General features: G+C 58.4%; 48 protein-coding genes and 1 riboswitch (1 of these 49 running past the window's edge). Of the genes, 25 read left to right on the forward strand and 23 right to left on the reverse strand.

The features are described from left to right. The first annotated feature begins 1,017 nt into the window (after positions 1 to 1,017). The 3 genes from Q0650_RS00330 to Q0650_RS00340 all read left to right on the forward strand — a co-directional run bounded on the left by Q0650_RS00330 (position 1,018) and on the right by Q0650_RS00340 (position 4,351). Entirely contained in the window at positions 1,018 to 1,518 is a 501-nt protein-coding gene (locus Q0650_RS00330) for a hypothetical protein (RefSeq protein ID WP_298814520.1), read from the forward strand. Between the two features lie 476 nt (positions 1,519 to 1,994). Then, positions 1,995 to 3,536, forward strand: coding sequence for a (Fe-S)-binding protein (locus Q0650_RS00335; protein ID WP_298814521.1), 1,542 nt, complete (start codon positions 1,995 to 1,997; stop codon positions 3,534 to 3,536). Beyond that, on the forward strand, positions 3,533 to 4,351 hold the full coding sequence (locus Q0650_RS00340) for a hypothetical protein (protein ID WP_298814524.1): 819 nt from the start codon (positions 3,533 to 3,535) through the stop codon (positions 4,349 to 4,351). Before Q0650_RS00335 ends, Q0650_RS00340 begins: the two co-directional genes overlap by 4 nt. Positions 4,352 to 4,788: 437 nt before the next feature. Here the strand turns inward: Q0650_RS00340 and Q0650_RS00345 are convergent, their stop codons facing one another. From Q0650_RS00345 to Q0650_RS00370, 6 genes are all read right to left on the reverse strand, one after another. After that, positions 4,789 to 5,676 carry a kelch repeat-containing protein gene (locus Q0650_RS00345; protein ID WP_333691638.1) on the reverse strand — a complete coding sequence of 296 codons (888 nt, stop codon included), beginning with the start codon at positions 5,674 to 5,676 and terminating at the stop codon, positions 4,789 to 4,791. 264 nt (positions 5,677 to 5,940) lie between these two features. Further along, complete coding sequence (locus Q0650_RS00350) at positions 5,941 to 10,305, reverse strand: right-handed parallel beta-helix repeat-containing protein (protein WP_298814526.1); 4,365 nt, start codon at positions 10,303 to 10,305, stop codon at positions 5,941 to 5,943. 1,053 nt (positions 10,306 to 11,358) lie between these two features. Beyond that, positions 11,359 to 12,372, reverse strand: a complete 1,014-nt coding sequence (locus tag Q0650_RS00355) for a lamin tail domain-containing protein (RefSeq protein WP_298814529.1) — start codon at positions 12,370 to 12,372, stop codon at positions 11,359 to 11,361. A 497-nt stretch (positions 12,373 to 12,869) separates the two neighbouring features. After that, entirely contained in the window at positions 12,870 to 13,811 is a 942-nt protein-coding gene (locus Q0650_RS00360) for a transglutaminase family protein (RefSeq protein WP_298814532.1), read from the reverse strand. 28 nt (positions 13,812 to 13,839) lie between these two features. After that, positions 13,840 to 14,793 (reverse strand): alpha-E domain-containing protein, encoded by a 954-nt coding sequence (locus Q0650_RS00365; RefSeq protein ID WP_298814535.1) that lies wholly within the window; start codon positions 14,791 to 14,793, stop codon positions 13,840 to 13,842. 25 nt (positions 14,794 to 14,818) lie between these two features. Next, positions 14,819 to 16,285, reverse strand: coding sequence for a circularly permuted type 2 ATP-grasp protein (locus Q0650_RS00370; protein WP_298814538.1), 1,467 nt, complete (start codon positions 16,283 to 16,285; stop codon positions 14,819 to 14,821). 496 nt (positions 16,286 to 16,781) lie between these two features. Between Q0650_RS00370 and Q0650_RS00375 the strand changes: the two genes are divergently transcribed. The 18 genes from Q0650_RS00375 to Q0650_RS00460 all read left to right on the forward strand — a co-directional run bounded on the left by Q0650_RS00375 (position 16,782) and on the right by Q0650_RS00460 (position 35,232). Beyond that, entirely contained in the window at positions 16,782 to 17,303 is a 522-nt protein-coding gene (locus Q0650_RS00375) for an aminoacyl-tRNA deacylase (protein WP_298814541.1), read from the forward strand. Between the two features lie 57 nt (positions 17,304 to 17,360). Beyond that, on the forward strand, positions 17,361 to 17,846 hold the full coding sequence (locus Q0650_RS00380; RefSeq protein WP_298814544.1) for an adenosine-specific kinase: 486 nt from the start codon (positions 17,361 to 17,363) through the stop codon (positions 17,844 to 17,846). 111 nt (positions 17,847 to 17,957) lie between these two features. Beyond that, positions 17,958 to 18,836, forward strand: a complete 879-nt coding sequence (locus Q0650_RS00385) for a DUF2515 family protein (protein WP_298814547.1) — start codon at positions 17,958 to 17,960, stop codon at positions 18,834 to 18,836. Positions 18,837 to 18,887: 51 nt separating this feature from the next. After that, positions 18,888 to 19,760: a GNAT family N-acetyltransferase gene (locus tag Q0650_RS00390; protein ID WP_298814551.1), complete on the forward strand. Its 873-nt coding sequence runs from the start codon at positions 18,888 to 18,890 to the stop codon at positions 19,758 to 19,760. 249 nt (positions 19,761 to 20,009) lie between these two features. Then, positions 20,010 to 20,981, forward strand: a complete 972-nt coding sequence (locus tag Q0650_RS00395; RefSeq protein ID WP_298814553.1) for a metal ABC transporter solute-binding protein, Zn/Mn family — start codon at positions 20,010 to 20,012, stop codon at positions 20,979 to 20,981. 24 nt (positions 20,982 to 21,005) lie between these two features. Then, a complete protein-coding gene (locus tag Q0650_RS00400; RefSeq protein ID WP_298814556.1) occupies positions 21,006 to 21,779 on the forward strand; it encodes a metal ABC transporter ATP-binding protein in 774 nt (257 codons plus the stop codon). Positions 21,780 to 21,807: 28 nt separating this feature from the next. Then, positions 21,808 to 22,692 (forward strand): metal ABC transporter permease, encoded by an 885-nt coding sequence (locus Q0650_RS00405; RefSeq protein WP_298814559.1) that lies wholly within the window; start codon positions 21,808 to 21,810, stop codon positions 22,690 to 22,692. Between the two features lie 37 nt (positions 22,693 to 22,729). After that, positions 22,730 to 23,824 carry a metal ABC transporter permease gene (locus Q0650_RS00410; protein WP_298814562.1) on the forward strand — a complete coding sequence of 365 codons (1,095 nt, stop codon included), beginning with the start codon at positions 22,730 to 22,732 and terminating at the stop codon, positions 23,822 to 23,824. Positions 23,825 to 23,929: 105 nt separating this feature from the next. Further along, positions 23,930 to 24,601 (forward strand): TrkA family potassium uptake protein, encoded by a 672-nt coding sequence (locus Q0650_RS00415; protein ID WP_298814565.1) that lies wholly within the window; start codon positions 23,930 to 23,932, stop codon positions 24,599 to 24,601. Continuing rightward, the gene (locus Q0650_RS00420) at positions 24,598 to 25,974 is read left to right on the forward strand and encodes a TrkH family potassium uptake protein (protein WP_298814567.1); all 1,377 of its coding nucleotides are present in this window, start codon (positions 24,598 to 24,600) and stop codon (positions 25,972 to 25,974) included. The genes Q0650_RS00415 and Q0650_RS00420 overlap by 4 nt, the downstream gene beginning before the upstream one ends. A 52-nt stretch (positions 25,975 to 26,026) precedes the next feature. After that, positions 26,027 to 27,208 (forward strand): radical SAM family heme chaperone HemW, encoded by a 1,182-nt coding sequence (gene hemW / locus Q0650_RS00425; RefSeq protein ID WP_298814569.1) that lies wholly within the window; start codon positions 26,027 to 26,029, stop codon positions 27,206 to 27,208. A gap of 127 nt (positions 27,209 to 27,335) precedes the next feature. Beyond that, positions 27,336 to 27,442: riboswitch (SAM riboswitch) on the forward strand. Positions 27,443 to 27,502: 60 nt separating this feature from the next. Beyond that, the gene (mtnA, locus tag Q0650_RS00430; protein ID WP_298814571.1) at positions 27,503 to 28,546 is read left to right on the forward strand and encodes an S-methyl-5-thioribose-1-phosphate isomerase; all 1,044 of its coding nucleotides are present in this window, start codon (positions 27,503 to 27,505) and stop codon (positions 28,544 to 28,546) included. Continuing rightward, positions 28,543 to 29,601 carry a hypothetical protein gene (locus Q0650_RS00435; protein ID WP_298814573.1) on the forward strand — a complete coding sequence of 353 codons (1,059 nt, stop codon included), beginning with the start codon at positions 28,543 to 28,545 and terminating at the stop codon, positions 29,599 to 29,601. The genes mtnA and Q0650_RS00435 overlap by 4 nt, the downstream gene beginning before the upstream one ends. Positions 29,602 to 29,649: 48 nt before the next feature. Further along, positions 29,650 to 30,624, forward strand: a complete 975-nt coding sequence (locus Q0650_RS00440) for a carbohydrate kinase family protein (RefSeq protein ID WP_298814575.1) — start codon at positions 29,650 to 29,652, stop codon at positions 30,622 to 30,624. Continuing rightward, positions 30,621 to 31,649 (forward strand): Gfo/Idh/MocA family protein, encoded by a 1,029-nt coding sequence (locus tag Q0650_RS00445; protein WP_298814577.1) that lies wholly within the window; start codon positions 30,621 to 30,623, stop codon positions 31,647 to 31,649. Before Q0650_RS00440 ends, Q0650_RS00445 begins: the two co-directional genes overlap by 4 nt. 32 nt (positions 31,650 to 31,681) lie before the next feature. Then, positions 31,682 to 32,944, forward strand: coding sequence for an adenosylhomocysteinase (ahcY, locus tag Q0650_RS00450; protein ID WP_298814579.1), 1,263 nt, complete (start codon positions 31,682 to 31,684; stop codon positions 32,942 to 32,944). A gap of 81 nt (positions 32,945 to 33,025) precedes the next feature. Next, positions 33,026 to 34,237 (forward strand): methionine adenosyltransferase, encoded by a 1,212-nt coding sequence (gene metK / locus Q0650_RS00455; RefSeq protein WP_298814581.1) that lies wholly within the window; start codon positions 33,026 to 33,028, stop codon positions 34,235 to 34,237. Positions 34,238 to 34,365: 128 nt separating this feature from the next. Further along, a complete protein-coding gene (locus Q0650_RS00460; RefSeq protein ID WP_298814584.1) occupies positions 34,366 to 35,232 on the forward strand; it encodes a YitT family protein in 867 nt (288 codons plus the stop codon). Here Q0650_RS00460 and Q0650_RS00465 read toward each other — a convergent pair. The 14 genes from Q0650_RS00465 to nusA form a co-directional block, all read right to left on the reverse strand. Next, entirely contained in the window at positions 35,216 to 35,464 is a 249-nt protein-coding gene (locus Q0650_RS00465; RefSeq protein WP_298814586.1) for a FeoC-like transcriptional regulator, read from the reverse strand. The two genes, Q0650_RS00460 and Q0650_RS00465, sit on opposite strands and share 17 nt — an antisense overlap. A gap of 44 nt (positions 35,465 to 35,508) precedes the next feature. Continuing rightward, positions 35,509 to 37,239, reverse strand: a complete 1,731-nt coding sequence (gene feoB / locus Q0650_RS00470; RefSeq protein ID WP_298814590.1) for a ferrous iron transport protein B — start codon at positions 37,237 to 37,239, stop codon at positions 35,509 to 35,511. Continuing rightward, a complete protein-coding gene (locus Q0650_RS00475; RefSeq protein WP_298814593.1) occupies positions 37,236 to 37,769 on the reverse strand; it encodes a FeoB small GTPase domain-containing protein in 534 nt (177 codons plus the stop codon). Before Q0650_RS00475 ends, feoB begins: the two co-directional genes overlap by 4 nt. 10 nt (positions 37,770 to 37,779) lie before the next feature. Further along, on the reverse strand, positions 37,780 to 38,022 hold the full coding sequence (locus Q0650_RS00480; RefSeq protein WP_298814596.1) for a FeoA family protein: 243 nt from the start codon (positions 38,020 to 38,022) through the stop codon (positions 37,780 to 37,782). Further along, entirely contained in the window at positions 38,019 to 38,264 is a 246-nt protein-coding gene (locus Q0650_RS00485; RefSeq protein WP_298814598.1) for a FeoA family protein, read from the reverse strand. The genes Q0650_RS00480 and Q0650_RS00485 overlap by 4 nt, the downstream gene beginning before the upstream one ends. Positions 38,265 to 38,460: 196 nt before the next feature. After that, positions 38,461 to 39,189 (reverse strand): metal-dependent transcriptional regulator, encoded by a 729-nt coding sequence (locus tag Q0650_RS00490; RefSeq protein ID WP_298814601.1) that lies wholly within the window; start codon positions 39,187 to 39,189, stop codon positions 38,461 to 38,463. Positions 39,190 to 39,359: 170 nt separating this feature from the next. Then, entirely contained in the window at positions 39,360 to 40,580 is a 1,221-nt protein-coding gene (locus Q0650_RS00495; protein WP_298814604.1) for an alanyl-tRNA editing protein, read from the reverse strand. Positions 40,581 to 40,609: 29 nt separating this feature from the next. After that, complete coding sequence (gene truB, locus Q0650_RS00500; protein ID WP_298814605.1) at positions 40,610 to 41,488, reverse strand: tRNA pseudouridine(55) synthase TruB; 879 nt, start codon at positions 41,486 to 41,488, stop codon at positions 40,610 to 40,612. Next, positions 41,481 to 42,485 carry a bifunctional oligoribonuclease/PAP phosphatase NrnA gene (locus Q0650_RS00505; protein WP_298814607.1) on the reverse strand — a complete coding sequence of 335 codons (1,005 nt, stop codon included), beginning with the start codon at positions 42,483 to 42,485 and terminating at the stop codon, positions 41,481 to 41,483. The genes truB and Q0650_RS00505 overlap by 8 nt, the downstream gene beginning before the upstream one ends. After that, complete coding sequence (locus Q0650_RS00510; protein WP_298814608.1) at positions 42,482 to 43,105, reverse strand: class I SAM-dependent methyltransferase; 624 nt, start codon at positions 43,103 to 43,105, stop codon at positions 42,482 to 42,484. The genes Q0650_RS00505 and Q0650_RS00510 overlap by 4 nt, the downstream gene beginning before the upstream one ends. Further along, positions 43,095 to 43,478 carry a 30S ribosome-binding factor RbfA gene (gene rbfA, locus Q0650_RS00515; RefSeq protein WP_298814610.1) on the reverse strand — a complete coding sequence of 128 codons (384 nt, stop codon included), beginning with the start codon at positions 43,476 to 43,478 and terminating at the stop codon, positions 43,095 to 43,097. The genes Q0650_RS00510 and rbfA overlap by 11 nt, the downstream gene beginning before the upstream one ends. Before the next feature lie 316 nt (positions 43,479 to 43,794). Continuing rightward, positions 43,795 to 46,056 (reverse strand): translation initiation factor IF-2, encoded by a 2,262-nt coding sequence (infB, locus tag Q0650_RS00520; RefSeq protein WP_298814614.1) that lies wholly within the window; start codon positions 46,054 to 46,056, stop codon positions 43,795 to 43,797. Between the two features lie 128 nt (positions 46,057 to 46,184). Then, a complete protein-coding gene (locus tag Q0650_RS00525; protein ID WP_298814616.1) occupies positions 46,185 to 46,511 on the reverse strand; it encodes an RNase P modulator RnpM in 327 nt (108 codons plus the stop codon). Between the two features lie 4 nt (positions 46,512 to 46,515). Then, positions 46,516 to 47,844: a transcription termination factor NusA gene (nusA, locus tag Q0650_RS00530; protein WP_298814618.1), complete on the reverse strand. Its 1,329-nt coding sequence runs from the start codon at positions 47,842 to 47,844 to the stop codon at positions 46,516 to 46,518. A gap of 387 nt (positions 47,845 to 48,231) precedes the next feature. Here nusA and Q0650_RS00535 point away from each other — a divergent pair, with 387 nt between their 5' ends. Next, positions 48,232 to 49,071, forward strand: a complete 840-nt coding sequence (locus tag Q0650_RS00535; protein WP_298814621.1) for a hypothetical protein — start codon at positions 48,232 to 48,234, stop codon at positions 49,069 to 49,071. 92 nt (positions 49,072 to 49,163) lie between these two features. Then, positions 49,164 to 51,074, forward strand: coding sequence for a DNA topoisomerase (ATP-hydrolyzing) subunit B (gene gyrB, locus Q0650_RS00540; RefSeq protein WP_298814623.1), 1,911 nt, complete (start codon positions 49,164 to 49,166; stop codon positions 51,072 to 51,074). Between the two features lie 96 nt (positions 51,075 to 51,170). Here gyrB and Q0650_RS00545 read toward each other — a convergent pair whose 3' ends face one another. Next, positions 51,171 to 52,079 (reverse strand): DUF4349 domain-containing protein, encoded by a 909-nt coding sequence (locus Q0650_RS00545; RefSeq protein ID WP_298814626.1) that lies wholly within the window; start codon positions 52,077 to 52,079, stop codon positions 51,171 to 51,173. Positions 52,080 to 52,306: 227 nt separating this feature from the next. Between Q0650_RS00545 and Q0650_RS00550 the strand changes: the two genes are divergently transcribed. Both Q0650_RS00550 and Q0650_RS00555 read left to right on the forward strand, forming a co-directional pair. Continuing rightward, positions 52,307 to 54,061 (forward strand): DUF3352 domain-containing protein, encoded by a 1,755-nt coding sequence (locus Q0650_RS00550; protein WP_298814629.1) that lies wholly within the window; start codon positions 52,307 to 52,309, stop codon positions 54,059 to 54,061. A gap of 67 nt (positions 54,062 to 54,128) precedes the next feature. Then, entirely contained in the window at positions 54,129 to 56,399 is a 2,271-nt protein-coding gene (locus Q0650_RS00555) for a xanthine dehydrogenase family protein molybdopterin-binding subunit (RefSeq protein WP_298814632.1), read from the forward strand. A gap of 70 nt (positions 56,400 to 56,469) precedes the next feature. On the opposite strand, the gene Q0650_RS00560 is transcribed toward Q0650_RS00555, so the two are convergent. Both Q0650_RS00560 and Q0650_RS00565 read right to left on the reverse strand, forming a co-directional pair. Then, entirely contained in the window at positions 56,470 to 57,042 is a 573-nt protein-coding gene (locus tag Q0650_RS00560; RefSeq protein WP_298814635.1) for a DinB family protein, read from the reverse strand. 45 nt (positions 57,043 to 57,087) lie between these two features. Next, positions 57,088 to 57,671: the 3' end of a dipeptidase gene (locus tag Q0650_RS00565; protein WP_298814638.1), read on the reverse strand. Its footprint extends 784 nt past the window's final position; 584 of the gene's 1,368 nt are visible here — the last part of the coding sequence; its start codon lies beyond the right edge, outside the window; its stop codon occupies positions 57,088 to 57,090.

The raw sequence follows: 57,671 nt of genomic DNA on the forward strand, positions 1-57,671 counted from the left end.
CTTCGAGGCGATTGGTGGCTGGCGATAGGCGATAGGCGATAGCCGATAGCCGATAGGCGATAAGCAATAGGCAATAGCCGATAGGCGATAGGCGATAAGCGATAGCCGATAGCCGGGGGTAGGGGCGCAGCGGTGCTGCGCCCCTTCATAATGTCCACACATTAGCCATTGGGTAACGGGAATGACGATCGCCCAGGCGGTTCACTATACTATCTGCATTACAGAAGACACAGTACGCCTTACACTCATGCTTTGTTCTCACCCGTCTGCACTGACAGAAGGGAAGTGGGAACGACGCCTGGAAGCGCAGGTTTGTAACGCGCTGCGCTTCTAATCAATGGAGCGCATTGAAAAGGCATGCAGTTCGGACAATGCCTGTAGGGGTGAACCGTATATCTCGCCGTCGATGGCCGCCATCACGTGGTTGTCCCCACGCCTGTGGGGGTGAACCGGACAGACGACAGCAACCGGGCAGACCACCCAGGTTGTCCCCGCGCCTGTGGGGGTGAACCGCAGGGACGAACGCAACATCCGCTCCCGTTCAACACCTGTTCACCAATTCACCATCTGCTCCGCGCGCGAGCAGCACTGAACAGGCGATAGGCGATATCCGAAGCGCGCAACCATTCAGTTCACACGATTGTAGATGATTCAAATCACCATCATCCTGATAGCATACTGGCAAGCCGGTCACGCCGATCGATCAGAAACAACCATCCCCTGCTCTCTTCCGAGGTCATCGTAGCTCTGATCTAACCGCAGAGCGTCCATCGGCTATCCCCTATCGCCCATTCATCGACCGCAGAGATCGCCGAGAGATTATCGGCTATCAGCTATCGCCTATCGCCTATCACCTATCCGTCTTTACCATTCCCAGATCAAGACAATTCGGTTATCGGATTAATAACAAACATTTAGTAATTTCACGTCAACAACCCGGTCAGATCTGCTTTCATGAACCCGTCATCACGCAATCACGTTTTGGAAATGACACACAATCCTTGCGAGGTAGCTGCGATGGAACTGACCGATCAGCTCAAAGCGGAGCTTATCGCAATTGCCAGCTCACTGCGTGGAAGCGAGCGACGGATCTTCATGGCACGCATGGTCAAAGCATTGGGTCCGGGTGGTCAACGTCTGGCCGAGCGTGAATTGGGCTGGAACCGCACTACTATTCGAAAAGGAATGCGGGAACTGGAACAGGGTCTCACGTGTTTCGATGGGCATCACTTGCGCGGTCGCAAACCGGTAGAAGCGCGCCTCCCTAACCTGCTGCTCGACATCCGTGAAATTGTTGAAGACTGGCGCAAAGCGCACGCTGAATGCTGGACCGATCTGCGCGCACCCTGTCTGAGCATTACCGAGATTCGCGAGGCGCTGGTTACTCAGAAGGGGTACGATCCTGACTCACTTCCCTCGAATCAGACTATTGCTGCTCGTTTGCGCGCTCTGGGGTACTATCCACGACGCTCGATCCGTTATGTGCGCCGACGACAATCGATGCAGCCGATACGTTGATGAAGCGAGTCTCTTGCGGGACGGGCACGCCAGAAGCGGGCAACATGACCGATCATCAGATGATCGGTCATGTTTATGCTCACTGCATACGAATTTGGTGGAACATTCAAAAACTTTAGACTCCATCTGATCACAACATTTCATTACCATTTCTTTACCCACTCTCCAGATCGTTCCTGCTAGACTCGTTACTACAACGTTCTCCCTGATCTACCAGTGACGATACGCGCCGATGCCAGCGCAACGCCTGAGGTGACATTGCGCTCTGTGATGCGCGTGGTGATCATCTGGCGCCGTGCCAGGTCGCGGGGGAATTGTATGGTTTGAAAGAAGGGTGTCGCGACAGGATAAGAGAGCGGTTATTTGCCGGCCAGTCCAGACGGTAGGATGGGGTGAACAAACAAGACTTCACGGGAAGGAAGGTGGCAGGAATGGAATCGCAAATGCAAGCTTTTGTCGACTCGTTGCGGAGAAACATGACCGCAGAAGATGTGGTCAATCTCGAAGCCTGCATGGACTGTAAGGCCTGCGGCGAAGCATGCGCATGGTATCTGGTAACCGGAGACGAAAAGCTGCATCCGACCCACAAAACCGGATTTATTCGCCAGATTTACCGTCGCTACATGACCATTGAGGGCCAGATCGGCGGCGCTTTGGGCCTTGTGCCGACTCCAACTGTGGCCGACTTGCAAGAGCAGATGCCTTACTTCTGGGCCTGCACAGCTTGCGGTCGTTGCACCCTCTCATGCCCGGCTGGAATCAGCACCCGACGCATCGTGCGCCTGGCGCGAGCTGCATACGCCGATTCGGGATTGAGTTACGCTAACCCCACCATCCGATCGATTATTGAAAATACTGAGCGCCACCGCCACAGCTTCGGCCTCACGCCGGCCCAGGTCATTGGCCGGGTCGGTCTGTTTTTACGCAGCGAAGGGATCGAAGTGCCGATTAACGTGTACGGCGCCGAGATACTCTTCGTCTGTCCGGCGGCAGGCAACGCAAGAATTCCCGATTATGGCATTAAGCTGATCAAAATCCTCAATGCGGCTGGCGTGAGCTATACCATTTCACCGTATGTCATTGATACAGGCACCGAAATCGATCATATTGCTGTTCATCATCAACTGTCGCGGCAGATGCTGGAAGATTGGGAACAGGAGGCTGAGCGACTCGGTGTTGACAAGATTTTACTGGTTGAATGCGGCTGCGATACGCGCACCCTTTACGCCGAGGCCACCGAAACGCTGGGCCGTCCCTTCCGGTTCCCGATCATCAGTGTGGATGCGCTCATGCTTGACCTGATTAAACAAGGTCGTTTGCCGGTAGAAAAGACCAATCTGAGCGTGACGCTCCACGATCCGTGTTACGCTACCCGGCTCTCGGGATTGGGCGATCTATCGCGCGAACTGCTCTCGCTGGTGACCAACAATTTCGTTGAGATGACGCCAAACCGCGAATATAACTATTGCTGCAACGGCGGCGCCGGCGGAATGCGTCTCCCCGAAAACACCCCGATCCGCCGACAAATTTCGGTGTTGAAAGCGAACCAGATTCGGGCTACCGGGGCCGAATTTGTGACCTCGCCGTGCGTGGTCTGTACCCTGTCGCTCGAAGATACCTGTCAGACCTACGGCCTGAGCAAGTCGGGTGATCGCATGGCGCTGGTGTTGTTTGAGGTGGTGTACGAAGCGATGGCGGCAGCGCTGGCCAAGCGTGGCGCGCTCGACCAGATGCTGGTGCCGGCAGAACTGCGGAATCGCGATCACGACTTCTTTATGGCGCACAGTCTGGAAGGATGGCTGGCAGCCCTGATGGAGAGTGCCGAATTTCCGGCGTTGCTCGACTGGCTTGAAAAGGACGACATCGTCAAACGCTTTAGCAAAGACCATCCCGAAGTGTACGACCATCTGCGCTCGTGGCGCGATATGGCGCGACCGATCACGCCACCGGATCAGGCAATACCGGCTCCATCGGTGAAGCAAACCGTCAATTCTCGCGCGGGAGGGAGATCACAATGATCACGCTCTTAAATCTGATTGCGCCAATTGCGCTGGCTATCTTCATCGTTGGCGCCAGCGTTCGACTTGGTCGGTATGTTCGCGTGCTGATCACTCACCGGCATCCGCATGGCATTTCGCCGACGTTTATGTATGCGCCGCGCCGGTTAGGGATGCTTGAGTCGTTGAACGCCGTACTCTTTGGCCCCTTCAAGCACTTCTATCGGGGCGCCAATCCGACCTGGGGCCGCGGCTATCTGTACTACCACGTTGCCATTATTACGGAGGTGATCGGTTACACCATCTCGGCATTAATTGTGCTGGCCAATATCGTGATGGGACGACCGGTGCCAGACGTTGAGCTTCATCTCAAAGAGAGCTTCAACTACTCTCCGGCGAATCTGCTCGCGTTGATCTTCGGCAACGGCGAAGCGCTCCAGTCGCAGTTCCTGTTCGGTGACTTCGCGCCGTATTTTGTCGGTATCACCTGGATTGCCGTCGGTTTCGCAGTGGTTGGGAATCTGCACTTGATGGTAGTGCTCTTCCGACGCTGGAGCGGCGCGGTCGTTGGCGATATTGACCACGCGGCGAAAGGAATGCGCACGAAGGGATATATGCCGTGGGATCGGCTGGTAGTGCGGACAACTGTGTTCCTGATTATCTGGACGGAGCTGTTTGCCCGGTTGCATCTGGTCGAGGGGATTGTCTACGTCCATGCCTTGCTCGGTCTGATCCTGTTTACGCTCTTCCCATTCACGTATCTGTTCCACATGGCTTACAATTTCCTGGCCGTCTTCTACGCAGTCCGCCGACGAATGGCGCGAACGATCGCCTGAGCGATTTCTTTAGCGCCTTGAGCATCATTACGCAGCATGGAATGGGCGACCCAATGGGTCGCCTGCCTGCTTTGCGCGCAATCACTACCATCGCAACACTCTGACCACAGGTCGAAGAGACAGCAGCAGATACCAAGGAGTGCAGCGCTGCCCCACTGCGCTCGCGGTGGCATTGCAAGATGGCGTTAGCGCCTGCCGCGCTCTCGCTGCTCGCGCGAGAGCGGGTAGCGAGAGCGCCAGCACTCTATTGGGAGATGACTGCGCTCCCACTCTGCTGCACACAATGACGATGGAGCGCATAAGAACGATCCGTGATAATGGCGCAGCGCTGCTGCACACCTGCTGTGATCTGGGTTGACTGGTAGCGCTGGAACGACGCCTCTGTCACGCAGCGATTCCTCTATTCGCGCCCCACGCGCCTGCGCCGTTGTTCACGGTTATCCCTCTTGAGAGCGGGTTACCAGCACCAGCGGAAGATAAACCTGAAATGGTAGTGGAACCTGCGCAACTTCGACAGTGCCGACAAATTCCAATCCGTTGCCCCGCGCGCCACCCAGCGCATAGAAGGCATTGCCCACACCCGGCGCGCCGGACAGATAGTCTCGATTCAGATTTGCGCGCGTAGTCCAGGTGTTGGTTCTCGGATCATAGGCTTCCACGGTGGCGAGAAACCCCAGCGCATAGTGCTCACCACCGAAGACATAGATGCGTCCATCCAGTCCTGTCACTGCCGCAGCGCCCGCGCGCAGCGCAGGCATAGCCTGTAGCGTTCGCCAGGTATCGGTCTTGGGATCGTATTCTTCCACGACATCGCGCGGGAAACCGTTGGTTGCGCCATCAATGGCATACAGTCTGCGATTGTGCTCAACGGCTACGGCCAGACTATCACGCGCAGTCGGTAGCGGGGCGCGATTGCGCCAGGTGTTGGTCGCCGGATCGTATACCTCAACCGTTGCCAGCGATTGGTTCATGTTATCTCGACCACCAATGGCATACAGCCGACCATCGACGACCGCGGCAGCCAGCATCGCGCGCGCAGTTGGCAGAGGCGCGCGATGGCTCCATGTGTTATGTACTGGATCGTATACCTCAACCAGATTGCTCACCCCGATGGTGGAGCCGCCGATAGCATAGACCTTGCCGTCTACCGTTGCAGCGGCTAATCCATTGCGTCCGCTCGCGAGGCTGGCGAGGGTCTGCCAGGTGTTCGTGTTGGGCGAGTACGCCTCGACGATGGCAGTAGGGCCAGTGGCCGTCCAGCCGCCGATAGCGAGCACGCGGCCATCGGGCAGGGTGGCTGCGGCCAGGTAAGCGCGTGGCGTCAGGCTTTGGCGATGTTCCCACTACATACACTCGTTTGCCGGCGCAGGATTCGCTACACAGCGATGCTGCACATGTGTACTCCAACCGGCCACGGCGCCGGGAAAGGGAGCATTACGATTCTGCGCCTGCGCCATCGGCATCGCTGCCAACACAACGAGGAACCAGCATGTAATGATGGAGCGCATAGGTTTACTATACCCGCTTCGTTCACAAACCAGGCGCGCGAACGAGCGCCTGGTTTGTTTGCAAAGCCGATTCATCCACGGTTATCGCATCACCATCGGCACGTAAATCTGGCGTCGCGGATCACCAACGGTGAACGTCGCGGTGAAGGGGGCTGTCAGGGCATTGCCCGCCGGATCACTGACCGCCTGGCTCACCGTGACTGTGTATGTGCCATCGGCTAACATCGCGCGTGGCCGTACCACAATCTGATTGAAGCTCCTATCGAAAGTAACCAGCGCCGGGAGCGGTTCGTTCCTGCCGCGCAAGGTGACGCTGGCTGTCGTGACGGTGGTATCGTCCAGCGCTTCCGACATTCCGATGAGGATTGCCGGGCCATACACCGGTCCGGTCGTGTCGGTGAAGATGGGGGTGCTGGTTGGCGTAACTGCTGCATCCGCCGCGGGCGATACCCACATCACGGTTGGCGGCGTTGTGTCGCCGACCGGCAAGACCTCGATCCGCACCTGCGTCTCCCGGCTGGTCGATGTGCCGTTGCTGACGCGGAAGGTGAAGGCATCAACGCCGGTGAAGTTCGCTGCCGGGGTGTAGGTCACAGTTGGCGCCGTTCCGGTCAGCGTGCCGCCATGCGGCATCTCAACCACTTCGTAAGTCAGCGGCAGGCCACTCACATCGCGCCCGCTCAAGGTGATCGTCAGCGGCGTCATATAGTTGGGTGTTAGCGCTTGCGGTATTGCCACCAGCGGCGTCACCAGATTTACCCAGGTGTTGGTAGGCGTCTCTTCCGGCACGCTGGGGAAGTAGACGACCGCCTGATTGGCGACAACCGTGCCGGAGGCCAGGCCACCGGTCAGCGCGACCGTGTAGGTAATGACACCGGTCGAACCAGTCTGCCCCTTGGGCGCCAGCTCGCCAATCGACCAGATGATTTCACGACTGTCGGGCAGGTAGGTTCCTGGTTGACTCACGAAGGTAATCGTGTCGGCATTGAATACTGCCGGGAGCTGATTGACCACATACACACCATAGGCGCGCCCCTCGCCCTCATTTTCATAGGTGATCGTGTAGGTGATCACCTGGCCGGGGAGCAGATCACCCTCTGGGCCGTAGATGGCATTGGGGTCTTTGGCCAGCAGCGCTTCCAGATCGCTGCACCGGGATAGACTGGTTAAACCGGCGCATGGCGCAATCGCCACCGATCGATACGCGGCAGCATTCAGGGTTTCTACACAATCCTTACAACCGCCTTCGCTGCCTTGACCGGCCACACAGCGCTGTCCACCAGCGCAGTAGATGGTTCCAGGGGTGCCATACGTGCCGGTCGTTGCACTGCATTCTTCCTTAACGCACGCACTACCAAACAACTTTGACCAGCCAGACAACGTCCAGCGCACCTGACCGGCAGCGCAGCAGTTGGAGTTGGGGTCTGTGTTACATTCGTTGTTGCAATCGTAAATCATCTTGGTAACGTGGAGCGTGTGATAGGCCCCGCTGGCCAGTCCGCCCCCGCCGCCAGTGGCAATCGTCCAGAAAAACATTTTGCCCAAACTGTAGGTTACGTATTTGAATGTGACTTTTTTGCCGATGCAATTGAACTTGCACCTGCTCGACGAACACGTCGGGGTTCCTGCTACCGTCAGGGTTTGCGCATCGGTATCAGCCGCCCAATCGCCCCAATACTCTCGCGAGAATGTCGCCAGAGTGGTCGTCATCCCGCCGGTGGTATTGTGCAACGCATACTGTCCTTCACTGCTGGTAATCGCCATCGCCCGTCCTTCATACAGCGTTAACAGGCGCACCGAACGGCGGTCAGGTGTGCGAAACACCGCGCCACTGACCGTTGTGCCATCGCTGAACGTGACGCGACCAGCCTCCAGGTAGCGATACCCTTGCGCGAACGTCTGCTGGTACAGCGTTTGCAATTCGGCATTACCGTTGCGTAACGCATCAAATTCCGCCTGGCCGATAGCGTTAAATACAGTGGTTGTCACCGGTTGATATGCCGGGTATTCGGCTCGATTGAATCGGTCAGCATTGTAGTTTTCCGCTGCCAGCAGGGTGATGGAGCCATCCCGGTAGTCGCGAGTCAATCCCCATTGAAATCGCACCAGTACGGAAACATAACCCTGCGCGCCGGGCGGTAGATCGCCGAGTTTCCAAAAGACCTGGTGCCGCTCTGGCCAGTAGATACCACCACCAGTGCTGGAAATGTAATCGGCGGCCTGCGGCAGTTGTATGAGCAGGATGGCATTTTGAACGGTGGCACTCATCTGGTTCGAGTACTGGATGGCGTAGTCAGCGCTCTGACCCGGACTGATGAGGTGTGGCGCGCCAGTCATAATCTGCATCTCACCGCTGACCTCGCCTCCTCCCGGCTCGGTCAGCCATGGGTAGAAGAGGATATTGTTACCCACAGAGTCGCCCTGGCCACCGGGATTTTGGGTGGCGTGGTACGGCCCGCTGGAATCGCCCCAGTAGTTGTGCCGCGCATCCAGCGTTGGCGCGTTCCAGTTTGTGACCGCTTCCTCGGCGTTATCGTGCAGGTTGTTGTAGCGGAACACGGGGAGCGCCGTGATCGGAACGTCAGTATCGAAATCGAAATGGACACCCTTCAGACCGGAGTGGTGAATCTCACAGTGCTGAACGTTGACTACGGGAACACCGTAATCGGGCCAGCCCCAGTCGGCGACCAGGCTACCTGTACCGCGGTTACGGTTACCGCCGTAGCCGATTTCGCAATGGCGCAGCGTCAGCGTTGCGCGTTGATAGGCATGGATTCCCGTCCACCAACCCGGCGTTGCAGTGGCGCCGGTAAAAACGACCCGTCGGTCGGCTGTGCCCAGGGCGTTCAGAGTGGCCTGATCCCTCACCCCCAGCCTTGTCGGTGAACCAAATTGATTCTTGTCGAAGCGGAGTACGGTGCCTGGCAGAATGGAGAGCAGCGCGTTCGTCATCACGTCGATGTCGTAGGTCACCCGCACCGGAAGGCCCGCGTCACCTAGATCCCACTGCCGACCACCACTCACACTGCAACCGGGAATGAGCAGCTCGTTCTGCCCGTTGCCGGTCGCGGTCAGGCTGCGCGCCGCGATCGAACCGCTGCAATACCAGAAGATGGCAGCACCCACATTGTTGGTCAGAGTCAGGTTTTCCAGCGTCAGGCTGGTGTTGGGGTCGGGAGCATAGATGCCATCCGGGCGGTGTGGACTGCGAGCCGCGCTCCCGTTGCCGCTGATCGTTACATCGCGCAGCGTGGCCTGAACGACACCCACGTTAGCAAAGTTACCGATATACACCCCACTGTAACCGTTGTCAGCAATCCGACCACCTGCAAACACAGGAGCGTTCACGCTGCCGCGGCTGGTCATCAGATAGACTCCGTACCCGCCGTTGTTGCTGACCTCGACATTGACCAGACTGGGCGCGATACTGGCGCCGTCACGGCTGTAAATCAACAGCCCGGTGTCTCGGTTATGATGGATGCGACAGTTGCGCACCTGAGCATCGCTGGTGTTGATCTCTAACCCGCCATAACCGTAATTGGAGTCATAGGCATAGCTGATGTCGCAGTATGACAGGCGCAGCGTACTGCCCTGTTGCGCCCAAATGCCCGGCCAGTAGTGCGCAGTCCCTTGTCCCGACGTGAAGATAATCGGCTGCTCCGGCGTTCCTTCGGCGACAAGCGTGCCGCCACTGGCAACCCCCAGCCCACGCGGGTAGGCATCCCAACCAAAATCCCACACGACGCCTGGCTGCACGGTCAGGGTGTAGCCGGCTGGAATCAAGAGCTGGCACCCTGTAAAGCCACAATTAACACCATACGTAGTTCTGCTCAAAGTCACATTTTGCGTCATCGGATCGCCAAAGTTGCCGATGATCACTGCATCACGGTCGTTGTCGGTGAAGGCAAGATTGGTGTAGGTCGGCTGCATGTTGATGGTCGATTGATAGATGGCGTAGCCTCTAGCTTGACTTGCCCGGTTATTAGCGACCTGCACATTCTCAATCACCGGCGTCAGGCCAGCGCCTTCCAGGTAGATGCCTTTCTGCCGCCCGGACGTGACCACGCCGTTGCGCAGTTGCACCGTTGCTTGTCGCACATCCACCTGACTACGGCTATAACCCAACCCAGGGCTAGAGGCGACCGAACCCGCATAACCGACAAAGAAATGTTCCAACTGAATGTTGCTGCCCGCCCAGAAGACTATCCCGTACCAATCGCCAGCCGCGCCGCTGCTGGGACCGTTTTCATTGGTGTCGCCGCCGCGCGCGTCGTCTTTCAGGCTGGTAAAGACCACCGGCTGGTCGGCTGTGCCGATTGCGTCCAATCTGCCGTACACAATGACGGCTACACTTCCCAATGCCGATCCATAGCCTGGAGCTGTGCCGCCCAACTTGACAATCACACCTGGCTGAATGGTGAGAGTGACACCGGCAGCAATGATCAAATTACAATCCTGCACCACATAAACGTTACCGGTTGTCCAGGTAGTATCACTGTTGATCGTCCCACACGCTGGCACAACCGCCTGGGGCTGGACTGATGATCCAGCATGCGATATAAGCGTAGACGACTGTGCTACCCCGTCGTAAGCTGCAACTGCCTGGGATTAACCGGAGCCGATGCTTATGGCGCGCTCGCGCGATTCGACCGGAACCGAAACCGCCAGGAGCATGACAACGACAAACCAGGCCAGACTGCTCATTGTTCGCCTGCGCATACGAGCCCTCCTTTGCGATACATCAACGATAGAGACTGTTGGCGCAAGGCTGCGTGATGGTGGTTGAGAGGAACCTCGGCGGCCCCGTTGCGGATCACGTCGCCTACCACTTACAGAAACCTGTTCATCTCCTTCCGGCATACATGTGCAGACATTTGGTAACGCAGGACGCTACCTATTTCTGACGCGAGTTCAGCCCGGCTCATGTTCGCAGGCAACCAGCGAACGGTAAGCGCGATACCTGACCAGCGCGGGCAGCATGGTCACGACCCTGATCGGGAGAGAGCAGCGCCTGATCGCTCGCTTCCAGGAGACAGGCATCGCACCTGATCGCCTTTGTAGACGATGACTTTCCCGCGACTACGGGATCGGCAATGAACCACCAGCAAACCTCGTTGCCGATGCGCGTATCCGGCCCAACATGTCGCTGCGCGTCGTTGCCGGCAAGGCTTCATCTTCACAAACTGGGGAAAAGTGGCGGCTATCCTCTGGACGACGTCGCCAGGAATGGTCGCAGCTTCTCCAGAATGATGAACAATACGCAGGAGCGACGCTCGCGTCATGCGCGGCGTCCCCTAAATCGGCGCCTGTAGCGGAACGCTATCTGCATTCCACTGCGCTAATCTGATAGTAACGCTCGCGGCGCAAGTAGAAAAGCGACCATCACGCTATCTACGTGGAAGGTTTCTTCACATTCGTCGTCACAAATTATCGGGAGTGGATTTGAGAAGCGCTCTGCGCTGCGATGCCGGGCAGCGCACACCATCACCGACACGATCGCTACGGCACCTGGTATGCGCTTACCAAACGCCCCTGCGCATCGAGCAGATGCGCAATATCCCCCCTGCGCCAGACAGCGGTTGCAAGGCCCCAGTAGAAATCGCCGGTTGCCAGATTGGTCGTTCCACTGCCGGTGTAGAGATAGATCTCTACTTCTGGCGCCAGAGTAAAGGCCGGAAAGGTAAATGTTGGCCGATCGGATCGCGAAATATTCACGATTTTCCAGCCGGTGATCACCAGATCATTCTCTTCTTCACTGTAGAGCGTAACGCGCTCGTCGTTTAACGAGGTTGAAGTGTTGGGATCATACGGCAAGATTCCGAGTGTCACCGCCAGGCCGGCTGGCTCTAGGGTAGGTGTGCTGACGCTCCCTGCCGGGCGGGTCGGCGTTAATGTCGGCGTCGCCGTTCTGGTGGCCGTTGGAGTCCGGGTGAGCGTTGCGGTCGGCGTCACCGCCGAGAGCGTAGCCGTGACGGTCAGACCCGGCGTTGAGCCAGTACCGCCACCGCCGGTTGTGGTAGTGAGTGTGGGAGCCGGCGAACGAGTCGGGGAGGGGAGCTGTGACACAGTGGGTGTCAGGCGAGCAGCCGGCGTCGGTGTTGTCGTTATCGTTGGGGTTGCGGTCGCCGTCGGCGAGATGAGAGCGGTGGGTGAGTGAGTCGACTCACTTGTGAGCGCGACATCTACCGCGCAGCGATAACTGGCCAGCGTCTGCTGGTTTTGCCGCAGCCGCACCTCAACCAGGTAAAAACCGGGCGGTTCATCAACATACAGCGGAATCTGCCAGTTCCCGGCTCCATCGCTGAAACCGCCTCCTACCGGCTGTCCGGCAAAGAAGACGATCAACCCCTGGAATGGTGGCGCTGCCGAACCACGCAGCATGACGGTCTGCCGACGCGGGCAAGCGATCGTTTCTGGTTGCGCGCTGGCAAGTGGCGGTATGACCAGCATCAACCCGACTCCGGCAATCGCCAGCCCGATGACGAGCAGCGCGGTGTAACGATTATGGTTCATAGGATCAGATAACCAGGACGATAGGCCATGCTGTCTTGCGCAAGGTAGAAGATACGTGTTATGCGGTCGCCATCATCCTATCACTGAAGCGAAGCGCTGGCAACCAGAAACTTGTGTTTATCGGATGCGCAGCGGCAGCGATGGCTTTCGCAGACAGGTTGCAAAGCTGACACCAGCACAACACCTTCCCGCGCCTTGCCAATGGTCATTGTCAGAGCGGGAAAGCCCTCCTGAAAGCAAACGCTCATCGCCTGAACCGGAGCCTGCTTCACTTCGCCCGCAATGACACAAGGGAGTAGAAGCGATACCTGAGAGGAGATCTAGCACACTGTGCTCCTCACCAATGGCGCATTTGATCATGGAAGAGCGGGAACGCTGGCGGTAAGCGAGCAGCCGGCCCTCTAGCATGCGTTTGCGCTGACACCAGGAAAGCAATGGCGCATCAGTGATCGCCATGGCGCGCAAGACCGGTTGCTGCTGCGAAACGATGTCAACCGTTACTGTTGCTGCTGTTGCTGCGCGAGAAGTTCCGCTTGCACCGAAGCAGATGTCACTTGAGGCATCACCTCTTGCTCATCGATGTGGATCGCCGCCGGAACCACTTTCACCCCTACCTCAAGTTGACTGCTAGCCGCGCCGCGATAGATACCGCGCGTCGGTGGCACGTCGGCGTAATCACGTCCCACTGCTACCCGAATGTGGCGCTCGCCGGCGATCAGGTTGTTAGTTGGATCAAAACCGATCCAGCCCAGTTCCGGCAAGAAGGCTTCAACCCATGCGTGCGTGGCATCTTCCTCCGAACGATCGTGATCTTCGGTGCGGTGAAAGAGGTAACCACTGACGTAGCGGCAGGGAATGCCGATCAATCGACCCAGGGCAATCATGATATGGGCAAAATCCTGGCAGACACCCTGCCGCGCGTGCAGCGCCTCATCAATAGGCGAGTCAACGCGAGTAGTCTGCGGCGCATAGGCAAAAGTTTGTGAAATTTGCCACGTCAGCTCACGGAGCAGACTGAGCGGATCAGAGCGCCGTTCTACCCCCAATTCACGGGCCAGCTCCAGCAAGGCCGGAGTATGATGAATGAAGTGGCTGGGCATGACGAAATCCCAAAACGCGCCGGTTGCAACCAGCTCATCGAGCGCTTTCCAGGCTGCGCGATCAATTCGTTCGGGCAGAGGAGGGGGCGACGCAAGTTGAACGATGGCTTCCGCAATGATCAACAGTTGTCGATGCGATGAAGCGACATCGAAATGGTAGACTTCATTGCCAAGCCAGTCGCAATAGTGGTTCACGCGAGCATAGGGCGCGGTAGTCAGGTGAAACTCGATCAGACGCTGGAATCCTTCGTTGCGCGGAGTCATCCGCACCTCGGTCTGGCTTTCGCTCACCGGTGCGCTATAGCGAAATCGCGTCTTATGCAGGATCGAATAGTACATACACTGACGCTTCAATCATAACAGCGCGCTAGCGGGGCAACGCCTGTTCAATCGGATAACTGATGTAAGCCTGGTATATTGCATCGTGGATTGCCGTACATTGCTGACGGATCTGGGTCAGGAAGAGTGGTAGATCAGCCGCAATGATCTCGTCAACCTGCCCGTAATCGAGTTGAGCGCGCAAGCGACCGGCCAATCGCTCGGCGCGCGCGGCATGCCGCGCGCCGGTAAGCTGACCGATGCGCTCAAGACTATCTTGAAGCTGATCGGCAGCAAATCGGATCGAGCGTGGACTTTCCGCATTGAGCAAGAGAAACTCTGCAATGCGCGCCGGTTGCACATCCGCAGTGTACACCTTGCAGTAAGCCTCGAACGCTGTACAACTTTTCAGCAACGCCACCCAGTCGATCGTGTCAATCGCGCCTTCACCCTGGCTCAAATAGGGTCGAAAGAAGACCTGGAGCAGCAAGGCAGTGGCCCAGATCCGCTCGATATAGCGGCCCACTTGAATAAAACGCCAGCCTTCACCGTGGTTCATTGTGGCATCGGTAATGCCTTGAAACAGGTGCAACTGCTCCTTCACCATCTGATAAAACTCGACCGGTTCTTCTTGCCAGATCTGCTCAATAGTCGTAGCGCGCACCTGTAAATAAAACTCGTTCAGTTGTTCCCACATTTCAGAACTGATCTGTTCGCGCACCTGACGCGCATTTTCGCGGGCCAGTTTCACGCAGGCGATCAGTGAAGCGGGATTGTTCGCATCGGTCGTGAGCTGGCGCGTGATCGCTTGCAAATCATTCAAACCGCCGGCAGGTGGTTCCACGTGCAGGGCGGCCAGAAGTCGTTCCCAGCGCGGCGCCAGCGCCTGTGGCGTCTGATCGAGGATTTGGGTGAGACCAACACCGATCAGGCGAGCAGTGTGTTCTGCCCGTTCGAGATAGCGACTCATCCAGTAGAGACTATCGGCAACTCGTGAGAGCATTGGTTGTTCCTGTCTGATAGATCGATCAGTATAACACCCAGGTGTCTTTGCTGCCGCCACCCTGCGATGAATTAACAACCAGCGATCCCTGCCGCAGAGCAACCCGGGTCAGGCCACCGGGAACAATCGTTGTTGTTTCCCCATCAAACAGGACGAACGGACGCAGATCGACGTGTCGCGGCTGAATCACGCCATCGATAAAACACGGTGCCTGCGAGAGCGCCAGGGTTGGTTGAGCAATGTAGTTGCGCGGATTGGCGCGAATCCGCCCGGCATAATGCTCGCGTTCCTCGCGAGTGCTATGAGGGCCGATCAGCATATCATAGCCCCCCGACTCACCCACTGCCTTGACCACTAACTCATCGATATGTTCGAGTACATATGTCTGTTCATCAGGATTTTCACACAGATACGTGGGCACATTCGGCAAGACAGGCTCTTCGCCGAGATAGTAGCGAATGATAGCCGGGACGTAGGCGTAGATCGCTTTGTCGTCGGCTACACCGGTACCAATCGCGTTGGCCAGCACGACATTCCCGGCGCGGTAGGCGTTGAGCAAACCGGGCACGCCGAGCATCGAGTCGGGACGAAATGCCATTGGATCAAGAAAGTCGTCATCGATCCGGCGGTAAATCACATCAACCCGTTTCAATCCGGCAGTGGTGCGCATATAGATCACGTTATCGTGCGCCAGCAGGTCACGCCCTTCGACCAGCTCAATGCCCATCTGCCGGGCCAGGAAGGTGTGTTCGAAATAGGCCGAGTTGAAGACACCCGGCGATAAGAGCGCGATCGTCGGATCGGGGCGGTGCGCCGGAGCGAGCGCGCGCAGCGTGGCCAGCAGCGCCTGGCCGTAGTGATCGATTGGACGAACGCCATACACACTGAATAGACGGGGAAAGGCGCGCTTCATCACCGCGCGGTTGGTCAACATATAACTGACACCGCTCGGCACACGCAAATTGTCTTCAAGAACAACAAACTGACCGTCAGGTAAACGGATCAGATCGGTGCCAACAATCGCAGTATACGCCCTGCGCGTCACCGATAAACCGCGCATTTCGCGGCGATAATGACGACAGCTATAGACCAGTCTGCGCGGAACGATCCCATCTTTCAGGATGTGTTCATCGTGGTAAATATCATGCAGAAAATGGTTGAGAGCTACAATGCGCTGATGGAGACCTCGTTCAATCTGTTGCCATTCAGCGGCGGTCAGGATACGGGGGAGCAGATCGTAGGGAAAGACGCGCTCGATGCCGGCGTCATTTCCGTAAACGGTGAATGTAATCCCCTGGTTAAGAAAGGTCAGATCGGCATACCGCTGGCGTTGTTGCAACTCGACAGGGCTTAGCTCGATCAGGCGACAGGCCAGTTCGGCATAAGCCGGACGCACCTGACCATCCGGCGTAAACATTTCGTCAAAAGCCTCACCGAGGGTGTAGTATTCAAATGGTGGTTGTCCAGGTTGGGATACAGTGGCGTCGGGCATTCTCGTATCTCAATCAGTCATGATAAACGATGACGCCCGGCTTGCCGTAGGCCACGCTGCCCATTCGTCTTCATTTGCCGGCGTGAAATATTGTCTTTTATGGTAACGCCTGCGGCGCGCTTCGTCAACTGGTTCCCCATACCCCATCCCTGAACAGAGGGCAAGAGGTTGCGCCGCGCGCTGCTGGAGTTTGTGCCAGCGGCGCGACACCTGAGAAGCAGGGGCGCAGCGCGCTGCGCCCTCCTTGATAATGCAGATTGATATTGGGAAAATGACGCTACAACCGCTCCCGTTCCCTGTCTTCTCCGCGCAGACAACAAGGTGAAAGCATGGTATCGTTAGCGCAACCACTCTCCGGGTGAGGAGATTCCCTTCTGTGAAGAGATCTTCTCGCCGGGTAAGCAAGATCTCTTCCCCAATATACACAGCTCGCGCTACAGTAGACGTATCCTTGGGGTTTTGCGTCAACCGGTTCTGATCAGAAGGAGGCAGCACAATGAAGTGCCGCGAACGACTTGAACAGTATCTGAACGACAACGGGGTCAATTTCCACGTCTACCATCATCCTGTAGCCTACACGGCTCAGGCTGTCGCCGAACGCGAGCATATCCCCAATCAACTGGTGGCAAAGGTGGTGGTAGTGGTGGCAGATGGCGAGATGGTCATGCTGGCGCTACCTGCGTCACACCGCGTCGATCTGGTCAAGGTCAGCGATATGCTCTCCGCCCGTGAGGTGCGACTGGCAACCGAAAATGAGCTGGCTGAAGCCTTCCCTGACTGCGAACTTGGCGCTATGCCACCGTTTGGCAATCTCTACCAAATGCCGGTGTTCGTCGATCAAACGCTCACTACTGATCCGATTATCTTCATTCAACCGGGTGAGCATACCACGGCGCTAAGCCTGCCCTTCGCCGATTTTGCCCGCCTGGTTAATCCTACGATAAGCTCGTTTATTGCCGAACATCGGCGCGAAGTGGCTGCGCCACACAACGACATCAAAGAGATGGGAGCATGGTAAACCCGGCAGAGAAATGCACAAGATTCCCGCGAAAAGACGTTACACGAAGGTGAAGCCATGGAACTACATCTCGTCCCAATTGGCAAGCCAGCCGAATTGAACATCATTCTCGGCCAAAGCCATTTTATCAAGACGGTTGAAGACCTGCACGAAGCTTTGGTCAATGCAGTGCCGGGTATCCGCTTCGGGCTGGCATTTTGTGAAGCCTCGGGCGAACGGCTGGTGCGCTGGAGCGGCACTGATGAGGCGCTGATCGCGCTGGCCCGCGAGAATGCGCTGGCTATTGGCGCCGGTCACAGCTTCATCATCGTGCTCGGCGCCGGATTCTATCCCATTAACGTACTCAACGCAATCAAGCAGGTACCGGAAGTCTGCCGTATCTTCTGCGCCACAGCCAACCCTGTCGAAGTAGTGGTTGCCGAGAGCGGTCAGGGTCGTGGTATTCTGGGTGTGATCGACGGCTCACCACCGCTCGGCGTCGAAGATGCAGCCGGTATGACCTGGCGGAAAGATCTGTTGCGCCGGATCGGGTACAAGCTGTAACCGTAATCGCTTGCAACATCGGCCAGCAAAGACGCGAAGGCTCTTGAGACAGCGCCAGATGCGCTGCCGTTCTCAAGCATCCTTCGCGCCTTTCCATCTCACGAGGGATCTATGCCTTCTCAGACTGACTGGCGCAACATCATCGACCAGCACCTGCCACCGCCGGATCATATGCGCGAACGTAATCGCGCCATTACTGCCGCCTACGCAGACTGGTATCTGCGCCAGCCCTGGCTCTTTCGCTGGGCCGGCCTGGCGGCGTTTGCGTCGGCTCAGGTCGGGATCGGGATTGCCATAGCCGAGTCGCTGATGGCGCCGCAACGAATGGTACGGAACGGTGATTCGCCAGCTTCATCGGCGGCAATATTCGATCTGCTCGCTAACCTGGTCGGAAATGGCGTCAATCTGGCCCTGGTCTTGCCCGTTACCCTGCACGAAGCTGCCGCCGGTCAGCTTCTCAGCGATCTGCTGATCATCAAGCAAGCCAATGATGCCATCTTCCACGATACCGGCTGGGCGCATCTGGCCTACATCCATGGCGGCCTGCCTGCGCTTGAACATTGTCTTGCCGCCGATCATCCCATTCGCGCAGCTTTTTGCCTGCTCGACGAAGGCGCCCATCTTATGTGCGAACCAACCACGTTTACCCGCGGGTGGGACCTGGTCGATCAGGCGACAGTCGCATTGCTGCGCCGCGAGCAAATGACGATCTTGCCGCCGTATATGGATCGGCTATCTGACGTTGGCCGACTGGTAGTTTCGCTGGGAAGCTGGATGGATTTCACCGGTGACGGGCCAATGAGCGGATCGTCATTCGTGAATTTCTTCGGCCTGCCGGCGGTATTGAGTGGCGCCCGCAGTATCGCCAATACTTCCGATCGCTGGACGTGGATCGAGCGGGATGTATTGCCCGTGTGGTTCAGGCATAGCGCCACATACCGCCAGGACAGTCCGCTTGATCGCCAGTTGCGGCGGTTGGCGCTGTGGTGAAATAACGTACAATAGTATCGAGCGAGGAACGAAAGGAATGCAACCGCCGCTATGACACTCGATATTTCGCTCGTCTCTGCCACCGACTGGTCGCCGGTACTCAACATCTTTGAACGTTGCAATCGTGTCGATGCGATAGAATTACCGGTATTTTACGATACTGAACCGCCACCGACGCTGGTAGCGGCGCGGATCGGCGATACTGTCGTCGGTGGCGCAGCCCTGTACGGCTATTTTGAGATTGAAGCGGTGGTTGCAGTCGATCCGGCCTGGCGACGGCAGGGAATCGGGCGGCAACTGATCGAGCAGATCGCACAATGGGCCCAGTTTCGCGGCGGAAGCTGGATCGCGCTCGCCGATGAAGCCGGGCCGGCGGTGATCCCGTTCGCGACGGCGCTTGGTCTCAAGCGATTGAAGGTGGAAGTATTGCTTGAGCTTGATCCGGCCTGGCTGCCGCCACTCCCGCCACTGCCGCCGACCTGGCAAACCCGTCTGGCCGACACGAGTGATGCCGCAGTCATCACAGACATCATTGCCGATGCCTTCGGCGATCCGGTTGAGCAGGTGGCAGCGTTCGTTGCCGATCGCATCACTCATCCGGTGCATCGCTTCGTCATCGGCGCGATCGATGGAACACCGGTAGCAACAATGCGACTGCTCCGCAATGGGCAAGGCATCATGATCACCACGTTCGGTGTGCGCCGCGACCAACAGGGGCGCGGTTACGGACGCCTCTTGCTGTTGACGGCAGTGCATCGCTTGCTTGATGCCGGATATGAACGGATCCATATTGAGGTTGAAGAGAGTAACCGTCCGGCATGCCGCCTCTACCGCTCGTGCGGTTTTATGCCTCGCCGACGCTATGGTCAGTATGGACGCAACGGCAATACTCACAACGATGAGGGCACGGCGAGCGGGATATGACAAGATGGCGTACCCACCATTCACTCCATCCCCTTCCCACGCAATCTCAACCGCGCTACCACCAGTCTGATATGGCCTGACAGCAGATCACAGCGGTTGACCGGCCCTTAGCCAATCAAAGCCTGGCTACCCCAGCGCAATAGCAACAGTCATCTTGTCTCTTTCCCAACCACTACAGATACCCTCTTGACAGATGGGTGATCATCTGGTATTTTAGTCTAGGCTAAAAAATATTTTTGAGGTATTGCAATGCGTCTTTGGCCAGCCCTAATTCTCATCGTGTCGCTCACGCTCACCGCCTGCGCTACGCCGGTAGCTGATGGTCGGCTGCGGGTCATCGCTACCACCGGCCCGATCGGCGATATTGCGCAGGCAATTGGCGGAGAACGGGTAGCATTGCGCACGCTGCTCGGCCCCGGTATTGATCCCCACACCTACGTCGCTACTGAAAGCGATCTCTTCGCGTTACAGGAAGCTCGTCTCATCCTGTACAATGGCTTGCACCTCGAAGCCGGTCTTGCGCGCGTCTTTGACGCAATTAACCAGAGCAACTATGCGCTGGCAGTTCCGGTTGCAGAAGCAGTGCCGGCGGAGCTACTACTGCATTGGGAAGACGGCGATAAAACCTACGATCCCCATGTCTGGCACGATCCACTGCGCTGGCGTTACGCTGTTGAAGCCGCGCGTGACGCGCTGATCACCGTCGATCCGGCAGGTAGCGCTATTTACCGTCAGCGCAGCGAACAGTATCTGGCTGCGTTGCAAGCGCTCGATGCCGAGCTACGGGTATTGATCGCGCGCATCCCACCTGAACGGCGGATTCTGGTCACGGCGCACGATGCCTTTCAATACTTCGGGCAGGCATACGGCTTTCGCGTCGAAGCGGTGCAGGGTATCAGCACGGCCAGTGAAGCCAGTGCCACCGATATTCGCGCGCTGACCGAACTGGTTGTCTCGCAACGAATACCGGCGATCTTTGTCGAAACCAGCGTCTCGCCGCGCACAATCGAGGCGGTGCAGAGCGCTGCGCGCGCTGCCGGCCACGAGGTGCGTGTCGGCGGCGAACTCTTCTCTGACTCATTAGGCGATCCGGACGGGCCGGCGGGAACATATTTCGGCATGATGCGCCACAATGTCCAGACTATCGTCGCTGCGCTGGCCCCATCTGCTGCCAATGCGGTGCAAGGCGCGGCAATGACATCCGAATGCACAATCGAATGATCACGCACAAACGGAGGCACGATTATGCTACCAGCCGTTGAAATAGAAGACCTGACCGTCGCCTACGGTGACAAACCGGCCCTGTGGGATGTCGATCTTCGGGTACCACGCGGCGTATTGATGGCGATTGTTGGCCCCAACGGCGCCGGCAAAACGACCTTACTCAAAGCCACCCTCGGGCTGGTCAAAGCTGCCGCCGGCAACGTGCGGATTCTGGGCCGGCCTTACGAGCAGCAGCGCCGGCTGGTCGCGTATGTTCCACAGCGGAGCAGCGTTGACTGGGATTTTCCCACTACTGTGCTCGATGTCGTCATGATGGGCCGTTATGGTCAGCTCGGCTGGCTGCGCCGACCCGGACGGGCTGAACATGAAGCGGCGTTAGCGGCGCTGGCCCAGGTGCAGTTGACCGATTTCGCGCATCGCCAGATCGGTCAGCTCTCCGGCGGTCAACAACAGCGCGTCTTTCTGGCCCGCGCCCTCGCCCAGAATGCTGAAGTCTACTTTATGGATGAACCTTTCCAGGGGGTAGATGCCGTCACCGAACGCGCTATCATCCATATCTTGCGCGATCTGCGCGCCGCCGGCAAGACGGTGGTTGTGGTTCATCACGATTTACAGACGGTGCCGGAATATTTCGACCAGGTGGCGCTGATCAATGTGCGCCGGATCGCGGCTGGCCCGGTGCGCGAAGTCTTCACCGAGGCCAATTTGCGCGCTACCTATGGTGGTCGGCTGAACATCCTCGGCGCGAATGGTACCGGCGGCGTCGCTACACCCGCGCCGGCGCCAGGGGATTAACGACAACGCGAAACATCGGGTCAGAGCTATGGAACTATTCACCGATTACACCCTGCGCAACGTCACGCTCGGCTCTATGCTACTCGGCGCCATCAGTGGATTGCTGGGCTGCTTCGCAGTCTTGCGCCGCCAGGCCTTGCTCGGCGATGCGATGTCTCACGCGGCATTGCCCGGCATCGCGCTAGCGTTTTTACTGACCGGGCAGCGCAATACCTTGACCTTGCTGATTGGCGCCGCGATCGCTGCGCTGGCGGCGGCGCTCTGGCTGCTGGCTATCGTCCGCGCGACCCGGATCAAAGACGATGCGGCGCTCGCTTTCATTCTGGCAATCTTCTTCGGCTTCGGCCTGGTCTTGCTCTCGCACCTGCAACGTCACCCCAACGCCGCGCAGGCCGGACTGAAGAGCTTTCTGTTCGGGCAAGCGGCGGCGCTGGTCGAACGCGATCTATGGGCAATGCTTGCCATCGGCGGGCCGGCCCTGGCGCTCGTGCTCTTCTTCTGGCCACAGATCAAACTGATCAGTTTCGACCCCGATTTTGCCCATAGCCTCGGTCTTCCGGTGCGTCGGTTTGAGATCCTGCTGACCGGGGTGATGGTAGCGGCAATCGTGATCGGGTTGCAAACCGTCGGCGTTGTCTTGATGAGCGCAATGTTAATCGCTCCTGCCGTCGCTGCGCGTCAGTGGACTCATCGGCTTGAAACGATGGCGCTGCTGGCCGGTGGTTTCGGCGCTCTGGCTGCGTTTATCGGCGCCTGGATCAGCACGCTCGGCGAGGGCATGGCCACCGGCCCGGTTATCGTGCTGACGATGAGTGTACTGACCGCCCTTTCACTGCTGATCGCGCCAGAACGTGGTCTGCTCTGGCGACGGTTCCGCCTCGTCCGCAATCGGTGGTCGGAAGATGCCGCCTGATCGATACCGGAACCGCGTACTTGTGTGAGCATCGACTATGAATCCACAGGTTGAAGTGCAACTCATTGCCGTGGTTATCGCGGCTGCCTGCGCCTTACCCGGCGTCTTTCTTGTGCTGCGCCGCATGGCGATGCTGAGCGATGCGATCAGTCATACCGTGTTGCTGGGCATTGTGCTGGGGTATCTGATCAGTAACAGTCTCGCATCGCCACTCCTCTTCATCGGTGCCATCGCAATGGGCGTGATCACCGTCTGGCTCGTCGAGCTGGTCAGCGGTAGTGGATTGGTGCGCGAAGACGCCGCGATTGGCCTGGTCTTTCCGGCCCTCTTTAGTCTGGCTGTGTTGCTGATTTCGCGTTACGCCGGCAATGTTCACCTCGATACAGATAGCGTTCTGCTCGGCGAACTGGCCTTTGCGCCTTTTGATCGGGTGAGTTTTCTCGGTCTCGATCTGCCGCGCGCATTGGTGACCGGAGCCGGCGCGCTGAGCCTGAATTTCATCTTACTGTTCCTTTTTTATAAAGAGCTGAAGCTGGCAACGTTTGACCCGGCCCTGGCGGCGACGCTCGGTTTCACGCCAACCCTGATCCACTACGGCCTGATGACAAGTGTCTCACTGACCGCCGTAACTGCCTTCGACGCGGTTGGCTCGATCCTGGTGATCGCCCTGATGGTTGCGCCACCGGCGACCGCATACCTGCTCACCGACCGGCTCCCGCGTCTGATTGGGCTAAGTGTGGCGATTGGCGCTCTGGACGCCATCGCTGGCTACTGGATTGCTCGTCTGTTCGATGTCTCGATTGCCGGCGCAATGGCAACTATGACCGGCTTCAGTTTTCTGCTCGCCTGGCTCTTTGCCCCTCGACGCGGTATCGTTGCCCAGGCTTTGCAACATCGCAATCGTCGTGAACATTTTGCTTTGCAAATGCTAACCCTTCATCTCCTCAATCACGAAGGCTCTGGTGACGCCAGCATCGAATGCCATCCCCGGCATCTCATCGAAGAGCTGCGCTGGCAACCAGCTTTTGCCGGCGCGATTGTCCGCCGGGCCGAACAGCGCGGGCTGGTGCGCCAACAGGGTGACATTCTGTGCCTCACCGAACAGGGCCGCGCATTCGCCCGCGATCTGTAGCACAAGCGCCGACTTTCGCGACCACGCCTGCGCCGCCCCACCATCAAGCTATCTGCGGTACAATGACAGGAAAATAATTACCACTGATCGAGGAGGGGGAGTCGCATGGCGCGCAAGCCTAGCCGGCTCGAATTTGCCGTCATTGGTCTCGGACGCTTCGGGCGCAGTGTGGCGCTCAATCTGATCGAACGTGGTCATACCGTACTCGGTATCGATCGCGATCCAACCATTGTGCAGCAGTTAGCCGACCGTATGACGCAGGTCGTTGCGCTCGACTCAAGCAACGAAGATGCTCTGCGCGCAGTTGACATCGTGTCATTCGACACAGTTGTCGTCGCGATCGGATCGCAGTTTGAAGCCAACCTGTTGACCACAGTCGCGCTCAAGCAACTGGGAGTGAAACGAGTGGTCTGCAAAGCGCTCAACGAGCGTCAGCAATACATCCTGACCCGCGTCGGCGCCGATCTGGTGGTCTTGCCCGAACACGAAGCCGGCGCGCGCCTGGCCTGGCAGCTTTCCGAACCGCATGTCCTCGAACATCTCAATCTTGGTTCCGGGTTCAGCGTCGCCGAAGTGCGGGTGCCGCCACCGTTAGTCGGACAAACGCTGATGCAGAGTGGATTGCGCCGCCGTTATGGGATCAATGTGCTGGCAATCAAGCACAACGAGAAGATGATTGTTACCCCGCCACCAGAGTACGTCTTTCATCGCGATGACCGTATGTTGATTATCGGCACTGACAGCAGTATCAGCACATTCTGCGATCTATCGTCATGACGCTTCTCGCTCCTGGCCGCAATCTGGTGCGATTGCGGCGCAAACCTATCCCCCCACCCATTCGGCTGGTTGGAGGTTTAGCCTTCCTGATCGCGATCGGCACCGGCCTGCTATGGTTACCGATCAGCAGTACCCGTCCGCTGACCTTCATGGAAGCGCTCTTTACTGCCACTTCCGCCCTGAGTGTCACCGGTCTATCGGTGATCACACCGGTACGCGACCTCACGCTGATTGGGCAGATCTTGCTGATGTTGCTGATTCAGATCGGCGGCGTCGGTTTTATGGTCGTTGCCGTGATCATCTTCCGTCTCCTTGGGCGGCGAATAAGCTTCACCGACCGCATGGCCCTCAGCGACTCGCTCGGCCTGCTCTCTCCGGGAGCTATTCTGGCGTTGACCCGACGGGTATTGATTACGGTGATCTCCATCGAAATGATCGGCGCTGCTATGCTCTACCTGCACTGGCGCACCGATCCGCGTCTGAGCGAGGCGCAAGCCCTTTTCTACGCCATCTTTCACGCCGTTTCGGCCTTCTGCAACGCCGGCTTTGACCTCTTTTCCGGCACGCCTGGCTTCGAGAACGGTCTTCCGCGCGATAGCATCACGCTATTTGTTATGGGATGGTTGATCTTTACCGGCGGCCTGGGGATTCCGGTTATTGCCGATCTGATCACCTATCCCCACGAGCGCAAGCTCTCACTTCATACTCGCATTACCTTGATCGTCGTGGCATTCCTCGTTGGTGTCGGCACCCTCGGCCTCTGGTTGAGCGAAGGTTTCGACGCCGATGGCACACTCTACGGTCAGCCAATTGATCGTCAGCTTATCGTCACCACATTCCAATCGATTTCGGCCCGCACTGCCGGTTTCGCGGGTATTGCCAGCTTCGAGCAACTGACGCCGGGCAGTCAGCTCCTTTTGATTGCCCTGATGTTCATCGGCTGCGCTCCGGCATCGATGGGAGGTGGCATCACGACCGGCACGTTCGCTGTGCTCTCTATTTCACTCTGGAGCTATGCGCGCGGCCTGCCAACCGCTCAATTCAGCGGTCGCAGCCTCGCTACCGGGATGGTTCGGCGCGCGGCTGCCGTCTTGACCATCTCGCTTTTCGTGGTACTGTGTGCCTCGTGGCTCATTGTCACCACGCACGATACGACCCTTGACCGGGCAGTGTTTGAAGTGGTTTCAGCCTTCGCTACCTGTGGACTGACGCTTGGCCTTACCGGTGAGCTAAATGTCTTTGGTCAACTGGTGATCATCGCTGTCATGTTTTGGGGGCGGCTCGGCGCGCTCACCATCATCAGCGCAATTGCCAACCCCAGCACTGCGCCGCAGCCGGTGACCTATCCCGAAGAACAGATTTTGATCGGGTAGCGCCGGACCGCGGACCTGATCCGGCGCGCAACACGTTTTGAGAATGAGAACGATGCGTCATCTCTACATCCATATCCCATTCTGCCATCGCCGCTGCTCCTACTGCGATTTCAACACCTATGCCAACATGGAGCATCGGATTGAAGCCTATGTTGAAGCGCTTTGCGCCGAACTGGCGATGCTGCGCGAGACGCTACCGCCTTTGCCGGTTTCGGCAGAAGCGGCGGCGTTGCGACCTAGCATCTTCTTTGGCGGTGGCACGCCGAGTATGCTCTCTGTGGCGCAGATCGAGCGCATTTTGCAAGCGGCGACGGCCATCGTGCCGCTTGCCGAGGCCGAAATCTCGCTGGAAGCCAATCCCGGTACCGTCCTGAGTCGCGACTATCTGCGCGATCTGCGATCGCTTGGCATCAACCGGCTGAGTATGGGTGTGCAGAGTCTCCACGATCCGACCCTGCGCATGTTGGGCCGTATCCACACCGCTGCCGAGGCGCGGGCCAGTTATGAAGATGCTCGACGGGTAGGATTTGAGACGATCAATCTCGACTTTATTTTCGGCCTGCCCGGCCAGGAACTAGACGAGTGGCGGACAACCCTGCAAGAGGTTATTCGCTGGGAAGTCGATCATCTGGCGCTCTACTCTCTCATTCTCGAAGAAAGCACCCCGTTGTACACACAGGTGACGGCAGGGCGATTACGAGTGCCCGACGATGACGTAACCGGCGCGATGTACGAACTGGCGATGGAGTTGCTGGGTCAGGCCGGTTACCGGCACTACGAGATCTCAAACTGGGTGCGGGCGCATCCTGCCGATCATCTCGATGCGCCGCCTGCCCTCGCCTGCCAGCACAATCTGGCCTACTGGCTCAACAGTGATTACCTGGCCGCCGGCGCCGGCGCGCATGGCCATCTCTTCCCACAACGCTACGCCAACCTGCGCCCTATTGACAGGTACATCGCCGCGATCCAGGCTGGTCACCGGCCGGTGGCCGAGACAACGCCATTAACAACTGCCGACCTGGCTGCCGAAACGATGCTCATGGGGCTGCGACTCGACATCGGTGTCAGCTTCGACCATTTTGCCGCGCGGGTTGGCCGACCGCTCTACGAAGTCTACGGCGCGACCCTGGCCGAACTCTGCGCCCAAGAGCTGATCACGATTGAACGCCAGCGAGCGCGACTGACAGCGCGTGGTCGCATGCTCGGCAACCAGGTCTTTGCCCGCTTCGTGTGACCAGCCCACAATGGTTGCGCATCGCCCGACTTGCGCTAACGGCAACAATTTGCCGCATGATAACACTCGTGTTATAATCGCATACAACGTTCGCGCGCGGCGCCATAGTGCGTCGGCGAACTTCAGATGCTCATCGAGATGGGCTGAGGGACTGGCCCGATGACGCCCGGCAACCCCCGACAGGGAAGGTGCCAAATCCAGCGGCAATGGACAACATTGGCCGAAAGATGAGAGGAACGAAGTGATTATCGGAGCCTCTCGCCCCGCGAGTGGCTCCATCTTATTGCGACGCCTATGGAACTCCGCACAGTCTGGTGGGAAGACGAATCGGTTTGCCTGATCGACCAGCGCAAGTTGCCGCATACCCAGGAAGTGGTGCGATGCGGCGAACTAAACCAGGTAGCTTATGCCATTCGCAGCATGCAGGTGCGTGGCGCGCCGGCGATTGGCTGCACTGCCGCTTACGGGATGGCCCTGGTTGCCCGCCGTAGCCAGGCAACCGACCCGGCCACTCTGCTCGACGAGCTACAGCAGGCGAAGGCCACACTCGATGCGCAGCGTCCAACCGCGGTGAATCTGGCCTGGGCTACCACTCGGATGTTGCAGCGCGCGACGGCTACTGCGGTCGAGGGGGTTGCAGCGATCAAGGCGGCACTCCTGGCCGAAGCAGACGCGATCTTCGCTGAAGATCTGGCTATGTGTCACGCGATTGGCGATCATGGCGCCCCGCTGATCCCGCCACGCGGCAATGTGCTTACCCACTGCAACGCCGGCGGCCTGGCCACAGCCGGCTATGGCACTGCCCTGGCCCCAATTCGCACCGCCTTCGCCCAGGGCCGACCTGTTCACGTCTTCGTTGATGAAACACGCCCCTTCTTGCAAGGCGCGCGATTGACTGCATGGGAATTGTTGCAGGCTGGCATTCCGCAAACCTTGATCACCGACAATATGGCCGCTTTTATGATGCAACGTGGCCTGATCGATTGCGTGATTGTCGGCGCCGATCGAATCGCCGCTAATGGCGACGTTGCCAACAAGATCGGCACTTACGGCCTGGCTGTGCTCGCTCACTACCATCAGATCCCCTTTTATGTCGCCGCTCCCTATTCAACTATTGACCTCGCCACGGCTAGCGGCGCGGATATTCCAATCGAAGAGCGCGATCCGGCTGAAGTGACCCACATTGCCGGCATCGCCATTGCGCCAGCCGGTGTGCCAGCCGCGCATCCAGCTTTTGATGTGACACCGCGCGAACTGGTAACGGCTATTATTACCGAACGCGGTGTGTTGCGGCCACCCTTCGGTGACGCCTTGCGCCAACTTGCGAGTGTACGATGAGTGGCTTCGGCTCATTCCGGCCAGCCTGTCAGCCGCTGCTGCGCGGTGGGTTGCCCCACACCAATCCGGCTACGGCAGCCCGGTTGATCTATCAGTACCTGCCGCAAACCCCGGCATGGCCATTGCCAGCGCAGCGGACTCTGGCGGAAACACCCTTTGCGCTGGCAGCACAAGGGTTGCCCGGTTTCCAGATCGACCTCGAACGCGACCGGCTGACCGTCGAGCGCGCTACGCTGGAACGCGATGCTGCCCGAGTCGGACTGGCCTATCTGCGCGGCGATACCCAGATCGCGGCCCTAACTGGCCCCGTAGTCTCGGCCCTGACCGAATTGCTGCGCCGGTTCAATACCGAAGAACATCACCCTATGCTCTTGAAGCACGAGACGATAGGCCCGGTCAGTCTAAGCCTCGCCCTGACTGATGATCACGACCGCCCCCTGGCTTACGAAGCAGAGTGGCGTGAAGTATTGCTCGATCTGTGCAGCCTGCGCGTTGCCTGGCAACATCAACAGGTGCAAGGCTATGCCACCCATCGGCTGGCAATGATCGATGAACCATTTCTCGATGCGCTCGCGACGCCAATCTGTCCCTTGACCTGGGACGATGGTCTCGAATTACTCACGCGCTTGTTCGAAACATTGCCGGAACAGTGTGGTCTGTTTCTCAGTGGCACTGTGCAGTGGGAATCGATTCTTAAGCTGCCGGTCAGCGTGATCGGGTTTCATCTGACCGAACATCTGCAACCGCTGCTGGCCGTCGCAGCGTCACTGAGGGAATTTCTGGCTGCCGATGGCTGCCTGGTCTGGGGAGTCACACCGGTTGAGACTCACTTGCTGGCACAGACAACCGCCGCCGACTTGCGCAATGAGGTGCTGGCAGCTATGCAGCAAATGGCTATCGCCACCGGCGTCGAACTCGCCGTGATCCAGCAACAGTCATTTATTTCATTTACCGGTAGTTTGATCTACTTGAATCCAACCCAGGCCGAACAGGCTTTACAATTGTGCGCTGAAACTGCACAGTCTGTGCGCCAGATCATTGGTTTGAGCGATTGATAACATCAATCCCCCGCCGGTCGCGGGCTATGTAGAGGAGAATACGCTGTGAAGATCGTGGTCACCGGTTCACTCGCTTTCGACTACATTATGGATTTTCCCGGCTACTTCAAAGATTTTATGCTGAGCGATAAGGCGCATATCATTTCGGTCAGTTTTCTGGTCGATTCAATGCGTAAATTGCGCGGTGGAGTAGCCGGCAATATCGCCTACAATCTTGCTCTGCTCGGTGAACGTCCATTGATCGTAGGATCGGCAGGTCACGATTTCGGCGCCTATCGCGACTGGTTGGAAGAACAGGGGGTTGACACCAGCGGAATCACGATTATTGAGCACGAATTTACATCCTCGTGTTTCATCAATACCGATCAGGCGAATAATCAAATTGTGGCATTTTACGCTGGCGCTATGGGCCACGATCATCAGAACTCGCTCCTCGATCGCGGTCTGACGGCGCATGACCTGGTGCTGATTTCACCCACAAACCCCGACGCAATGCGGCGCTTTGCCCGCGAGTGTCAGCAGATGGGGGTGCCGTACATCTTCGATCCCGGCAAGCAGACGCCGCGACTCGATGCCGACCTGCTCGAACTTGGCATCCGCGGGGCGCAGGTATTGATCAGCAATGACTACGAATTTGGCATGATGTCCAGATGCCTTGGGATCAGCGAAGCCGAACTGATTGCCCAGGCTCCCATTACGGTGGTTACGCGCGGCATCGAAGGTTCGCAGATCTACGTTGATGGGCAACTGGCTGCAACCATCCCGGTTGCGCCGGTTACTGAGGTACGCGATCCCACTGGCGCCGGCGACGCTTACCTCGCTGGGATTGCCTTCGGGTTGGCCCGCCGCTTGCCACTTGAGATCACCGGACGGATTGCGGCGTTGTGCGCCGCTTTCGCTATCGAAGAGCGCGGCTGTCAAGAACATCGCTTCACGCTGGCGCAGTTTGCCGAGCGTTATCGCGCCGCTTTCGGTCTCGATCTTCCGCTAGAGACCTTTAGGTTTCGGGAGGCGGCATGAAGTGGGGTATTCTCAGCGCCGGACGAATTGCCCGTCGTTTCGCTGGTGCGCTGGCCGCTTCAGCAACCGAAGAGGCCGTGGCAATCGCTGCCCGTGACGCCGGACGCGCCGCAGCCTTCGCTGCCGAGTTTGGCATTCAGCGCGCCTATGGCGACTATATGGCACTGTTGAACGATCCGGAGGTCGAGGCAATCTACAACGCACTGCCCAACAGTCTGCACGCCGAGTGGTCAATTGCGGCTTTGCAGGCCGGCAAGCATGTGTTGTGCGAGAAGCCACTGGCAACGACGCTGGCCGATGGGCTGGCGATGGCTGCAGCCGCTCAGGCCAATCAGCGCTTGTTGATGGAAGCGTTTATGTATCGTTTCCATCCGCAAACAATTCACGTACAGCAGTTGCTGGCTGAAGGCGTGATCGGTGACGTGCAACAGGTGCGTGGTAGTTTCGCCTTTCTGCTCGACGATGCAACTAACATCCGCCTGGATGCCGCATTGGGTGGGGGGGCGCTCTACGACATCGGCTGCTATCCTTTAAGCTACGCTCGCATGGCATTTGGCGTTCGCCCACGTCAGGCCAGCGCTTTCGCAGTCGGCGAGCCGATCGATCACGCTCTCAGCGGCTTGCTGGATTTTGATCAGGGACGCTTCGCCTCCATTTATTGCAGCTTTCGCAGCGCCTGGAACCAGCGCGTCGAGATCATCGGCAGCGCCGGCTGGATCCACCTTGAACGTCCATTTAACCCCACGCCTGATCAGGCGACGACCATTGCCGTCGCCCGTGGAGGCCGTCATGTGACGGTTGAAACGATGACGATCCCGCCGGCTGACCACTTCCGACTGGAAGCCGAAGGCTTTGCCGCTTTAGCCAGTAGCGGCGCACCGGTTCCCGTCATCGGCGCTATGCCGTTGACCGAATCGCTTGACAATCTGGCTACCATGGAGGCGCTCTTCCGCAGTGCCGTCACTGCAACCCACACTGTTATTCTCGAACCAGCACTCTCGCCGGATTGGCCGGTAGGAGTCTGAACAGGACATGAGCAAAGGAGACGTAGCAACGTATGACTACCGGTTACGACATTAAAGATTTGAGCCTTGCCGAACAGGGCCGGAAGCGAATCGAGTGGGCCGAGAAGGAGATGCCGGTATTGCGCTTGATCCGCGAGCGTTTTGCCCGCGAACGGCCTTTGGCCGGTTTGCGCATTAGCGCATGTTTGCACGTGACGACTGAAACCGCCAACCTGATGCGCACCCTGGCCGCAGGCGGCGCCGACGTGGTGCTGGTTGCTTCCAATCCGCTCAGCACTCAAGATGATGTGGCCGCCGCATTGGTCGCCTACGACGAGATTCCGGTCTTCGCCATCAAGGGTGAGAGTAATGAAGTGTACTACAGCCACATCAGAGCAGCCCTTGACCACAATCCGCAACTGACCATGGACGACGGCGCCGATCTGGTGACCGGCGTGTTGAAAGATCGGCCCGATTTGATCCCGCATATGGTCGGTAGCACCGAAGAGACAACTACCGGCGTGATCCGGTTGAAGGCGATGGCCAGGCAAGGCGTTTTGCCCTTCCCGGTGATCGCCGTCAACGATAGCGACACCAAGCACATGTTCGACAACCGCTACGGCACCGGCCAGAGCACGCTCGATGGCATCATCCGCGCCACGAACATTCTGCTCGCCGGCAAAACCTTTGTGGTTGCCGGCTACGGCTGGTGCTCGCGCGGCATCGCCGAGCGCGCGCGGGGCCTGGGAGCCAATGTGATCGTGACCGAGATCGATCCGGTCAAGGCGCTGGAAGCGGTTATGGATGGCTTCCGGGTTATGCCGATGGAAGAGGCAGCGCCACAGGCCGACTTTATTGTGACTGCGACTGGCAACAAGCACGTGATCGATAGCAACGCCTTTGCCGTGATGAAAGATGGCTGCGTGATCGCGAATAGTGGGCATTTTAACGTCGAAATCAACATCCCGGCACTTGAGGCGATGAGTGTGGAAAAGCGCCAACCGCGCGCCTTTGTCGATCAGTACATCCTGCGTGATGGGCGGGCGATCAATCTGCTTGGCGAAGGCCGCCTGATCAACCTGGCGAGCGCTGAAGGCCACCCGAGCGCAGTAATGGATATGAGCTTCGCCAATCAGGCGCTGGCCAGTGAGTTCTTGTTGCGCAATCAGGGTAAATTGCCGGTTGGCGTGCATGCTCTGCCCAAAGAACTGGATCGCGAAATTGCCGCACTTAAGCTAGCTGCAATGGGCGTCAGGATCGATCAACTGACTCCTGAACAAGAGGCGTATCTGAATTCGTGGCAAGAGGGAACGTAGATTCTGCGACCGGCGTGAAAACGGTCTCACATCGACCGGTGATCATCAGGCATTTCGTTTGATCCTGCAGAGAGGTTGACTATGGCGAACACGTTTATGAATTCCCCGCGCTTCTACTTCACCAGTGAAAGCGTCAGTGAGGGGCATCCTGACAAGATGTGCGACCAGATTAGTGACGCTATCCTCGATGCATTCCTCAGCCACGATCCAAAAGCGCGGGTTGCGGTCGAAACAGCGACGACCACCGGATTGATCGTTGTTCTGGGTGAAGTAACCTACGAGCGCGGCTACATCCCGATTGAGGAGATTGTGCGCCGTACCGTGAAGGAGATCGGCTATACTAGCGCCGAGTACGGTTTTGACGCCGATACGTGTGGCGTGATGGTGGCTATTCACGGTCAATCGCCCGATATTGCCCTCGGCGTCGATAAGGCGCTGGAAGCCAAAATCGGCGCGATGCAAGATGATGTTGAGGCGGTCGGCGCCGGCGACCAGGGTATGATGTTCGGCTTTGCCTGCGATGAAACCCCCGAACTGATGCCGGCCAGTATTGCCCTGGCTCATCGTCTTATCCGCCGCCTTGAGCGAGTGCGCAAAGATGGTACGTTGCCCTATCTGCGCCCCGATGCCAAGTCCCAGGTGACAGTGGAATATAGCTTTGGCAAACCGGTGCGGGTCGATACCGTGCTGATTAGCAGCCAGCACGCGCCGGAAGTGACCCAGGAGCAGATCCGGGCCGATTTGATCGAGCATGTGATCAAGACAGAGATACCGGAAGCCTGGCTTGACTCACAGACCAGGATCTTCATTAACCCAACCGGTCGCTTCGTCATTGGCGGCCCAATGGGTGATAGTGGCTTGACCGGTCGCAAGATTATTGTCGATACGTATGGCGGCGTTGCCCGCCACGGTGGGGGCGCATTCAGCGGTAAAGATCCGTCAAAGGTTGACCGCAGCGCCGCCTACGCCTGCCGCTGGGTCGCCAAGAATATCGTTGCCGCTGGCCTGGCTCGCCGCGTCGAGCTACAGGTGAGCTACGCAATTGGCGTTGCCCGTCCGCTTTCGCTTAGTGTTGAGACTTTCGGCACCGGCACTGTGCCCGACGAGGTGATTCTCAAAGCGGTGAGCGAAGTCTTTGACCTGCGCCCAGGCGCGATCATCCGTGATCTCGACCTACGCCGACCGATCTACCGCAAGACGGCAGCCGGCGGCCACTTCGGTCGCACCGATATCGATCTGCCCTGGGAACGCACCAATCGGGTTGAGGAGCTGCGCCGCGCCGCGGGGTTGTAGCTCCCCCTGACCGACATTTGTCGCTGAGACGCAAAGGCGCAAAGGGTGGGTGGAACGAACCGGTTTCTTCACGCCACCTCACCCTTGAGCCTTTGCGTTCTTGTGTCTGCAACGAGAGCATGAACCATATGAATGTATCGTCGCGCTGGCGGCGCATAGCCAGAACGATCTCTGACTACATCCTGCTGACCATCGGCGCGCTACTCAGCGCCACCGCTGTGCGTTTCTTCCTGGTGCCCAATCAGGTGGTTAGCGGCGGCATTACCGGCGTCGCGCAGTTACTCAATACCTTCCTGGGGACACCGGTCGGCGCGGTCGTCTTGATCCTTAACGTGCCACTCCTGATCGCCGGCTGGCGCTACCTCGGCGGGGCCGTTTTCGGTGTGCGCACGCTGTACACGGTTGTCGTCATGTCGCTGGCAATCGATGGACTGGCTCCCTTCGCCCGTCCTATCACCAGCGATCCCGTGCTCTACAGTCTCTATGGCGGGTTGATCGACGGGTTGGGAATCGGCCTGGTCTTGCGCGCGCGCGGCACTACCGGCGGCAGCGATATTCTGGCCCGGCTGATCGAGCGCCGGTTTGGCGTGCAACCCGGTCGTAGTCTGCTCGGCTTTGATACGCTGGTCTTTACCGCGGCACTCTTCAGCTACGGCCCGGAAAAGATCCTCTATGCCCTGCTGGTTGCTTTTACCTCCAGTCGGGCCATCGACACTGTGCTGGCTGCCGGTAAGGGAGCGCGGCAGGCTGTGATCATTACGTCAAATCCAGACCCGATCCGGAGTGAGGTGTTACACCGATTGGGTCGCGGCATCACTCAACTCGAGGCCATCGGTGGCTACACCGGCGCCACGCGCGCGGTATTGCTGTGCGTGGTGGCCCGGACCGAAATCGGCGCGCTGAAGAATATCGTCAGCTCGGTTGACCCCGCCGCGTTTGTGATTGTCGGCGAGGTCGAAGAGGTGATCGGCGAAGGGTTTAGTCGCACAACGTGATCAGGCGTGGGCCGTTGTGGCGGAACGGACATCCCTGCGGATTCGCGTTACACGAGCAGCCGGCTTTCTCGCCACAACCCACCACGGCGCTGTCGCGCAGTCGCCCTTTGCGTACCCAAAACGCGATCATTTCGTTCAGCGCACCCGGCTCGACGTGTAAGCGCCGACTCAACTCGTCCAGCGAGAGCGGTTCTTCGGCCTGTTCGAGGATGGCAAGAATCTGATAGAGCATCGATTTCCCCTGTTCTCTGTTGGCGCTGGCTATCGCCAACGTCTTTAAAGCGGAAGCCTTATCCCCAACGCCAGGCCACCCTGAAATACCAGCAACGCTGCCAGCCAGGCGATGACGAATTGACCCACCAGACTGACCAGCATCCAGCGCAGACCGAATTCGTGCCGGCTCGCCGCCAGGGTCGCCACACACGGGGTATAGAGCAGCACGAAGACGAGAAACGCCAATGCTGCCAACTCGCCGTGGCCGTTACTGCTGGTAGCCAGGCCGACCTGAATCGCTGCTGCCAGTCCTGTGGTGACCGGCTCTTCCAGCGCCGCGCCGATCTCGAAACCAACCATACCTACCAGCGCGCGCAAGGCTTCACCGACCGCCGCGCCGAAGTCACCGACGATCAATACCAGATCTTCACTCAATGTCATCGCTGCGGTATCATCCGCCGCCGCTTCTCCGCCAGTGTAGACCTGCGTGAGCGTGCCTACCACGACCTCTTTGGCGATCAAACCGGTTACAAGCGCGCCACTACTCTCCCAATTGCCAAAGCCAAGTGGCGCAAACACCGGCGTGGTTGCGCGCGCCAGCCCGGCAAACGCGCTCTGCTCAACCGGAGTATTGGCGAACTGTCCTTCACCACCGACCGGAATCGCCAGCAACAGCCAGACCACGATACTGGCAGTTAGAATGATGGTGCCCGCTTTCCGCACGAACGCCGACGTTCGTTCCCACATCTGGCGCCAGATATTGCCCGGCGCCGGCAAGCGGTAGGGTGGCAGTTCAAGCACAAAGGGAGTCGCCGGCTGCTGCCGGAACAGCAGACCCCGCAGCAGCGCGCCAACTCCGACTGCCGTCGCTATCCCGATCAGATAGAGCGCGAAGATGACGTGCCCGGCGTATTGGGGGAAAAAGATCATCGTGATAAGCACATACACCGGCAGACGCGCGCTACAGCTCATAAATGGCACCAGCAGACCAGTGAGAATCCGGTCACGGCGACTATCGAGCGTGCGCGTAGCATAGATCGCCGGCACCGAGCAACCAAAACCGACGATCATCGGCAGGAAACTCTTGCCGTGCAGACCGAATAGGCGCATCACTCGATCCATCACAAACGCGGCGCGCGCCATATACCCTGAGTCCTCGAGGAGTGCCAGCGCAAAATAGAGGGTAAGCAGAACCGGCACAAAGGCCAGCACCCCACCCACTCCCGCAAGCACGCCATCGATCAGCAAAGCCTCAAACCACCCACCACCGGCCCCGACCAGATGCAGCAGTCCTGACACCCAACGACTCACCGGACCACTCAATACGCGATCGAGCCAATCAACAAACGGCGCGGCCACATCGGTAGTTAGTTTGAAGACCAACCACATCACCACCAGAAAGATTGGAATACCCAGCCAGCGATGAGTCACAATTCGGTCGATCCGATCTGAGAGTGTAGCTGGCGGCGTTGCCGGTCGGGTTACGGCACGGATCGCGATGTCGTGAACGAACCGGTAACGTTGATCGACCATCACGATGTCGATCTCATCGCCATAAACGGCCCGCAGTCGCTCCAGACTCGCCGCCAGGGCCGCCTTCACCCGGCTGTCACCGCCGGCCTCGATCTCGGCCAGCAATGCTTCGTCGCCTTCAAGCGCCTGAATTGCCAGCCAGCGCGCCGGATAGTCGGTCAGCGCCGGAGTTTGGGCAAAAAGCGTCGCAAGCTGTTCGATCTCGCGCTCGATGGGCGCCGGATAACGAAACGGGATATTCGGCATAGCGATTGTGGTCATGCAGCCACCTCACGCATTTGCTTACTCGATTTCAACCTGGCCAACATCTCTGCCATCGTTGCTTTCAGTGCCGAAATCCCCTCGCCACGACTGGCTGCCAGCAATGTCACCGGGACTCCCAGGCCGGCGCTGAGCGCAGCAGGATTGATCACGATCCCGCGCGACGCGGCAATATCGGTCATATTCAGCGCCAACAACAACGGCACGCCGGTTTCGAGTAATTGCGCCGTCAGATAGAGATTCCGTTCGAGATTGGCGGCATCGACCACATTTACCACCAGATCAGGACGACCACGCGCGATAAAATCGCGCGCGATCTGCTCTTCCAGCGAACGAGCCGCCAGACTGTACGCGCCAGGAAGATCAACCACTGTCACCGTTTTGCCGTTCAGCAACAATCGCCCCTCTTTGCGTTCTACTGTCTTGCCGGGCCAGTTGCCAACGTGTTGGTGAAGGCCGGTCAGCGCGTTGAAGATCGTACTCTTGCCCACATTCGGATTTCCGGCCAGCGCAACAACAATTTCACTCATCTGTTTGCCTCTAATCAAGCACTGCGACCAACAACGCCTGAGTCAACGGATATTCGAGCGCCATGCGGGTATCACCCAGCGCGATCATCAAGGCGCTACCGCTGTCAGCCAGCACAGACAACTCGACACCGGGCACAAAACCCAGCTCGGTCAGGCGATGCGCGATCCGCTGGCTGCTCTGAATACTGATCAGTTTTGCCCGTGCCCCGTGATCGACAAAACGGAGCGGAATGGGATGCTTTGTCTGCTTCATGCGATTGGCTCCACATGGATCAAGCGCGCCTCGGTTCTTCGCAAGGATAGTCGATAGCCCTTTACCGTCACCTCCAGCGGATCACCGAGCGGCGCAACCCCGCTGAGCGTAACCGTTTCGCCGTAGAGCAAACCCATGTCGAGCAGTCGCCGGCGGAACAGGCGGTCTCCCTCGATCCGAACAACGATAGCGCGCTGACCGCGCGCTAACTGGTCAAGCGTGAGGCGACTCTCAGTTGCCATATGTTCTGGTATTCCTTAGTGTGAAGACGACAAAAGTTATGGTAGTCCTTAAGTCTTATACCAGATACTACGACAACTGCGAAAGTGAGAGATTGACAACCGAGGGGAAAGAAACAATGACAATCAGGCTAGCAACATGCTTTGCCGGTTGAGGGCCGGGAAGAATGTGGTCAGGCCAGGGCAACAACCGACAGTCTTATTGTTCACCCGGATGACTCTCGATCGCGGAACATTCAGGAACGTCGCCGCGCAAACAAGACCAAAACGCGCTACACCGTCGCCAAACCGCGCGCCGCTCAGTCAATTCGGTATCGGCAACCAGGATAATGCGTGTTGCAAGCGTGCCGGACAGCGCAAGCTGATGGTCGCCGGTCTGAACCAGCGCCGAGCGATCATCACTTACGGCCAATACCTCGACCATCGCGCCGGGCGCGAGACCCTGGCGGGAAAGGAATGCCGCCACTGCCGCTTCGACATCAACCGTTACCACCCTCCCATGCATGCCGGCAGCGCAGGCGCTCAGCGGCTTTGGTTCACCATCGGTCAGCGCAGCGGCTGCCGGGTCGCGTTCAAGAAACGCTTTCAGCGCGGCATCAAGCCGATCTGAGGTCACGTGCTCGAGCTGACACGCCAGCGCATCGGCTTCCGCTGGCTCGATGCCGAGATTCTGAACCAGGAAAATAACCCACATGCGCCGGCGTGAAAGAATGCGCTGCGCCCATTCCTCGCCATCGGGAGTCAACGTCACGCCACGGTAGGGCTGATACGAGAGCAGGCCGCGCTCTTGCAAGCGGTGACACATCTCATTAGCCGAAACTTGCGAAACTCCCAGCCGGCTCGCCAGCCGCGACACCGGTACCGGTTGATCAGGAGCTGCGCGCAAGAGGGCTGTCATGACCAGATACATTTCGACACTTTCGCTCATGACCTGCTCCAGACAGTTTAGGCACACCTTAACAGTTACTCAGGTGTATTGTAACACGTCCGAAAATCTCCCGCATGAGCGTAGAGACGTTGCAATGCAACGTCTCTACTGACAACGGGTAATTATCGGCGCAAAGCGACGGCCACAGCGTCGATTCAATCTGCCTGAACCTAACGCGCGCGCTCAACCATTGCCGTCATCGCTTCCGACAACGCCGCCGGCTGGCTAACGCCACCCTGAGCAAGGCGCGCAGTGCCACCACCCCTCCCGCCAGCCACAGCCGTACCTGCAGCCAGGATGGCGCGCGCATCGGCGCCACTGTCCTCGGCGCAGGCTACAACCACCTGCGACTGATCAATGCCGCCGACAACAATTGCGATGCCACCCGGCAAGCCGGCAATCTGACCGGCAATAGCCCGCAGTCGTTCTATGCCGACGCCGGGAAGAGTGACTGTGACGACACGCTTTCCGTTCACCGGTGGTGTCTGCTCGTACCATTGCGCGGCCCGGAGCGCATCGAGATCGCGTTGCGTCTGCGTCAACTCACGTTGTAGCGCCTGTTGCGCTGCGCGTAACCGGTTGACAGCCTCCGGCAACTCGGCCCAACTCACGCTAAGCGTAGCCGCCGCGGCCCGCGCCGCCGCATCGCGCGCGCGTAAGGCGGCAATGACCCGATTCCCGCACGCAAACTCAACCCGGATCATCCCGCGTTGCCGCGTCCAACCCAATACCGCAATTGCGCCAACCTCGCCGCTGCGCGCCGGATGAGTGCCGCCACACGCCGAATGATCAATGTCGCCAATGCTGACAACCCGCACATCACCACTAACTGCCGGCGGCTTGCGCAACGGGATCTGAGTCAGTTCGGCAGGCGTCACAAAACGCGCCTGTACGGGTAGGTTCTGCCATACCGCCGCATTCGCCCAGGTTTCGGCAGCCCAAATTTGATCCTCGTCCAACCCGGCCACCGCCAGATCGATCGTCACGCTCCGCTCACTCAGATGGAACGAGGCGGTTGGCGCATTACAGACGGTGATGAATGCAGCCGAAAGAATGTGCTGGCCACAATGCTGCTGCATATGATCAAACCGCCGCGCCCAATCGATCTGACCGGTAACGGTTGCGCCAATCGGTGGCAATGGCTGTCCGGCAGCCAGCAGATGCCACACCACCCCATCATCACCCTGGACATCAACAACCGGCCAGCGCTGCCCGCTTACCGGTTCCGCGAGCCAGCCCCGATCTGCCGGCTGACCACCGCCTTCCGGGTAGAAGGCGCTACAATCAAGTGCCAGTGCCGGCTGATTGTCGCGTTCAGCGACAGCCACCACCTGCGCGGTGAATTCGGTCAGATATGAGTTGTCGTAGTAGAGGCGGCGGGTTGCTTCCATAGGGTAATCTGCATGAAGCTACGCTGCTATCAACCGTTGTTGAAGACCTTTACCGGTCGCCACCATCTGCCATCGCGTTCGAGCAACGCGACCAGCCGTCCCGCCGGATCGTGGGCACGCGCGCGGGATGCGTCGTCATCGCTGGCCGGAATTGCCATGCCATGCTGCACACGGCGCGTCTCTGCCGGGTCAAGCTGAATTGCCGGCCAGTCGCCCAGCGCCATTTCTGGCGGCAACAGGTGTTGAACTACCGTCGCGCGGTCGGTGATCGCAGCAAAGGGTATCGCCTGTTCGATCCGGAATGGGCCGGTAAAGGTGCGTTGCAGCGCCGCCAGATGCGCGCCACAACCGAGCGCAGCGCCGATGTCGCGGGCGAGCGCGCGAACGTAGACTCCCTTGCCACACTCGACGGCAATGGTTAGATCGGGCAAAGCGCACGCCAACAGCTCTAGTCGGTCGATCCGCGCCGGGCGCGGCGGGAGTGCCACGCTGTCGCCAGCGCGCGCCAGTGCGTAGGCGCGCCGACCATCCACGCGCAGCGCAGAAAAGGCCGGTGGCTGCTGCCAGATGTCACCGCGAAAGCGGGCGAACACCGTTTCAATCTCGGCTACCGTCAAGGCAGGAACTGGCTGGATGGCAATCACCTCACCCTCGGCATCATCGGTCGTCGTTTGCACTCCCAGGCGCACCACGCCGGTGTAGCCCTTGCGCGCTTCCATCAGATGCTCAATCAAGCGCGTGGCGCTTCCCACTGCCACCGGCAACACGCCGGTCGCAGCCGGATCAAGCGTGCCGGCATGCCCCACTTTCACAGCGCGCCCAACCAGTCGTCGCACCCGCGCCACCACATCGTGCGATGTCAAACCTGCCGGTTTATCGATAACCAGAAAACCTGTTAGATCACTCATGGCGTTGTTGCTGAACCGCCTGCCGCAAAGCCGGCAACACCGCAGCCACTGCCGCTTCCAGACTCATCTGCAACGTTGCGCCGGCTGCCTGCCGATGACCGCCACCTCCCCACAACCTGGCCACTGTCGCCACATCAATGCCGGGAATCGAGCGCAAACTAATCTTAACTGTGCCATCAGCCCGTTCCCGGAAGAGCGCGCAAGCGCGCATACCGGCTACCCGCTGCAAGCGGCCAACCGTGTCATCGGTCGCCTTTTCGTCAGCGCCGGCAGTCTGCATCATCTCTTGAGTCACCACCACCCAAAAGATCCCATCATCCTGTTGCAAATGAGCCATGGCCATTCCGGTCAGGCGCAATGTCGAAGGTGGAATCGAGAAGAAGACTGCATCGACAACGAGTTGCTTATCGGCGCCGGCTTCGAGCAGCGCGGCGGCACGGCGCAGCGTCGCCGGCTTCACGTTGGGAGTCTGAAAACTTTGCGTATCGGTCATCATGCCCAGGAACAGGCAAGTGGCTGCGTCAGGCGATAGTGGCCATCCCAGCGCAGCAAACAGATCGAACAACACATCGGCGCATGACGGCTCTTGAGCGCGGATCAGACTCACAGTACCACCACCATCGTTGGTGGCGTGGTGATCGACGATAATTAAAGGACGAGCCACCAGCGTCGCCTGATGTTCATCGTAAATGGCGCCGGCTCGCGAGAGATGAGCCACATCTACCATCCAGATCAAATCGCAATCCGGTAACGACTCACCGGGACGGTAGATATGGACATCGGCGAAACCAGGCAACGCGGCGCAATAATCGAGCGGCGCTGATGACGCAAGCGCAATCACCTCTTTGCCCAGCGCGCGCAAAACGTGCATTGTGCCCAACATCGAACCGATAGCGTCGCCATCAGGATTGACGTGGCTCAACAAGAGAATGCGTTGAGCATCTGCCAGTGCTGCGCGGATCGGCCCGGCGGCCTGTTGCGGATCGGTATAAATCATAACGCTCCTGTAGTTTCGCCAGCAGCAGGCGCAATAATCCGATATACGGAATGGCCAGCGCGTTTCTTAATCTCCTTCAAGCGAAGATGGTGACGCGGGCCAAGGCGTGGGATCAAATGATTAAGACCGCTCACCACCACAAACCAGTATTCGCCGCCGGGCCGCAAATAGCGCAGCGGCGCCAGGATGAATTCATGCTCAATTGCGTAATCGCCGATTTTAGCGGGGATGTTAGAGACAATCAAATCATAAGGACCCGGAGGCGCATCACTCAAGCCGACGCTACCCATGACCGTCACATTCGGCGTGGCATTGAGCGCAGCATTATGCCGGGCGTAGCGCACCGCCAGCAGATCCTTATCAACCAGCGTCACCTCAGCTTGAGGGAAACGACGAGCCAGGCAAATGCCGATAACGCCACAACCGCAGCCAAGATCGAGAATGCGTTGCGGGTCAGGCGATGCTGGTTCGATGAGGCGCAAAAGCAAATCGGTGCCTTCATCAACCTGAAACGACGAGAAGATCGTATGGCCGACATCGAAGGCAAACTGCTGACCGCGCAGCGCATAAGCGATTCGCTTCTTGTAATACGGATCGAACGGAATCGCGTTATTGCTCATCGTCGAGTTTAGGTGGATTAACCATCCGTTCGTGCTGGATAGCGCGAAACACCTCATCGAGATGCATGCTGTAATCGAGTGAGGTGTCCTGGATCAGGTGCAACTCTGGAATAAAGCGCATATACCCCATCTCATCGGCCAGACGTTTGCGCAGAAAACCCCGAGCGCGTTGCAAAGCAGCCATAGTCGTTGCGCGTTCTTCCGGAGTTCCCATCACCGAGATCCGCACTTTGGCGTGCTGAAGATCGGCGCTCACTTCAACACCGGTAACGGTAGCAAATCCGACCCTTGGATCTTTTAACTCTTTCTGGATGACCTCACCAAGAACGCGCTGCATCGTATCAGCAACCTGTTGCAAACGTTGTTTCGACATACCACAACCTCTTCACGATGCGCGCACATTGCGTGCAGCTTTTCGAACCTCATTTGGCGGGCTGGCGGCGGGAAGTATGGGCACACATATGGCACAGGCCGGCGTAATGATGAGGAAACCCGTACTCCCAAACGCCGCGGCGAATGATCGTACCCTGGACGACACCGGCATCGGCTCGCCCTTGATTAACTGATAGCCGACACGCGCGTCTTCATCCAGACAACGAACAGACGCTCACATCGTCGCGTAGCCAATACTTGCGGCAGAAGCGAGGAGCAGCTCGCTTCTGCCGAAAGATCTGTTGCGTCACAACCTATCACAATGATGCAGCTACCTGCTCCTGGCGATAAAACTCCAGCGCATCACCGGCTTCAATGTCGTTGAAACCTTCCACAATGAGACCGCACTCATAACCGGCAGTAACCTCACGCACATCGTCTTTAAACCGCTTGAGTGACGAAATCTTACCATCGTGGATCACCACACCGCGACGCAGCACCCGCACATTCTGACCGGTGCGCGTAATCTTACCATCGGTTACATACACACCGGCCACAATCTCACGGGTAGGCAAGCGGAAGGTAGTGCGCACTTCGGCAAAGCCTTCGACCACCTCCTTGAACGTCGGCGCGAGCATACCGGCCATCGCCTTCTTCAAATCGTCCTGCAATTGATAGATGATATTGTAGAAGCGAATATCGATGCCGTGCTGCTCAGCATGGCGGCGAGCTGCCGGGTCAGGCCGGGCATTAAAGCCGATAATAATAGCGTTACTGGCCAGCGCCAGGTTCACGTCACCTTCCGTGATCGCGCCAACACCGCGATGGATAATGCGCGTCTGCACCTCGCTCTGCGACTGGTTCAATTGCTCGATCAGATGCGCAATGGCGTCAAGCGAACCTTGCACATCGGCTTTCAGAATCAGGTTCAATTCCTTCACCTGACCCTGTTTGACCTTCCCGAACAACTCTTCAAGGCTGGTGCCGCGCGCGCTGGCAGCTATCGCTTCGGCGCGTTGCTGGCGCTGGCGCTGCAATGCGATCTCACGCGCCAACACCAGATCGTCCATCACCTGCAAGATGTCGCCCGCCTGCGGCACACCTTCAAGACCGATAATCTCAACCGGCGTAGACGGTTCAGCGTGGCGCAGGCGCTTGCCGCTATCGCTGAACATCGACTTGATCTTGCCGGCCACCGAACCCACCAGCACATTATCTTCAAGGTGGAGCGTGCCATTCTGAATCAGCACAGTCGCCACCGGACCGCGGCTCTTATCGAGCCTGGCCTCGATAATGGTCCCCACTGCCGGCGCATTGGGATTTGCGCGCAGATCTTCCAGATCCGCTACCAGCAAAATCATCTCCAGCAGGCCATCAATATTGATCTTCTGGCGGGCCGAAACATGCACACAGGGCACATTACCGCCATATTCTTCCACAATCACATCAATCGCCGCCAGTTGCTGCTTAATCCGATCGGGGTTAGCGGTAGGCAAATCAATCTTATTGATTGCCACGATCATCGGCACCCCAGCCGCTTTCACGTGGGCAATTGCTTCTTCGGTTTGCGGCTTGACCCCATCATCGGCAGCCACGACCAGCACCACAATATCGGTAACCTGAGCGCCACGGGCACGCATCGCAGTGAACGCTTCGTGACCTGGCGTATCGAGGAAGGTGATCTTGCGATGATTGACTTCAATCTGGTACGCGCCAATATGCTGAGTAATACCACCCGCTTCACCCTCGGCCACACGGGTTGAGCGAATCGCATCAAGCAGCTTGGTCTTACCGTGGTCAACGTGCCCCATGATCGTGACCACTGGCGGACGAGGCCGCATCTCCTCTGGTGGCTGCGCTTTCAAAACTTCCTTGATATCTTCAACAATCCCCGCCATCTGCTCGGGAACATTTTCGGTCGTTTCAATGCCAAAATCGGCCATAATCAGCGCAGCCGTTTCATAGTCGATCTGCTGATTAATATTGGCAAGCATACCGGCCTTCAGCATCGCCTTGAGAATCTCAGCAGCGCCTACACCGGTTGCCTCCGACAACTCGCGCACCGTCATTACCGGCGGCAGCGCAACCGGGCCGCGGGGACGCGCCACCGGACGCGGTGTCGGCGGCGCCGGCGGACGCCGGAGCGCACTATCGCGCTCGCGTTCACGTTCTTCGGGTTGAGGACGGCCACGTGTCGATTGCGAACGATTCCCGCGCGCGTTGCCACCACCGCGAGGTGGCGACGAAGCAGGGGGAGTATTGCGCCCGGTCGGAGCGCTACCGCCACGAGCTGCCGGCGCATTGCCACCGCGCGCATTCGTCGGTTGTGTCGCGCGCGTCGAGCTGCCACCTGCCGGCGATGAATTACGCCCCGCCGACGTTGCCCGACCACTCGCAGCGGGCTGCTGATTGGCAACCTGACCGGTCTGAGGACGATTACCGCCTGCCGTTGGATTGGAATTGCGACCGGCGCCGGTATTGGCTGACCCGGTTGCGGTGCGATTGTTATTCGATTGACTGGCGCTACGTCCGCTGCTTGTGCCGGTACCGCCTGTATCTCGTCGAGGCTTGTCACTCATGCTCTACTTCCTTTCTGGAGAGAACACCCATCACCGGGAGATCTCTCACTACCACTCAGGCGTATCCGACCAACAACGCTCGCGGCAGCCACCAGCCGCAAGACCGATCAACACCTGCCGAACATTGCTCAGATTAGCGCTGTTGGCTCGGTTGCCTGAAACAATTGCCGCATCATCTGTTCAATCGTTGCCCGATCATCTGGATGCAGCGCGGTGATCTTCAGGGCGCGTTCAATCGCATGGCGACGAAGCGCGAGCGCCCAGCATTCAGGATTGTGGCAGAGATAGGCGCCACGTCCGGGTTGTTTGCCAGAGCGATCAATCGCCACCCGCCCGTCGGCATCACGCACCAACCGGATCAGGGCGCGCTTGGCGTCAATCTGCCGACACACAACGCAAGAACGTTGTGGAATGTGGCGCGGTCGCGCCGAATGAGACCTGGCTTTTGCCACCATCGCCTTACTCCTCATCGGGCGAAGCCTGCCCGCCTTCGAGCAAGATATAAGAGGCGAACAGGCGATTATTGTAGTAGATGAAGATCTTTTGTGACGTTGCCCGCACCTGCACCGTCTGACCGACCAGATCGTGACCGAGCGGGCCATAGCGATGGCCGCGGTAACGGATAGTACCGTCGGGCTGCACAACCCGCTGTTCCACCGGCGCGCTGGCCAGCTCGGCCTCAAGCGCCATCTGTTCGGCCTCGGCTTCAGCGCGCGCCTCAGCCGCCGCCCGCTCCTCTTCTAACAGTGCCGAGGCACTCTTGATATCGATCCGCCAGCCGGTCAGCTTGGCCGCCAGCCGCACATTCTGCCCTTCCTTGCCGATAGCTAGCGACAACTGCTTGTCGGGCACGATCACCAGCGCAGTGTGATCATGATCATTGAGATGCACTTCCACCACCTGCGCCGGCGACAACGCATTGGCGATATACTCACGCGGATCGGACGACCACTGCACCACGTCGATCTTCTCGCCGTTCAGCTCATTGACGATATTTTGAATGCGGATGCCGCGCATACCGACGCACGAGCCAACCGGGTCAATCCCCTCCTGACGGGCAGTAACTGCCACCTTCGTGCGCAGACCCGGTTCGCGCGCCACCGACTTGATCTCAACTACACCGTTGTAGATTTCGGGCACTTCCATCTCAAACAGGCGGTTGATCAAATTTTTGTGCGCGCGCGATGCGATCAGGCGTGGACCGCGATCATCCTTCTTCACCTCGAGCAAGTAGACCTTCAAGCGCTGACCGTGGTAATAGCGATCGTTCGCCACCTGCTCTTTGGGTGGAATGATTGCCTCAGCCTTCCCCAGCTCAAGAATAACATTGCCACGTGGGCCATTGTTGCGTTGCACAGTTGCCGTCAACAACTCGCCTTCACGATTCTCGAACTCGCTATACACGTAATTGCGCTCGATCTCTTTGATCCCTTGCAACACCACCTGTTTGGCCGTTTGGGCTGCGATCCGACCAAAATCGCGAGGCGTGCTCTCGACCAGCACGGTTTCGCCAATCTGGGCATCAGGTTTAATGCGACGGGCAGACTCGAGATCGATCTCAAACCGCTCGTCGTACACTTCATCGACAACCTGCTTTTCGGCATAAACCCGCGCCGCGCCGCTGACCGGATCGAGCTTGACTGTCACCTCTACAGTTGGTGGATTCGGGCCAAGCAGGCGCTTGTAGGCGCTCACCAATGCCCGTTCCATCACGTCAATGATGGCCTCTTTTGGAATGCCGCGCTCGGACGCAATCTGAGTAATTGCCGCGTAAAAATCGCTTTTCATCGCTGTAACTCGCCTGACAATAAGAAAAGTGGGTATAACCCACTTTCCACTCGAACAACGCAGACTGCTGCGCCAGACCGCTGCCCTGGCAGCGGAAGCGGCTCTTTAGCGGTACTCACAGACGGTTCATCGCGCTTCCCTGAACGGCCTGATGAGACTGTCGCCCATTTCGACAGCAGCGAGTGTCAAGCAGGCGGTTGCACATGCCCACGATTGGTGCAACCTTACTCCACACGTCAAGTATATCACCACCGATCGGCTTTTGCAAACCATTTTTGAACTGATTTTCGGCAATGAAACAGAACGCTTGTTCCAAAAACAATGACGGTGATGACCGATTTGTGGTATAATAGAGCCTGACAAAGCAAGCAGGTATGAGCGAAACGCATGCGCCAACCATCGTTGATCGACATTCTGGCTGCCGGTTATGCACTGATACACCGTCAGCCATTCATCTTGCTCTTCTCCATCGGGTTAAGTGCCTACCTGTGGCTCGGCAGTCCTATCACACTGCTGCTACCCGATCTCGGCGCGCAGGGGATCTTCGGCCAATGGCTTGGCACACTGCACGCTATCGATGCGCGCACCCTGCTGGTTGTCGCCAATTATATCCCGCTGCTCACCCCTGGCGCTGAGATAACGACACCGCCACCGCAAGCGTTGCCAGACGGCGTTTACCTTCTCACCGTGCTCATTTTAAACGGGATAACGCTCGGTCTGAGCGGCGCATTTCTGGCCAGTCTGCGCCAGCTCTTGCAACGCGAACAATCCCGGTTGGCAACCATGCTGGCGCGCAGTCTGTCAATCAGCCTGCGACTTGGCGGCGTTCTAATCATTATCGGCAGCGTCCTGGCGCCATTGGCAGCCTTATCCATCCTGCTGGCGATCCTGCTACCGACTGCCATCCCGTTTCTCTACACCGGCTGGATCGCGCTGGGTGTGATCGGGTTTATTACCTTCGGCTTCACGCCAGAGGTAATTACACTTCACCACCACGGGCCACTGGCAGCGCTCCGGGCAAGCTGGCAATTTGCCCGTCGGCGCTGGTTTTCAATCGCCACGTTTCTCGCTCTCTGCGCGGTAATCGAAGTTGGCTTCGCTCATCTCTGGCGCGCATTGGCCGCTCAACCAGGCTGGCTGGCGCCAGCTATCGTCGGCAATGCCTATATCGGGAGCGGGCTGCGCGCCGCTCGCTTGCAATTGTATCTACGCTACGCCAACCGTTAGCGCCAGAAGACGCGCATCGGCCATTCCTGACGATGAACGCCATGGCGTGTCATCAGAGCGCAACATTCAGGAATCATTAAGGATCACGACCAATGACAAACCAGACTCCGACAACCTACGACGAAAGTCAGATTCAGGTGCTGGAAGGCATGGAAGCCGTCCGTAAGCGCCCCGGTATGTACATCGGCCCCACCGACATCAATGGCCTCCACACCATGGTGCGCGAGGTGGTTGACAATTCGGTCGATGAAGTGATGGCCGGACGCGCCACCAGCGTTAGCGTTACCATTCATCGCGATGGTTCGGTGACGGTGAGCGATGACGGATCGGGGATTCCGGTCGGTATCCATCCTAAAGAAGGGATCAGTACCCTGACCCTGGTGATGACCCGCCTTCACGCCGGCGGCAAGTTTGGCAGCGGCGGCTACAAGGTTTCGTCCGGTCTGCACGGCGTCGGTGTCTCGGCGGTTAACGCGCTCTCATCGTATATGCGGGTGGATGTTTACCGCAACGGTCGTCACTACTATCAGGAGTATCGCGCTGGCCTGCCGGTGACCGATGTCGTCGATCTCGAACCAACTGACCGCCACGGCACAACCACTCGCTTTTTGCCCGATACGTCGATCATTCAAACCCTCGATTACAATTTCGATACGCTTGCCCAACGCTTCCGCGAGATGAGCTATCTCAATAAGGGGTTGCGGTTCCGGTTTGTTGACGAACGCACTAACCGCGAACTCAACTTCTATTTTGAGGGCGGAATCGTTTCATACGTTCGTCATCTCAACAAAGATAAGACGGTGCTGCATCGCCAGCCGTTTTACGTTGAGCGTGTGGTCGATGATGTGATGGTGGAAGTGGCGTTGCAGTATACCGACACGTTCGATACCGATAACGTTTATACCTTCGCCAATAATATCAATAATTCCGACGGGGGATCGCATCTGTCAGGCTTTCGCACAGCGCTGACCCGCGTGATCAATACCTATGCCAGAGCAAAGGGATTGTTGAAAGAGAGCGAAAGCAATCTTACCGGCGATGATGTGCGCGAAGGTTTGACCGCGGTCATCAGCGTAAAATTGAAAGACCCGCAATTTTCCTCGCAAACCAAAGAGAAGCTGGTTAGCCCAGAAGCAGCGAGTGCCGTGGCGACAGTGTTCGGCGATGCGTTTAGCGCCTGGCTCGATGAAAACCCGGCTGACGCGCGCCGGATTATCGAGAAGGCTATCGCCGCTGCTCGCACTCGCCTCGCCGTGCAAAAAGTGCGTGAGACGGCCCGCAAGAGCGCAATGGAGGGCTTTTCACTGCCCGGCAAACTGGCCGATTGTTCCGATCCTAACCCGGCCCGCTGCGAACTGTATATCGTTGAGGGCGATAGCGCTGGTGGCACCGCCAAGCAAGGTCGCGACCGCCGCTTCCAGGCCATTCTGCCGCTGCGCGGGAAGATTTTGAACGTCGAGAAGAGCCGGCTCGACCGAATGCTCTCGAATGCCGAAGTGCGGGCATTGATTACCGCAATCGGCGCTTCGATTGGCGATCAGTTCGATCTGAGTAAGCTGCGCTATCATCGCATCTTTCTGATGACCGACGCTGATGTCGATGGTAGCCATATCCGCACACTCTTGCTTACGTTCTTCTTTCGCCACATGCGGCCTCTCATTACCAACGGTCATCTTTTCATCGCCCAGCCGCCGCTCTACCGGATTAAGCACGGGCGCGAGCAGGTCTATACCTATTCCGATGCCGAGCGCGATGCCTACCTGAGCAAGTTGCCCCCCGGCACAAAAGTTGAAATTCAGCGCTATAAAGGCCTGGGGGAGATGAATGCTGAACAGCTTTGGGAAACAACGATGAATCCACAGAATCGGGTTATCTTGCAGGTTACCCTGGAAGATGCAGCCCGCGCCGACGAGACTTTTACAATGCTGATGGGCGATCTGGTGCCGCCGCGCCGGCGATTTATCCAGACTCATGCCAATGAGGTGGTAGAACTGGATATCTGACGCGCAGGTTACGACGGCACCGCAGGTGGTGGTTCATCCTCCCGCAAAACGACGCAGGTTTCCACGCCGGTACGCCTGCGTCGTTTGATGTTCTGATCAGCTCCTGACCTGCTCGCTTTGGCGACCGCGCTGCCAATGGCGCCACAGCCAGACCACCAGGAACGCCGGGATGATCCAGACCGGCGTCCAGACCACGATCACAATCAGCGCGTTGAGCAGCGTGTACCCGAATGTAGCGAGCAAGGCCAGTTGTTCACTCCATACTTTCCCCGGTTCCCACGTTGGCCAGATCGTCTGTGATGGCTCTGGCGCAGGCGGCAACGGTCGCAGTTCAATATCAATCGTTGAGTAAGCGGCGTTTTGTTCAAGATACCGCATACGGCCTTGCAAATGCTCGATTTGCCCCTGTATCTCGGTCAGGGCCTGGTTGATGCGCAGCGTTTCCTCTACCGTATTTGCTCGCGCCAGTAGAGCGGCAATGCGATCGCGCGACGCCTCCAGATTGCGCAAGCGCGCTTCAAGATCGACATACTCTTCGGTGACATCTTCGCCACGGACTTCGCGTCTGATCACACGCTCGGCAATTCCTTCCACATCTGTTAAAAAGCGATCGAAATGCTCGACCGGCACTCGAAACGTAACATACGAAGTCTTGTTTTCACCCTCGCCTGTCGCGCGCGCGTAGAGCGTATAACCACCCAACCGATTGACGCTGTTGCGCAACTGCGCTTCTGCCTGATCGACCGATGCTACCTCGACCACCAGGCTAGCATTCATGATGACCATGCGCAACCCGTACTGCGCCTGAGTGCTGCTCTCACCAGAAGCTGCGCCACCGGCAGCCGAACCTGCGCTCTCTATCGCAGTCGCTCTCTCTGACCGTGCCTCCGGCATTGCTCCCATAGCAGGCGCTGTGATGACCTCATTAGATGCGACTCCCACCCCACCACATGCTGTTAGCCAGAACAGTGCCAGGAGCATCACGATTGTAACCGGTCGAACCATACGCTTGCCTCCTCGGATTGAAACATCTGCTGTTGTTTTGAGTAACGTTGAGAGGTCAGATTTCGTTCCTGATACCGCAGAGAAACTTTTTTCAACAAAACACGTAAACCTATAGCGACAGAGGAATATACAGAGCGGCACTTCAGTTGATCGTCAGGAACGTCTGTGAGGAAGATCGCGCGTGAACGTTGCCCGCTATCTGGTGACTTCACAAAAGGAGGAAAGCAATGACTGTTACTGACCCCCTCTCGCTTCCGCCCGTAACTCCTCCCGCGCCACGCCGTAGTTCGCCCCTCTTGATCATCGGTGGTCTTGCTGTCGGTCTCCTGCTCATTCTGGTTGGCGCTGGCGCGTTGGCGTTTAATCTCTTGACCCAACGGGCCAGTGCCATACCTGAACTGTTGCCAGCAGACACGCAAATTTATGCCGCTATCACGCCCAATCTCAGCGACCTGCCCAACATTGACCGCCTGCGACGAGCCTTCCCTGAAACCTTTGACTACCAGAACACCGATACGACAACTGACTTTTTACAGGAACGTTTCGGGGTCACTTTTGCCGAGGATATTGCGCCGTGGATCGGCCCCGAAGCAGCTTTCGCCGTGCATGGCGCGCCAATCGAGCGTTTCGGCGAGATCGCTAATGGCGGTGCGATCAATCCGGTCTTTCCAGCATCACCGCTAGATCCACCGCCGGCGGTTGATCAGTTTGATGGCAATGTGCTCTTGATCGTAGCCGCGCGCGATCAACAGGCGGCGCAGGCCTTTCTCGACAAACAACGCGCCTTCCGCGAGCAACAAGGCGAACGATTCACCAGCAACACGGTCAACAATGTAACGATCTACGCGAGCGAGAGCGATGAAACGCCATTCGCCGCATTTGCCCTCGCCCGCGATATGGTTGTCTTCGCCAACAATGCGGCCAGCATTCAAGCGTTGATCGAGCAGCGGAGCGAAACCGCGCTGGCTCGTAGCCCTCAATATCAGGCCGTTACCCAGAGTCTGCCTGGCGACCGGATCGGCACGATCTACCTGGCCGGCGATACTATCGCCCGTCTGATCAACACCCTGATCGAGCAGAACAATCTCGACGATGGTAACACAGCCGCTGCTGACGCTCTCGCCGCAAGCCAGGCCCTCCAGGGGGTTGGGTTGACGATGGCAGTGATCGAAAGTGGTCTGCGCTTCGACGCGGTGACAGTCTTTGATCAAAACCGGCTGAGCAGCTCTCTGCGCGAACGGTTGAGCAGCTTTCGTCCGGTCGTTTCTGCCGATCGCGCTGGCGACGTGAGCAGCGCCGCGATTGGGGTCTTCAGCTTTGCCATTCCCGCCGATTGGGGAACGCAGTTACGAACACAACTCGAAGCCAATCCTGACACATCCAATACCCTGCGCAATCTTGAAGACAGCCTCAATCTCGACCTTGAACAGGATCTGTTCAGGTGGTTCCACGGTGAAGGAGTCATTGTGGTGTTGCCCGGCAGTAGCGCCGATCTGCAAGCAACCGGCTACTTTGCCCTGCGAATAGCCGATCAGGACGCGGCACGGCAGGGTATGCGGCGCCTGAGCGAGCTGGTTGAGGATCTGGTTGGCATCAGGTTTAGCGAGACCTCATTGGGACGGACGCAGGTGCAGGCCTTCGAAGAGGGTGATTTGTTTGTCGGCTATGGCTTTAACGGCAACGATCTGGTCATCGCGGTTGGCCGGTCGGCGATGGAGGCAGCGTTTGGCGCCGAACAGAAGCTGTCTAATTTCTCGATCTATACCGATGCGTTGCGAGCGATGCCAACGCCCAATAGTGGCATTTTGTATGTCAATCTCACCGCAGTTCGCGAGCTGAATAATCGGCTGAGCGATCAACCGATCGATCGCGATCTCGAACGACGGCTGGAACCATTCCGGGCGATTACCAGCGGTGGCACTGCCGGGATCGACAATCGCGGCGCCGCGCGGGGCACGTTACTGTTGAGTATTCAGCCGTAGAGGTGATGTGGTTTATAAAAGCCATGGTACGATGTGAGCGGAGCCTGCTAAATGAGGGAGTATGTGCATGAGCAGTCCGACCTCACATCGTTACCTTGGCAAGAGTCGCAAAGCGGTTGATGGGCTGGAAAAGGTGACAGGACGCGCCCGCTATGCCGGTGATGTGACGCTACCCGGCATGTTGCACGGCAAGCTGGCGTTGAGCCTTTACGCCCATGCGCGCATCGTTCGGATTGACACGACTGCCGCCCGCGCAGTGCCGGGAGTCGTGACCGTGCTGACCGCCGCCGATCTACCCACTCGCGGGCGTCAGCCTTCATCGCGTCAAACCACCACGCTGGCCGATGGGGTCGCGCGTTATCGCGGTGAGCCGGTAGCACTGGTGCTGGCCACGAGCCTGGCCGCTGCCGAAGACGGCCTGGCAGCGTTGCAGATCGATTACGAACCGCTGCCCGGTCCGACAACTGTCGAAGCTGCCCTGGCGCCAGATGCGCCGGTGATCTGGCCACAAGGCGCGCCCCAGGCTGACGCTGATCTGACCGCCGCCCATGCCGCAGTAGCCCGCGGCGAGGAACAGGGTGAACATGCCGCTTCAAACATTCATGAGCAGAAGCGGTTTAGTCGCGGTGATGCGCTGGCGGCGCTGGCAACGGCTGATGTCGTTGTCGAAGGAACCTATCGAACGGCGATTGTCCATCAGGGCTATCTCGAACCGCATGCAGTCGTGGCCGATGTTGATCCGATCCGCCGGCAGATCACCGTCTATACCAGTACACAGGGGCAATTCGGTGTGCGCGATGAAGTGGCTCGCTTACTCGGCTTGCGTCCCCATCAGGTCACCGTCGTGCCGATGACGGTTGGCGGTGGATTTGGCGCCAAGTACGGGATTCTCGATCCGCTGGCTGCGGCAGCGGCGCTGGCAGTGGGCCGACCGGTACGGATCACGCTTGACCGTAGCGAAGATTTTCTCACCACAACCCCTTCTCCGGCCTGTACCATTACGCTCAAACTGGGCGCAAACCGGGACGGAGCTTTGACGGCGCTGGTAGCCGACATTGTGGTTGACAACGGCATCTATCCCTTCACGCTGGGCGGGATTATGAGCGCCTTGCTCGGCGGGTACTACCGCTGTCCGAATGTGCAGATCGATGTGACGGAGGTGTTGACCCATAAACCGCAGGCCGGCGCATACCGCGCCCCCGGCGCGCCACAGGTAACATTTGCGCTCGAGTCGGCTATCGATGAGCTGGCTTATCGTCTCAACATCGATCCGCTTGAGCTGCGGCTCCGCAATGCGGCAACCACTGGCGATCCGATGGGCAACAACGATCCATGGCCATCAATCGGTTTGACGAAGGTGCTGGAAGCAGCCGCCAATCACCCACTCTGGCGCGAACGCAGCCCTGGGAGCGGGATCGGGCTGGCTATCGGCGGCTGGCCGTGCGGGATGTCACCGGCAGCGGCGGTTTGCCGGGTTGATACCGATGGCGTTGTGCGTGTGCATGTGGGATCGGTTGACATCTCGGGCGTCAATAGCAGCTTCGTGCTGGTCGCTGCCGAGATCATCGGCGTGCCGCCGGAGCAAGTTGAGATCGTGACCGGTGACACACGCAGCGGGCCATTTGCCGGCCCCAGCGGTGGGAGTCAGATCACCTACAGTGTAGCCGGCGCAGTGGCCGCTGCCGCGCGCGAGGCGCGCCGACAGTTACTCGAAATTGCCGCCGATATGCTCGAAGCGCGCATCGACGATCTCGACATCCGTGAGGGAATGGTTCACATCCGTGGCGTTCCTGGACGCACCTTACCACTTGGCGAGGTAGCGCGACGGGCACAAGAACAGGCTGGTGGGCCGGGACCGATTGTCGGCGAGGGGCGCACTGCGCCGGCAGAGAACGCACCCGGCTTCGTTGCGCATCTGGTTCAGGTTGAGGTTGACCGGGACACGGGGCGGGTTAAGCCTGTGCGCTACGTAGCCATTCAAGATGTTGGCTTCCCGCTCAACCCCTTGATGGTTGAAGGCCAGATTCATGGTGGCGCGGCGCAAGGCGTGGGCTGGGGTCTCTACGAGGCGCTGCGTTACGATGAGCGCGGCGAGCTGCTCACCGCCAGCTTAATGGATTACACCCTGCCACGCGCCGCCGATGTGCCACCCTTTGAGTCTGTGCTTGTGCAGAATCCGGCGCCCAACGGCCCCTTCGGCGCGCGCGGTGTGGGTGAACCGCCGATTACAGCAGGCGCTGCCGCCATTGCCAATGCCATTCGTGACGCAACCGGGGCACGCATTTATGAATTACCGATGCGCGATGAGGTGGTATGGCGAGCGCTTCAGGAGCAGTAACAGAAGCATGCCCGGTCAGTACATGGTTGCCTGACCGGGCATTTCTCATAAACCACGCGCAGGTATCTCGTCAACCCCGCGCTGCGCGCGCCTGTCGCACAATCTCTTCGATCTGGCCGAGGTGATCCCAGGCATGGGCAAGCCCCAACGCATAGCGACCACGCGCATCCACCGGTGACGCGCCCGGCCATGGTTCGGCCAGGTAATCGAGGTGTGGTTGATCGGGCCACATCTGCAACGAGGCATGCAGCATCCGGCGGCTTTCCGCTAACCGCTGTCGAATCTGCGCCATAGTCGTCACCGTTTCCCACGGCACTTCATAGCGTGACCGGCCATGCAACTGCACCCCACGCGCCATCTCAGCGGCCAGAAAGGCCGATTCTTCACACGAAGCAGTCAGATGGACGATCACGTGACCGAGCGTCCAGGCCTGATTAACTGCATTCGGGTCACTGGCAAAGGGATCATGAGCTTTTGGATCAATCGGCTGAAAGGTTACATCGGCATCGGTACAATCGGCAATCAGCCGTTCAATGGTGTCATAGATCTCATCAGTTTCGGCGCGCAAATCGGCAACGGTGAGATCACTCACCAATTCTTGCATCGCGCGCTCTCGGCGGTAAAGCGCCGCATAATCGAGCATAGCAAACTCCTCGCAATGCAACAATTGCTGCTGACACGAAAAGCTTTATCGGCCTAGCCGCTCGAGCAATTTGCAATAGGCCACCTGACCTTTGCGGAAGCTGCTCAGGCGGAAGAATTCATCAGGCGAATGCGCGCGCTCGTCATCGAGGCCGAAGGCAAAATTGCTGGTGTAGGCGCCGAGCTGGCGCTGGAAGAGGGTGCAAACCGGGATCGAACCACCACTGCGCACATAGTATGGCTCGCGTCCGTACAGCTCGACCAGTACATCCCGAACGGCAACATTACCGGGATCATCCTCTGGAATGAGGTACGGATAGGCCTGGAAAGCCAATGGCGTCACTGTCACCGTCACGCCGGGAGGAGTATGCCGTTTGATATGTGCCTGTAGCAGATCGAGAATGGTCTGCGGATCCTGATCGGGTACCAGACGGCAGGTAATCTTGGCGTGCGCTTCGGCGGGCAGCACCGTCTTGACCCCCTCTTGCTGGAAACCACCCCAGATACCGTTTACCTCAAGCGTAGGTCGCACCCACTCACGTTCGCGTGGGGTAAAACCGGCCTCGCCGAAAAGATCTGGCACGCCGAGCGACTCCTTCAGCTTCGCTTCGTCGAACGGGATTGCAGCGA

The organism is uncultured Chloroflexus sp. (assembly GCF_937129525.1).
In the GTDB taxonomy this organism is placed as follows: domain Bacteria; phylum Chloroflexota; class Chloroflexia; order Chloroflexales; family Chloroflexaceae; genus Chloroflexus.

Excerpts from the sequence above, each read along its gene's own strand:
- Q0650_RS00360 (WP_298814532.1), bottom strand. The coding sequence starts at position 13,811 with ATGTACTATTCGATCCTGCATAAGACGCGATTTCGCTATAGCGCACCG.
- Q0650_RS00400 (WP_298814556.1), top strand. The coding sequence starts at position 21,006 with ATGCTACCAGCCGTTGAAATAGAAGACCTGACCGTCGCCTACGGTGAC.
- ahcY (WP_298814579.1), top strand. The coding sequence starts at position 31,682 with ATGACTACCGGTTACGACATTAAAGATTTGAGCCTTGCCGAACAGGGC.
- gyrB (WP_298814623.1), top strand. The coding sequence starts at position 49,164 with ATGACAAACCAGACTCCGACAACCTACGACGAAAGTCAGATTCAGGTG.
- Q0650_RS00335 (WP_298814521.1), top strand. The coding sequence starts at position 1,995 with ATGACCGCAGAAGATGTGGTCAATCTCGAAGCCTGCATGGACTGTAAG.
- Q0650_RS00435 (WP_298814573.1), top strand. The coding sequence starts at position 28,543 with ATGAGTGGCTTCGGCTCATTCCGGCCAGCCTGTCAGCCGCTGCTGCGC.
- Q0650_RS00385 (WP_298814547.1), top strand. The coding sequence starts at position 17,958 with ATGCCTTCTCAGACTGACTGGCGCAACATCATCGACCAGCACCTGCCA.
- Q0650_RS00550 (WP_298814629.1), top strand. The coding sequence starts at position 52,307 with ATGACTGTTACTGACCCCCTCTCGCTTCCGCCCGTAACTCCTCCCGCG.
- Q0650_RS00525 (WP_298814616.1), bottom strand. The coding sequence starts at position 46,511 with ATGGTGGCAAAAGCCAGGTCTCATTCGGCGCGACCGCGCCACATTCCA.
- Q0650_RS00465 (WP_298814586.1), bottom strand. The coding sequence starts at position 35,464 with ATGCTCTATCAGATTCTTGCCATCCTCGAACAGGCCGAAGAACCGCTC.
- Q0650_RS00365 (WP_298814535.1), bottom strand. The coding sequence starts at position 14,793 with ATGCTCTCACGAGTTGCCGATAGTCTCTACTGGATGAGTCGCTATCTC.
- Q0650_RS00340 (WP_298814524.1), top strand. The coding sequence starts at position 3,533 with ATGATCACGCTCTTAAATCTGATTGCGCCAATTGCGCTGGCTATCTTC.
- infB (WP_298814614.1), bottom strand. The coding sequence starts at position 46,056 with ATGAGTGACAAGCCTCGACGAGATACAGGCGGTACCGGCACAAGCAGC.
- Q0650_RS00560 (WP_298814635.1), bottom strand. The coding sequence starts at position 57,042 with ATGCTCGATTATGCGGCGCTTTACCGCCGAGAGCGCGCGATGCAAGAA.
- rbfA (WP_298814610.1), bottom strand. The coding sequence starts at position 43,478 with ATGTCGAAACAACGTTTGCAACAGGTTGCTGATACGATGCAGCGCGTT.
- Q0650_RS00370 (WP_298814538.1), bottom strand. The coding sequence starts at position 16,285 with ATGCCCGACGCCACTGTATCCCAACCTGGACAACCACCATTTGAATAC.
- Q0650_RS00495 (WP_298814604.1), bottom strand. The coding sequence starts at position 40,580 with ATGGAAGCAACCCGCCGCCTCTACTACGACAACTCATATCTGACCGAA.
- Q0650_RS00415 (WP_298814565.1), top strand. The coding sequence starts at position 23,930 with ATGGCGCGCAAGCCTAGCCGGCTCGAATTTGCCGTCATTGGTCTCGGA.
- hemW (WP_298814569.1), top strand. The coding sequence starts at position 26,027 with ATGCGTCATCTCTACATCCATATCCCATTCTGCCATCGCCGCTGCTCC.
- Q0650_RS00505 (WP_298814607.1), bottom strand. The coding sequence starts at position 42,485 with ATGATTTATACCGATCCGCAACAGGCCGCCGGGCCGATCCGCGCAGCA.
- Q0650_RS00510 (WP_298814608.1), bottom strand. The coding sequence starts at position 43,105 with ATGAGCAATAACGCGATTCCGTTCGATCCGTATTACAAGAAGCGAATC.
- Q0650_RS00480 (WP_298814596.1), bottom strand. The coding sequence starts at position 38,022 with ATGAAGCAGACAAAGCATCCCATTCCGCTCCGTTTTGTCGATCACGGG.
- Q0650_RS00405 (WP_298814559.1), top strand. The coding sequence starts at position 21,808 with ATGGAACTATTCACCGATTACACCCTGCGCAACGTCACGCTCGGCTCT.
- Q0650_RS00380 (WP_298814544.1), top strand. The coding sequence starts at position 17,361 with ATGGAACTACATCTCGTCCCAATTGGCAAGCCAGCCGAATTGAACATC.
- nusA (WP_298814618.1), bottom strand. The coding sequence starts at position 47,844 with ATGAAAAGCGATTTTTACGCGGCAATTACTCAGATTGCGTCCGAGCGC.
- Q0650_RS00330 (WP_298814520.1), top strand. The coding sequence starts at position 1,018 with ATGGAACTGACCGATCAGCTCAAAGCGGAGCTTATCGCAATTGCCAGC.
- Q0650_RS00535 (WP_298814621.1), top strand. The coding sequence starts at position 48,232 with ATGCGCCAACCATCGTTGATCGACATTCTGGCTGCCGGTTATGCACTG.
- feoB (WP_298814590.1), bottom strand. The coding sequence starts at position 37,239 with ATGACCACAATCGCTATGCCGAATATCCCGTTTCGTTATCCGGCGCCC.
- Q0650_RS00555 (WP_298814632.1), top strand. The coding sequence starts at position 54,129 with ATGAGCAGTCCGACCTCACATCGTTACCTTGGCAAGAGTCGCAAAGCG.
- mtnA (WP_298814571.1), top strand. The coding sequence starts at position 27,503 with ATGGAACTCCGCACAGTCTGGTGGGAAGACGAATCGGTTTGCCTGATC.
- metK (WP_298814581.1), top strand. The coding sequence starts at position 33,026 with ATGGCGAACACGTTTATGAATTCCCCGCGCTTCTACTTCACCAGTGAA.
- Q0650_RS00545 (WP_298814626.1), bottom strand. The coding sequence starts at position 52,079 with ATGGTTCGACCGGTTACAATCGTGATGCTCCTGGCACTGTTCTGGCTA.
- Q0650_RS00460 (WP_298814584.1), top strand. The coding sequence starts at position 34,366 with ATGAATGTATCGTCGCGCTGGCGGCGCATAGCCAGAACGATCTCTGAC.
- Q0650_RS00355 (WP_298814529.1), bottom strand. The coding sequence starts at position 12,372 with ATGAACCATAATCGTTACACCGCGCTGCTCGTCATCGGGCTGGCGATT.
- Q0650_RS00410 (WP_298814562.1), top strand. The coding sequence starts at position 22,730 with ATGAATCCACAGGTTGAAGTGCAACTCATTGCCGTGGTTATCGCGGCT.
- Q0650_RS00420 (WP_298814567.1), top strand. The coding sequence starts at position 24,598 with ATGACGCTTCTCGCTCCTGGCCGCAATCTGGTGCGATTGCGGCGCAAA.
- Q0650_RS00375 (WP_298814541.1), top strand. The coding sequence starts at position 16,782 with ATGAAGTGCCGCGAACGACTTGAACAGTATCTGAACGACAACGGGGTC.
- Q0650_RS00395 (WP_298814553.1), top strand. The coding sequence starts at position 20,010 with ATGCGTCTTTGGCCAGCCCTAATTCTCATCGTGTCGCTCACGCTCACC.
- Q0650_RS00475 (WP_298814593.1), bottom strand. The coding sequence starts at position 37,769 with ATGAGTGAAATTGTTGTTGCGCTGGCCGGAAATCCGAATGTGGGCAAG.
- Q0650_RS00485 (WP_298814598.1), bottom strand. The coding sequence starts at position 38,264 with ATGGCAACTGAGAGTCGCCTCACGCTTGACCAGTTAGCGCGCGGTCAG.
- truB (WP_298814605.1), bottom strand. The coding sequence starts at position 41,488 with ATGAGTGATCTAACAGGTTTTCTGGTTATCGATAAACCGGCAGGTTTG.
- Q0650_RS00445 (WP_298814577.1), top strand. The coding sequence starts at position 30,621 with ATGAAGTGGGGTATTCTCAGCGCCGGACGAATTGCCCGTCGTTTCGCT.
- Q0650_RS00390 (WP_298814551.1), top strand. The coding sequence starts at position 18,888 with ATGACACTCGATATTTCGCTCGTCTCTGCCACCGACTGGTCGCCGGTA.
- Q0650_RS00490 (WP_298814601.1), bottom strand. The coding sequence starts at position 39,189 with ATGAGCGAAAGTGTCGAAATGTATCTGGTCATGACAGCCCTCTTGCGC.